Genomic DNA, 57,671 nt, shown 5'->3' with positions numbered 1-57,671 from the left:
CTCTTGCATCCGGTTATTACCATAAAGGAAAGCTAACTCCACTGGTCGAAAATGGTTGGTTTGATAGTAAAGACTTAGGTGAGTGGGTGTCTGGTGAGCTCAAAATCATTGGCCGTGCGGATAATCAGTTTATCTCCGGTGGTGAAAATGTTCATTGCGAAGAGATTGAAGCTGCCCTGATGCAGGTGCCTGATATTTCTCAAGCTATCGTTGTGCCGATTACCAATGCTGAGTTTGGCCATCGCCCTGTCGCGGTCTGCTCATTTACCAATGTGTTAGAAAAAAGCGAAATTGAGGCTTATCTAAAACAATGGTTAGTTAAGTTCAAATGGCCAATTGCTTATTACGCTATGCCGGAGACGCTTTTGCAAAGTGGCATTAAGGTGTCGAGAAAGTCGGTGAAAGAGTGGTTAGTAAGCCAGATATAAAAAGAAGTGCAGATTCGGTGACTAAGCGAAAACTGCACTTCAGGGGGGCGTGGTGAAGGTGAATCACCACAAACTCTTATTAATTAGTTAGCCAGTTGTAGCTTCATCTGCTCGGCAACCTTGTCAACCTTGCCTAAACCGATGATGACCTGAAGTCCATTTTTTCCGACCGGCACAACACCCGCAGCACCTAGCTGTTTCAACTTGTCACTGTCAGCCAATGACGAATCTTTTACTCCTAAGCGAAGGCGAGTAATACAGTTGTCTACTTCAGTGATGTTATCAGCGCCACCAATTGCCTTGATGTATTCTGTCGTCAGCTCAGGAATATCTTGAGATTCTTCTTTCGATAGGTCCTCACCGCGGCCTGGCGTTTTAAGGTTAAACTTAACGATGGCGAAGCGGAAAATAACGTAGTAAAGCGCAAAGAATACAAGACCTTGTAGTATTAGCATGTACCAGTTGGTCGCTAGAGGGTTTTGGCTCGATAGCACGAAGTCAACCAGACCTGCCGAGAAACCAAAGCCTGCCATCCATTCCATTGACGCAGCAATGTATAACGAGATACCAGTAAGAACAGCGTGAATTAGGAACAGTACTGGAGCAAGGAACATAAAGCTGAATTCTAATGGTTCAGTAATACCGGTGAAGAATGAAGCCATACCCGCAGCAAGCATGATTGCAAAGACTTGGTTCTTATTCTTAGCGTCCGCGCAGTGGTACATAGCGAGCGCAGCAGCAGGTAGACCAAACATCATTATTGGGAAGAAACCAGCTTGGTACATCCCTGTTTTTCCAGGAATACCTGTACCATTGGCAATCGACTGAGCGCCGCCTAAGAAGTTAGGAATATCATTAATGCCTACAACGTCGAACCAGAATACTGGGTAGAGTGCGTGGTGCATACCTACCGATAGGAATAGACGGTTAAAGAAGCCAAATAGACCAGCACCAACTGAGCCCATGCTCTCAAGCTTGATACCAAATAGGATTAGTGCATCGTACACAGCCGGCCAGATGTAAAGCAGAGCAAATGACAGCACCATACCAGCAAGAGAGGTTAGGATTGGAACTAAGCGCTTGCCGCTAAAGAATGCCAGTGCCTGAGGCAGCTCGACACTCGAGTAACGGTTATAGATCTCAGCAGAAATAATACCGATGATAATACCGATAAATTGGTTACTGATCTTAGCAAAGGCATCAGGTACTTCGCTTGCATCAACCCCCGTTAACTGAGCAACAGAGCCTGGCGCGAGAAGTGTGGTTACCACTAAGAACATCACGAAGCCCGATAGTGCCGCTGAGCCGTTTTTGTCTCGGCTTAGGCCAAATGCCACACCGACCGCGAATAGCACCGCCATGTTATCGATGATTGCGCCGCCAGACTTAATTAAAAATGCTGCGAGAATGTTTTCTGAACCCCAACCAACAGGATCAAGCCAATAGCCGATACCCATCAGGATTGCGGCTGCTGGCAGTGTGGCAACGGGTACCATCAACGCCTTACCCACTTTCTGCATATATCCAAGTATGTTCATATTTGCCCCTAAGATATTAAATTAATATTTTTAATATGAGAGCCGTTTGGCGTGAGTCAGACGTAACGTGCTCTCTATTGATAGCTTTCTGTGGTTGATTTTATGAGTTAATTCACGGTGCGAACAAACGAAATAGCTCATACTATGAATTAAAAAGTTTAATGCATAAGTGCGTATGGCAAACCAACAACAGTTACTGAGAAATCTGCATACCTTCAATGTGGCGGCGAAAATGATGAGCTTCACGTTGGCAGCAAAAAAGCTTCACTTAACCCAAGGTGCAGTAAGTCATCGCATCAAAGTATTAGAAGGTGAACTTGGCTTTAACCTGTTTGTAAGAGGGACACGCAAGCTAGAGTTGACTCCTGAAGGGGAAAGGTTCAACAAAACAATCTCAAAGTCGTTAGGCCTCATCTATAGCGATATTGAACAGATTAATAACACCGAACTGTATGGACAGCTCAACATTGCGATGAGTCCAGCGTTTGCCAATGGTTGGCTACTGCCGCGTATTGCGGATTTTAAGCAAAGGTACCCGAGGTTTAATCTCAATATTTTTGCTCAAGAAGAACAAAACTATAACCAAAGTCAGTTAGATTTGGCGATTTACTACGGTACAAATCAACTGCCTGATATGTACCGAAAACGCTTGTTCGGTGAGAAGTACTTACCGGTTTGCACGCCTAAATATGCCAAAGATCTCGGTATATTTGACGATGGCCTAGAGTCACTTCACCGAGTGAATTTCATTCATGCTCTTGAATCAGATGTCTGGCAAAGATGGATTAAACATATTGGGGTTAAGGTCAACCTATTCGAACAGTTTTACTGTGTTAGCCACCGTGATATGGGGACTCAATGTGCCCTTAATCATGTTGGTGTGTCGATGGGGCGTTATCATTTCGTCAAACCATATATCGATAGTGGTGAGTTAATTACTCCTTACCCGAGTATGGAAACGGATATGAGTTATGACTTAGTGTGCCCTTTAGGGACCGAGAAGAGACCCAAAGTACAAACCTTTATTCATTGGCTAGAAGGGCAACTTAGTTAATTTGGCAATTTCATAGTACAAATATGAATTTATCAATCTTATAACTTTAACTCATAATAGCATTTAGCTTGATATGGAAATTGGTATAAGAATGATGAAATCAGCCTTAGTTATCGCAGTAATTTTGCAGATAATCGTCGCCGTGCAAAGCGACGGTTTAGTTAGAGCATTGGCTGAGCTTTCTGCGTTTTTGCTCGTGTCCGTGTTGGTTCTCAGTGCCAAACCACAAAAGCGCAAAAAGCTAATCCCAAAAGCGGATGAGTTTTAAGCGAGAGTGAGCCACGCTAAAGAAGTGGTTGAAATCAAAGCCCACAACGTAACACCGAAAACTAACGGCTTAGGGCCGGAAGACTTCAGTTTCTCTACCGAAATACCGCAGCCTATCAAGAACAGACATATCACCAGCGCACGCTTGGCAATATTAAATATACCCTGATAAATGACTTCGAATTGTGGCACTAAATCGCTGAACGCGATCGCCGCGCAATAAAATAAAATGAAGTAAGGAATGGTGATTTTTTTTGAATCACTACGGAATAGAAATGCACTAAACAGAGCAATCGGAATAATCCATAGGGCTCTCGCTAATTTTAGTGTTGTTGCGGTGGTTAATGCTTCTTCACCATAAGCAGAAGCTGCGCCAACAACCGAAGAGGTATCATGTATTGCAATGGCAGCCCAGGTACCGAAAGTGTGCTGGTCTAGATTTAGTGCGTGGCCGATAACAGGGAATATAAACAGCGCAATCGAGTTTAGAACGAAGACTGTCGCCAGTGCTAGCCCGATTTGCTCGTCGTCGGCTTTAATGGCAGGCGCTACAGCCGCAATCGCACTTCCGCCACAGATCGCGGTTCCTGATGAAATTAAATATCCGGTCTCTTTGTTTAGTCCCATCCATTTAGCAACCCACCATCCAATCAATAGTGTGCCCAAAATAGTTGCGATAATAAGGCCGATGCCATCGGAAGTAACCGCAAGCGCTTGATCAAAGTGAATCCCAAAACCGAGTCCAACGATGGAATAGGCGAGAAGCTTTTTGGTGAATTTGGCTAGGTTTAAATCGGCCGGCACTAGACCTAATGAGGCAAGTAAGAAGCCAATAACAAGAGCGGTTGGCGAAGAAATATAAGGCGTAAGACAAACGATTAAAGCTAAGCCAAAAGGAAGGTATCTAGTTATATTTTTCATTATAAAGACAGTAGTAGGCAATTACATGACAGTGTAGCGTAATGACCACGATAAATAGAGTTGAATGTATTGAACATGCGTTAAGAAAAACTAAACGCATGTTCAACCTAGTAACTTCAGCGGCAAGATTAACGCCAGTCTCCGCGCAGTGAGGATACCTTTTGATGCATGCTTTCCGTTGAAGCAAGGCTAGGGTCAACAGGTGTGCCCACTTCGATCTCGATTTTAGACCAGAAACGTGATGGTAAACCTTTACAGGCTGCGCCTTTATAGCGACTAAAATAGCTGCCCCAAAGGCCTTTCAAGGCAACTGGGATTACTGGAACTGGGCTGCGTTTTAGGATCAAATCCATTCCGCGTAAGAAGTCGTTCATCTCACCGTCAGAGGTCAGTCGACCTTCTGGGAAAATACATACGATGTGACCTTCGGCTAACGCTTGCTCGACTTCATTGAAAGCACGGATGATTGAACGTCGATTGGTAGCAGAGATTGGGATAACCCCTGCACGGTTCAAAAAGCGTCTTAAAGGCGGCAAGTTAGCGTAATCTTCTTCCATAACGAAACGTATTAACCTTGGGCATACTGCGCTTAGCAATAGCGCATCCATATAGCTGACGTGATTGCAAACCAACAATGCGCCACTTTTCTGCGGTAGGTTATGTAGGTTCTTATGAGTGACGCGATACATGGTATGAGTCAGCATCCACACTAAGAATCGCACCACAAAAATAGGCACCTGCAGGCAGAGATAAATCGCGACCAACAGATTCATCACAGACAGTAATAAGAAAAGCTGAGGAATACTCAGTTCTAGGATGCTTAGACAGACAATACCTAAAACAGCGCTACCGACCATAAACAGGGAGTTGTAAATATTCAATCCCGCAATCACTTGTGCGCGTTCTGTTTCTTTTGCACGTTGCTGCATCAAGGCATAGAGAGGAACGATAAAAATCCCCCCCGAAACGCCAAGCATGAGCAGATAGGCAAATACCGGCCAAAGTGCTTGGTGTGCAACAAAATCATTAAAGCCAACAAAGTCAGGAAGAGTCGTAGGAATAGATGTCGCCATCAGTGCGCCAAACACAGTGATGCCAAGACTACCGAGTGGAACAATACCGACTTCAATTCGATGGTTTGACAGTTTGTCACAGGCGAGTGAACCAATCGCGATACCAACAGAAAATAGAGCAAGTAAAAACGACACCGCACTCTCGCTACCGTTTAGATGTAGCTTAGTAAAGTTTGGAAACTGGGTTAAGTACGCAGCGCCAAGGAACCAAAACCAGCTGATGGCCATAAGCGCCTGAAAAATAGTTCGGTCGGATTTAGCGATAGCGATCGTTTTCTTGGTTTGCTTGATGGGTTGCCAACGGAATTTGAGGTCAGGAGCACTGGCCGGCGCTTCAGGGATTGAGCGACTAGAAATGTAGCCAAGCACTGCAAATACCACGACGCAAATCGCCGCAACATACTTAGCATTGTCTGCAGAAGCAATCACACCGGCACCTAAAGTACCGAGTAGTATGGCGAGAAAGGTTCCCGTCTCAACAAGTGCGTTACCGGGTACGAGTTCATTAGATTTAAGCTGCTGAGGCAGTAAAGCGTATTTCACTGGGCCAAAAAAGGCGGACTGTGTCCCCATGAGGAATAGTAAAGCCAGCAGAATGATGTAGCTCTCGGTAATAAATCCAATAGCGCCTAAACACATGATGCCTATTTCTGCGAGTTTAACTTTACGGATAAACCACGCTTTTTCGTATTTATCAGCAAGAACACCAGCAGAAGCAGAAAAAAGAAAAAAGGGCAGAATGAATAAGCCAGCTGCTAGATTGATGAATAGATTACTTGATACCGGGAGTGCGCCTGCGCCAGCAAAGGCGACAAATAGTAGGAGAACGTTCTTAAAAATGTTGTCGTTGAACGCACCAAAAAATTGAGTGACGAAGTAGGGCAAAAAGCGTCTTTGCCCAAGAAGCGAAGCCTGACTATTAGGCATTTGTGATCCTTATTCCCTTAGGATTTACCAATTGGTTAGGTAGTTAGACAGCAAATTTACAATCAGCTCTTTGCCATCGATAGGTTCGGCAGCAAAAAACTTGTCGTCGACACTAAGTAGTGTAATACCATGTACACCGGACCATAATACACGACTTGCTTGTAGCACTTCTGCTTCACTACGATTTGGTGCCAGCGCTTTTAGCAGGTGCTCTAGCATGCCAGTCATTGAATCAATACGAGCTGATTGCCATTCAGGAAGTGGTTCTCCGTTCATATTATGTTCGAAGATTAACTGCCAGCGGTTTGGGTGGCGCTGGGCAAAGTCATGGTAACAATAGGCCAATTCATAAAGTGCCGTTTCAGCGTTGTTGCTGTTGGTGACTACTTGATTCGCTTCTTGAGTCAGTTCATCAAGAGTTTGAGCCACGGCATGCAGTAGCAGTAAGTTGTAGTTGCCAAAAACGTTAACCAATGTACTCGGTACATAGCCAATCATATTCGCTATCTTTCGTAAGCTAAGATCGTGATGTGAGTTCGTCGCTAAAAATTCTTTGACGGTATTCAGTGTTAAAGCAACAAGCTCTTCGCGAGTATGATCGTTTCTTCGGGCCATGGTAAGTTATCTAAAATGAACATTGTTCAATATTTTAATTATCAGATGCCTATTGCGTCAACTGACAGTGCTATTATTTGCAATATTCTGATACATGTAATCAAGACGTTTTAGTTTGAATATAGGCTAGCTAAGGTTAATATGATTAGATAAGTATAAATTCATAACCTTGATAGACACAAAAGGAAGAACATGAAACGACTCTTTTCTCTTGTTGCCCTACTGATGGTCTCAGTTGCGATTACTCCAATCGCTGAGGCGAAAAAGTTTGGTGGTGGTAAATCTTTTGGCAAAAGCTTTAAGACGGCACCTGCACCAAAACAGCAGCAACAGAACACCAATACGATTGGTAAAGATCAAACGACTAAAACTCAAAGCTCAAGCAAAAAGGGCTTAATGGGCGGTCTTTTAGGTGGCCTACTCGCTGGTGGCCTGCTCGCAGCATTCTTTGGTGGTGCATTTGAAGGTATCCAGTTTATGGATATTCTGATCATGGGCTTGATTGCCTTTGTGATCTTCAAGCTAATGCGCTCTATGCTTGGGGCGAAGCAGGGCAGTATGAACCAGCAACGTCAGCAGCCTGCGTTTGGTGGTTCAGCACCTAAGTTTGAACAGCCAAATGTACATAACTTTGAGCAACCACAGAACGCACCACAAGGTGGCGGTTTCGGCTTTGGCGCTCAAACAGACGTACCGCACAACTACCCACCGGGTTTTGATCAATCGGCATTCATCAATGGCTCACGTGAGCACTACCGTATCCTTCAAGGTGCGTGGAACCACAATCAGTTACACACGATTGAAGAGTATGTATCGCCAAGCCTATACGAAGATTTGAAAGCGGAACGCGCGAAACTAGACGGTGAGCAGCATACTGACGTGATGTACGTTGATGCAGAAATTGTACGTGCTGATCACGATGCATCTAAAGCTCAGCTTAGCCTACAATTCAGTGGTCGTTACCGTGATGCAGTAGAAGGCATTGAAGAAGATATCACTGATATCTGGCACCTAGAGCGCGACCTAACTGTGCCAAACGCGCCATGGTTGATTGTTGGTATTCAAGGCTAAACTAGCCTCGCCAATCAATAATTCAAACGCCCAAGTTAACGCTTGGGCGTTTTTGTATTTGAGCTAAAGGGAGTTCGCTTGATAGGATAGTCATGTTTAAAAATTACAATCATAAAGGTAAGTAAAGTGGCTGAATTTAAATACAAAAACCTATCTCAAGAAGAACAAGATAAGCTAGATGCAGCAACATTTCGTCGTTTATTGGCTCACCTTGACGAAAACAAAGATGTGCAGAACATTGATTTGATGATTCTGGCTGGCTTCTGCCGTAACTGTTTTAGCAAGTGGTACAAAGCTGAAGCGGAGAACCAAGGCGTAGATCTGGATATCGATGATGCTCGTGAGCGTGTATATGGCATGACTTACGATGAGTGGAAGCAGAACCACCAGCCAAAAGCAACGCCAGAGCAACTAGCGGCCTTTGAAGCTCGTCAGAATAAGGGCTAATAACCTTATAAAAAAGAAAACCGCGACCTATAGTCGCGGTTTTTTTCTGCCAAAGGCTGACGTTGTGGTTATAAGTTTGAGTAAGCGTTAATGGAGAAACCCATACTCAACTATTTTTCAATTTTATTGCTCGATTTGGCCTGTTTGCTCAAAAGCTTCTAATTTTGCAGTGTATGGCTGAAGGTCGCCAATATTCTCTTTTACCCATTCAGGGTTGTAGTAAGTATCTAGGTAGCGTTCACCACTATCACAAAGTAGTGTCACGATAGAGCCTTTCTCACCACGCTGTTTCATTTCACTTGCTAGCTGCAAAACACCGTATAGGTTGGTGCCTGTTGAAGCCCCGACTTTACGGCCAAGCATTTTTTCTAACCAATGTGCCGTTGCTACTGACGCTGCGTCAGGGATAGTACGCATCTCATCGACAACACCTGGAATAAAGCTTGGTTCTACGCGTGGACGACCGATACCTTCGATTTTGCTACCGAAATCACCAGTAAGGTTCTTATTACCAGTTTTGTAGTAATCGTGGAAAACTGAATTCTCAGGGTCAACGACGCATAGCTTAGTGTCGTGCTGCTGGTAACGGATAAAGCGACCAATAGTAGCCGATGTACCGCCGGTACCTGGACTCATAACAACCCATGCTGGCACTGGGTGATCTTCTTTTTCCATTTGGCTGAAAATAGAGTTAGCAATGTTGTTGTTACCACGCCAGTCAGTTGCACGCTCTGCAAAGGTGAACTGATCCATGTAGTGGCCATTTAGCTCTTCTGCTAAGCGATGCGATTCAGCGTAGATTTGGTCTGAGCGATCAACAAGGTGTGCTTGGCCGCCATAGAATTCGATCTGCTCGATTTTCTTGCGTGCTGTCGATTTTGGCATAACGGCAATAAATGGCAGACCAAGTAGTCGTGCAAAGTAAGCTTCAGAAACCGCTGTGCTGCCAGAAGATGATTCGATGATGGTTGTCTCTGGGCCAACCCAGCCGTTACAAATTGCATATAAGAATAGCGAGCGAGCAAGGCGGTGTTTAAGAGAACCCGTTGGGTGTGTACTTTCGTCTTTAAGATAAACGTCGATACCATCAATGCTTGGCAGGTCAAGTTTGATCAAATGCGTATCAGCGCTACGTTGGTAATCCGCTTCAATCTTACGGACTGCGTTATTAATCCAGTTATGGTCAGTACACATAGGGTTTCTCCTTAGAATCGTTATGTTATTAATCTAACGAGTTTGCTGGAGAAAAACTTTGCTATTTATGCTTTGATTTGCTTTATTTGGAGAAAAGTTTTCTACAAAGTTAATGTTATGGAAATTGAACTAGACAAAATTGATCGAAAAATACTCGATCTACTCCAAAATGATGGCACGCTTTCTTTGAATGACTTGTCGGAAGCGGTCAATCTAACCACTACGCCATGCTGGAAAAGGCTAAAGAAGATGGAAGAAGCAGGGATCATTCAAAAGCGTGTAGCCTTGTTGAATCCTGAAAAGCTCGACTTATCTTTCACGGCCTTTGTGTTGGTCAAAACCAGCGATCATTCACATGAGTGGTATAACCAATTCGTCTCTACGGCTTCTGAGTTTCCTGAAGTGATGGAGTTCTATCGAATGGCAGGGGAGTATGACTACATGATGAAAGTGCTGGTGAAAGATATGCAGTGTTTCGATCACTTCTATAAGAAGTTGGTTAACTCAGTGGCAGGTATTTCTAATGTCACGTCTACCTTTGCGATGGAGCCGTTGAAGTACACGACTGCACTGCCGATATGTAATGACTAGCAATGAATAGAGAAATGCCACTCGCTGGGAGTGGCACAGTTTTAACTAGTCAGTATATATTTGAATTATTCAGTAAAACGCATTACACCTTCTTGTACTGCGCTTGCTACAAGGTGACCTTGGCGGTTGTATATCTCGCCTCTCACTAAACCACGAGTATTGCTCGCGGTTGGGCTATCAATCACATACAGCAGCCATTCATCCATTTTAAATGGGCGATGGAACCAGATAGAGTGGTCGATGGTCGCGACTTGGAATTTCGGTGTCATCAATGATACGCCGTGAGGATGCAGCGCGGTCACTAAGAAGCCCCAGTCAGACGCATAACCTAGCAGGTATTGGTGGATTAGCTGGTTGTCTGGCATGTCGCCGTTAGCTTTGATCCAAAGATATTGCTTAGGCTCGACTTTTTGTGGCTTAAGTGGATTAACCACAGTAACCGGGCGCATCTCAATGGGCTTTTCACCGCAGAAGGTCTTCTTGAGTTTTTCCGGTAGGAAGTCTGCGATTTTCGCTGCAAGCTCAGATTCGGACGCGTAGTTTTCCGGACCGGGAATATTTGGCATCGTATTTTGATGATCAAAACCAGGTGCTTCTCCATGATAAGATGCAGTTAAGTAGAAAATCGGGCGGCCATTTTGGATTGCTTTTACTCGACGGGTACTAAAGCTGCGGCCATCTCGGAGGTTTTCAACATCATAGATGATAGGTCTCTCAGGATCGCCTGGGTATAAAAAGTAGCTATGAAATGAGTGAACAGTACGATCATCATCGACAGTGTATCTTGCGGCAGACAGCGCTTGCCCTATCACTTGCCCCCCATACACTTGAGGTAGGCCTAAGTTTTCACTTTGTCCTCTAAAAAGCCCTTCTTCAAGCTTTTCTAATTGCAGTAAGTTCAATAACTCGTTGAGAGGTTGGCTCATTGTCGACTACCTTAATTACGCCTTGGCGTGATGTTCCTGTTGTTGTAGGAAAATTCAAACAGATGTTTAATTTTAGGTCAAGATCTCATCTTTACCGTTAAGCTGCTGTCAAGATTCAGACGTTGACGATGACAATGTTACAGCGCCTACATATAATCGTTATAAATTTAATTGCTTATAGGTAAGTTTCATGAAAAAAGCACTAGCATTCATTTCATCACTAGTATTAGGAGTAGTATTGGTGGGTTGTCAATCAGAGCAAGCAGAAACCGAGCAACCAGCAGTAGAATCAATTACAGGTACAGTAGCGTACCGTGAGCGTATTGCACTGCCAGATGATGCTGTGGTTACGATCACTCTACAAGATATATCCTTAGCAGATGCACCGGCAAAAGTTATCGCAAAGCATCGTTTCGAGACAGCAGGTTCGCAAGTTCCTTTTGAGTTTGATCTTGCTTATGACCCAGCAAAAATCGAAGCTCGTCACCGTTACAGCGTAAGCGCACGTATTGAAGTGAATGGCCAACTTAAGTTCATTACTGATACGTCATACCCAGTCGTGACTGATGCAGAGAAAACAGATAAAGTCGATCTACGGCTTATCGGTGTGCGTTAATTAAAGCTTTCATATCGGTGGTAAGTTAAGGCTGCCACCGATATTTCCTCAAGCTAATCTTGCCATCGTTACTGACTTCTACCCCTTCAGCGATCAACGCTTCCCTCTGTCGAACCAAATCCTCACCTTTCAATGAAATACGTCCTTGGCTATTGATGACGCGAAACCAAGGTAATTTACTCTCGCTAGGAAGATTGCCAAGTGCTTTACCGACATGACGGGCATAACCGGGATAACCTGCCATTTTTGCGATCTCACCGTAAGTACTGACTTTTCCAAGAGGAATTTGGTGAATTACAGCAAAGATTTGCATCAAAAACTGGTCCATAATCATTTAGTCCTAGTACAGATTTCCAAAGGAATGGATAAGGAGAGGGCATGCTATTTTCAACGTTTCAATTCCTAATAACAACCCTATTGGCGGTTGTATGTGCTCGAGCTATCAGTCTAAGTGAAGGCGACATTCCTGTCCTTGCGATGCTGATACCTGCATTGTGGATTTTCCCTCAAGGTGGATTAGTTGGCTTGCTACTTATGGCAGCCATGACCGTGTATGGTTTAACACTGCCATATCAACCGATCACCTTGTCAATCAGCCTTTGGATTTTATTCCCTTTACTTATGGTGGCCTTTTCCAAACGCAGTAGCTTAGTTGTGGTACTGACAAGCGCTTTGATTGTCACGACCTTGATGGTCGGGATAATGGTGACTCAAGCGGGTGATAAGCTTGCTGGTGAGCCGATGATCACTATGACCCAAATACTCGCTGTGATGGTAATTTGGTGGTCAGCGTCACATTGGAAACCATCGAGTAAGCATAGCTGGTGGGCTTTGGGGCTTATATTACCGCTTTGGATGGCCGATCTTTCATACGCAGTATTAGTCGCCTTAAGTATTACTGGCATCATGGCTTCAATGGAAAGCTTGTCAAAGTTGAAGACGTTCCGTTGGAGTAAGTTACTGTGCTGGACGCTGCCCACGGTTGGTTTCGCGGCATTAGTTGTCTCACCAAGCATTGAAGTACCGAACCCTGTTTTTGTGGTTTGGATTTGTTTGTTAGGAACAGCTTGGATGACCGATTATATTCTTAGAAGTGCTGAAGAGAATCAAGATGCATAATTGCAATCAATGTCACCGCTTTGTTATATGGATTTGGTTAATTGGTTAACTTATGGCAAAGTTGAGCTTTATTTAGACAAAGCTATCAGGACTCCGCTTTAGCTTTGTATCTAGTAGCCTTGAAGAGCTACGTATATAAAGACAAAAGGGTTTTCTGTAAATGGCGAGCTTATGGCGATTGCTTAGCTTTGTTCTAATACTGTTACCGTCATCGATTTCACATGCGCAAACCACTTATAAGGTGGCGATGGAAGAAGATGATGTAGTCACACGAACACTGTTTGATGCGGTAGCAAACGAACTGAATATCAATGTTCATTATGTCTACTATCCAAGTTTTAATGCCATTCTTAATGCGGTGAAAACTGGTGAGAGCCATTTTGCTGCCAACGTTACCTACACTGAGACACGAGCACAGTCGTTATCTTTTTCAAGCCCGACGAATATTGAATATACCTATCTATATAGTAACAACAATGCCACTCTTGATTCTGTCGAAACAATAGGGGTACCGAAAGGAACGATATATGGTGGGTTAGTCCGGGATCATTATCCCTATATCCGCCAGATAGAATATAGAGGGCACCAGCATGCTAAGGCACTGCTTGAGTCAGGACAAGTAGACGGTGTCATTGATGCAATCAATCAACTTAAGCCTATGTTACTCGCGGGTTATGACGCTCAGCTATTAAACCACCAGATTTCAATCAAACCTGTGTCTATTGTAACGGCGGTCGATACCAATCAAGTCATGCTAGAACGCATAGAATCGTTTGTGCGCAGTGCCAGTATTCAGAAGACGCTGAGAGAATCAGTCAAATCCTATCAATTTGAAATACGCCAACAAGCGCTGAGAAGAGCCGTTCTAGATAGTGGTATCGACTTGACTAAGGTCTTCCAGGTTAAGCTTGATGGTATTGGGCAGTATGCGACTTACAACAGCGATGGAACGGTGACTGGCATTAGCGCAGACGTCGTTCAACAGGCTTGCTCTATCTTATTGCTCAAATGCGACATAGTGAGTCAAGATGGTGAAACTTGGGAGAGTATGTACCAAGACCTACTCGACCAGAAAATTGATATCTTAGCGCCACTGATTGTTTCGGAGCAGCGCAAAGCCTTGTTGGAGTTTAGCTCGCCTTACTATTTTCCAGAAGTGGTGATGGTTAAGCGTGAAGGCTATAAACCTAATGTATATAGCAACGTATCAGAGTTGATTGTAGAAGAGGTAGGGGTTGTCAAAGAGGATTTCTTTGCCACGCTTCTCTCACAACTATTACCGAATAAGCCTTTGCGATCCTATTCCAATATCGATGAAATCTTCACGGCGCTACTTGAAGGGGAAGTCGACTATATGGCGATAAGTCGAGCTAACTTTAATAAAACCCTACGCGAGTCGAATTCGTTGCTGCCTTTAGAGGAAGATACCGCGATTGGCGGTTTCTACCAATCGGCAATCGCAATCGGATTTGCGAAAAACGAAACGGGAAAGAGGGTTGCGGAGTTATTTAGTCGAGCAATTAAAATGCTCGATACCCGTCAGATCATCGAAACGTATGATTATCGACCAAACTGGAAAGCAACGCTGCAAGCGGAAAAAGCGTTCGCCAGTAATACCCAGATCTTATTTGGTTTAATGCTGAGCTTTTTAGTCCTCATAGCGTTCTATCTTCATAGTCAGTCAAATACCGACCCGCTAACACGTTTGAAAAATAGGCGTTCACTTCATCAGCGCTATCGTAATGGTCTATACCCGAGTGAAACGCTGGTCTATTTAGACATGAATCGTTTTAAGCAGATTAATGACACCTATGGACATGATATTGGTGACCAAGTGCTAGTGAGCGTTGCGCGTCATGTTGAACGGCTATGGACCGGTCGCTGTTACCGAATTGGTGGTGATGAATTCATTTTGGTTGGGAAAATCTCAGAGTCGCAGCTGATCAAACTTATCCATGAGTTGAAAACGGTTGAATTTACTTCTCCAGTGCAACAAATTTCGTTTCAAGTCTCTTTAGCAGTTGGTTATTCGACCTGTAGAAATAAAACCACCACGTTGCAACAGGTGATGGGGGAAGCTGATAAGGCGATGTATCGTGATAAACTGGTCGATAAAAACGCTGGCCGTGAACAAAAACCGTGTGACAATGTTGTTCGATATCTTAATTAATGGTCACTCCCTAAGCAGTTGAATCGGAAAGATGCTTTTTATTGGTGGTTTCGCTTGAAATCAGCATGAGGATACTTGATAATCCTCATCACTCCTTAGCGATGCTAAGGAAACAGAATCTATGGAGGCCCTGGTCCTCCCGCAACAATAGCTCGTGAACTCGGTCAGGTCCGGAAGGAAGCAGCCGCAGCGAGTGACTTGTGTGCCGGGATGTGGCTGGGGCTTCCACCCATTTGAAGCCTGCAATATATGTTCGCATAAATTGCAGGCTTTCTTCATATTTGCACCATAAGTCTTCATAGTCTATTTTTTTGTTGTAGGTTTACAACAAAAGTGATTTTGCTATGTTCGACCAAACCAAGAAGTCATCTCACGTACACAACATCTGTAAGTTCATGAGCTTGAAGAATGATGCGGTTGTTCGCACTCTATCCATTTTAGAGTTTGATTTCTGTTTTCACCTCGAATATAACGCAGACATCAAAAGCTTTACCTCCCAACCTTTTGGCTTCAACTATCAATTCAATAATCGTACGTGTCGGTACACTCCCGATTTTTTAGTTACTGATCACAACGGTCAATCAACATTCTTCGAAGTAAAGCATTCCAGCCAGATTCTTAAATCTGACTTCAGGAGTAGATTTGAAGAGAAGCAAAGAGTTGCCTTGAGTGAGTTTAACAGACGCTTGGTTTTAGTTACTGAGAAGCAAATTAGAATGGGACCAACTTTAGATAACTTCAAGTTACTACACCGATACTCCGGATTGCGAACCGTGACTGAGTTTCAAAAGTTAGTGTTGGCGTTTATTCAACGTAAACAAATGGTGAAGTTACAAGAGGTGTCTTTGTATTTCGGTTTATCGGAGCAGGACACACTTATCTCTACTCTTCCTTGGATCTCTTCGGGGCAAGTTAAAACAGACCTCAACAATATTGGCTTTGGCCTCGAAACTTACGTTTGGTGCTAACTATGTCATCGGACTCCAATAACATATTTGGGTTCTTTGATGAGTTTGAAGCTTCAGAAGGAGAGTCGCAACAACCTCCAATAGAGCTATTTCAAGAGCCTGTTGAAATTTTATCAACCCTAGACAACCAGCCGAAAAGGGTGCAACAAGAAGTTATCCGTCGTATCAAAATCATCGCTTTCGTGGATAAGCGTTTAAAAGGTGGATGGACCGAAAAAAACTTGAACCCTATCCTAAGTCTCGTGGAATCGGAATTACAGCTCACTCCCCCTAGTTGGCGAACTTTAGCAACTTGGAAAAAATATTATTTTGAAGCGGGTAAAGACCCATGTGCACTTATTCCGAAGCATACGTTTAAGGGCAACCGCCAAAAAGAAATGGATTCGCAATCCTTGATTGACGAGGCAATTCAGAACGTATACCTGACACGTGAACGACTTAGCGTTGCGGAAGCATACCGATACTATAAGAGTCGATTGATTCAAATAAATCGCGGGATTGTCGAGGGGAAAATCAAACCAATTTCAGAGCGTTCTTTTTATAATCGAATACACGACTTACCTCCATATGATGTAGCGATCGCAAGGTTTGGCAAACGATACGCAGACCGAGAATTTCGTTCGGTTGGTCAGCAAGTGGCTGCGAGCAAACCAATGGAATATGTCGAAATTGACCATACCCCAGTTCCCGTGATTTTGATTGATGATGAGTTAGATATTCCTTTGGGACGACCCTATTTGACGATGCTTTATGACCGCTTCAGTAAATGTATCGTTGGGTGCAGTATCAACTTTAGAGAGCCTAGTTTTGACTCTGTCAGGAAGGCACTATTGAACTCGCTACTAGATAAGAGTTGGGTAAAGCAAAGATACCCATCTATCGATAATGAATGGCCTTGCCACGGTAAGATTGACTGTTTAGTTGTTGATAATGGCGCCGAATTTTGGAGTCAAAGCTTGGAAGATTCGTTACGGCCTCTGGTATCAGACATCCAATATAGTCAAGCAGCTAAGCCTTGGCGAAAGTCTGGGATAGAAAAGCTGTTTGATCAGATGAACAAAGGGTTAGTGAACGCATTGCCTGGAAAAACGTTCACCAATCCTACTCAACTTCAAGATTACAATCCTAAAAAGGATGCAGTGGTTAGAGTTTCCGTGTTTCTTGAGTTGCTTCATAAGTGGATTGTCGACTATTACCATATGGCACCTGATTCAAGAGAACGTGACATTCCATACCACAAGTGGAAACAATCAGAATGGACTCCCTCTTACTACAGTGGTACTGAGAAGGAGCAACTTAGAGTCGAGCTAGGCTCGCTTAGACACAGAACCATTGGAGTGGCAGGGATCAGGCTTCATAACCTACGCTATCAGTCCCCTGAACTTATTGAATACCGTAAATATTGGGCATCCAATAATGGGAAAAAGCTTTTTGTTAAGACCAAAACAGACCCTTCTGATATAAGCCATATTCATGTCTACCTAGAGTCGGAAAAGAAGTACATAAAAGTGCCTGCAGTAGATAATACTGGGTATACAAATGGTCTATCACTTTTTGAGCATGAACGCATACAGAGAGTACGCAGGCTTAACATTAGACAACTTGCTGATGATGAGTCGCTTGCAGATACATTTTTATATATGAAAAATCGTATTCAGGAAGAAACTGATAGATTCCGCAATGCAAAAAGTAATAAGGCTAGCTTGCCTAAAACGGGTAATACTTCGAAGTTAGCAAAGTTTAATGATGTGGGGTCAGACGGACCAAGCTCAATCAATACTATTCCAGTTAAACAAGAAAATACGGTAGTGTTCGATGTCTCAGGGCAATTATCTGATGATGATTTTGAAGATATTGAGGGGTATTAATTTGAACTTAACATCTAGTCAGCTTGAGCAACTAAAGTCCTTTGAAACTTGCTTTATCGAGTACCCTGCAATAACTGAAATCTACTCTATTTTAGATCAACTTCGTTTTAATCACTCCCTTGGCGGTGAACCGGAGTCTTTCTTGTTAACTGGTGAGGCCGGAAGTGGAAAGACGGCTTTGATTAACAACTATCTATCACGCTTTCCGTCGAGTTCAACTTGGAGCAAACAACCAGTTCTCAGTACCAGAGTCCCGAGCCGTATAAATGAGCAGAATACGCTCACACAGTTTTTAGCCGATTTAGATGGAAAGTCAGGTGGAAGATCTAACCGACGACGGAATGAAATTGCACTTGGCAAAGCTGTCGTAAAGCAACTTCAGCGTAAATCTGTTGAGCTGATCATCGTCAATGAAATTCAAGAGCTTGTGGAGTTTTCTACAGCCGAAGAAAGGCAAGCAATTGCTAATACGTTCAAATATATAAGTGAAGAAGCGAAAGTCTCGTTTGTATTGGTTGGTATGCCTTATGCCGATGTGATAGCGACAGAGCCACAATGGAACTCGCGATTAAGTTGGAGACGAAAGATTGAGTATTTCAAGCTGTTGAAAGCTACCAGTTATTCGAGTGGAACGGCATCTTATGCTTTTGACTTGGAACAAAAAAAGCATTTTGCCAAATTTGTCGCGGGTTTGAGTGCGAGAATGGGCTTTGATGAACCGCCAGTGCTTACAAAAAATGAAGTGTTATATCCTTTGTTTGTTATGTGTAGAGGGGAGTGCCGAGGGTTGAAGCACTTCTTGAAAGATGCACTACTGATGAGTTTCAATGAGAACGTCGATACGATAGACAAAGCGATATTGTCGCGCACGTTTTCATTTAAGTTCCCCTATTTGGATAACCCATTTGATGCTCCTGTAGAGGAGCTTCGTCTTCATCAAATTGACTCTGGCTCTACTTACAACGTAAATGCCATTGCCGCAGAAGATAAAATACTTGCTCCGCGATTTACAGATGCAATTCCGTTGAGCATGTTATTGAGTAAAAGCGGGCTTAAAGCTTAGAGATGACTTTCGCCATTTAGGTTTTCCAGTAGCGTCTTTTTCTCGTCGTCACTCATTTTCTCAATGGCACACGCCAGTTCAGCACTCAATTCGTTCCTACAGAAAAAATAGTTCAAGGGAACATCTAACTCTTCAGCCATTCGTTCGAGTGTACCAATATCTGGTACGTGTCTACCTTTCTCATAATGGTTCATTCGCCCACTAGCAGAGCTTGGTTCCATGCCGATTTTCACCCCTAAATCTTTTTGGGTGATTTTGGCTTTTTTACGCGCAGCTTTGAGCCTCGCTGGGATTGGGTTGTCTTTCTGCACTTACACATTTCTTTTCAACCTTTAGATAACTTAGATTGTCTAAGTTTTACTGATTTTTGTATACTTAGCAATCCTAAGTTTTTGTTGTATGCAAGAGTCACATGAAGAAAGTAACCAGAATTAATCCTGATATGTTTAACCTATTGATTGAAAAAGGGATGGACAATTTCTCTGTTATAGAAGCGAGGGATGCTTTGTTAAACGGTACTTCAACCTCTACAAGCAGGGACGATGCTAGAAAGTATATTTACAAACAACTTTTATCATTTGAGGAGAAAGGCTGGCTTTCGGTCATTGGGACTCGCAGAGATAAGCGTTACCGTCAAACTATTGAATTCAAAGCGCTCACAATTGAGCCTAGAGTGGCTAGAAATAGGAAAGCTAAAGTCGATTCAATAGCTGTTCAAACTTACGAGTGCTCTTTAAATGCACTCGAGCAAGAGAAAAAACAACATGAAGGTGAGCTAGCGATTACTTTGGGCGAGATTGAGGAATACCAATCTTTGTTAACGCGTTTCCCACACAACAAGCATGATATGCAGCCGTTATTTAATGCAGCAAGAGAGCGCTCAGCCAAGCTGTTGGGCAGGATTAATGCGCTAACCAACTGGATGCAAGTAGCCCAAAGCAAGGCTTCCCAATGTTAAGAGAATGGCAAGCTGAATGTGCAGCTCAAGCTATCGAAAAATTCACTGCAAATAAACGTTCACACTTCTTCTGTCAAGCGACTCCAGGAGCAGGTAAAACTGTTATGGCTGCAGAGGTTGCTAAGCGTCTTTTTCAAGAAGGTATGATTGACTTAGTTCTCTGTTTTTCACCATCTCTTTCGGTCGCTGAAGGGATGAAAAAGACCTTTTCATGGAAGCTGGAATGTTCATTTAATGGTGGTTTGGGCTCTTTAGGTGGGTCTTATACCTATCAATCCATCCGTTTTTTAGATGAGAACTTTTGGAACACCGTCAGTAAATATCGAGTACTAGTCGTATTTGATGAGATCCACCATTGCTCGTTTGATGATGAGGGGCGGTCAAATTCATGGGGGTTCGAAATTGTCAGTAAAATCCAAGGTTTTGCCTGTTACACATTAGCGCTGTCGGGCACACCTTGGCGCTCTGATCGACTACCCATTGTCATGGCTGAGTATTCCGACCCTGATGGTAAGGTTGTTTGCGATTATCATTACGGCTTGCAACAGGCTGTTGAAGATAAGGTATGTCGTCGCCCTAAAATCGTTTTAATCGATAATGAACATCTGAGTGTTAAGGCCGGAAATGACAATCAATATTTCGCTTCTATTCTTGATTGCCTTAAACAATCCGATGTCTCATATCACAGTGTCGTTCACAATGAAGACGCTATGAACTACATATTAAATAGTGGTTGCCAAAAGCTAGCCCAAATAAGGCAAGAGTCCCCAAATGCAGGAGGTTTAGTCGTCGCTGCTTCTATAAAGCACGCTAAACATATTCAAAAGCGACTGATTGAGCACTTTAATCAATCAGCATGCATCGTGACTTATCATCATGATAATCCGTTAAATGAAATTGAGTCTTTTCGTCACTCGAATGTTCAATGGATAGTCAGCGTTGGGATGATCAGTGAAGGCACGGATATCCCTCGGTTACAGGTTTGTTGTCATATGAGTTCAGTCAAAACGGAACTTTACTTTAGGCAAGTCCTTGGAAGGATATTGAGAGTTAATGATTCACCCAACCAAGAAGCATGGTTGTATACCTTTGCCGAAGAAAGTTTGGTCAAGTTCGCAGAGCGTGTAGAAGAAGATATTCCAGAATCTTGTTCGTTTCTTGAAATTGAAAAGTCAGAAATTCCAACTTGCGTAAACTCCTCTTTTGAAGAGAAGTGCATTACCTCTGAACCACGAACAAATGATTTTCTACAAATTGAGTGGGCTACAGATACTTTTATAGAAAATGCGGATAGTGATTTTTTAGCCATCGAAGAATCAGAACGCATAAAGCTTGGGGCTTTTCGAGAGCGGGTGATAGCAGCTTTTGATTATGTTTAACCTCCCAAGTTTGCAATTTGTGATCGAATTACTTGTTAACCACACTATTGTTGCGTTCTTATTCTTCAATCATATGAACTTTGTTATATAATCCGTCGCAATTCAGTATGGAATCAAAGTCGTATGGTCGAAAAGTTCTCCAAGTCTAAGCTTTCTGAAACAGACATCATCACCAAGTTTATTCTTCCTGCAATAAAGAACGTAGGCTGGGATGATATGACTCAAATTCGTCAAGAAGTGAAGCTTCGAGACGGTAAGGTGATCGTTCGTGGTCAGGCTGCGGCTCGCAAGAAAGTGAAATCGGCCGATATCGTTCTTTACCATAAGCCAAGTATGCCGCTTGCGGTTGTTGAAGCGAAAGCGAACAAACATGAAGTGGGAAAAGGCATGCAGCAAGGTATTGAGTATGCCGAACTGTTAGAGGTACCGTTTGTATTTGCTTCGAATGGTGATGGTTTCATCTTCAGAGATCTAACCAATCCCACCCAACTAGAAACAGAAATTCGCCTAGAGGATTTCCCGTCCCCTGAAGAGCTGTGGCATAAATACTGTGTTTGGAAAGGCTATAAAGAAGAGCACTTACCAATCATTACTCAAGACTATTACGATGATGGTAGTGGTAAGTCACCTCGTTACTATCAACTTCAAGCGATTAACAAAACAGTTGAAGCGGTAGCGTCTGGTCAAGACCGAATCTTATTGGTTATGGCGACAGGTACAGGTAAAACTTACACAGCATTCCAAATTATTTGGCGTCTTTGGAAAGCTAAGGCCAAGAAACGTATCCTATTTTTAGCTGACCGAAACATCCTTGTCGATCAGACCAAAACCAATGACTTCCAGCCGTTTGGTTCAGCGATGACCAAAATTACGGGTCGTACCGTCGATCCGGCTTACGAAGTTCACTTAGCACTATATCAAGCGTTAACAGGCCCTGAAGAAGCTCAAAAAGCCTACAAGCAGGTCGACCCTGATTTCTTTGACTTGATCATCATTGATGAGTGTCACCGTGGCAGTGCATCTGAAGATAGCGCATGGCGGGAAATTCTGGAGTACTTCAGCTCTGCAACGCAAGTTGGCCTAACAGCAACGCCAAAAGAAACGGATGAAGTTTCTAATATCGAATACTTCGGTGATCCTGTTTACACCTACTCATTGAAAGAGGGCATCGAGGATGGCTTTTTAGCGCCTTACAAAGTCGTTCGTGTTGATATTGATGTTGACGTACAAGGTTGGCGGCCAACCAAAGGTCAAACAGATAAGCATGGTGAAGTGATTGATGATCGAATCTATAACCAGAAAGATTTCGACCGCACTATGGTTATTGATGAACGTACCGAGCTAGTTGCGCAAACCATCACTAACTATTTAAAGCGCACTGACCCAATGGCAAAAACCATTGTGTTCTGTAATGACATCGATCATGCCGAGCGTATGCGCCGTGCTTTGGTGAATCTCAACCCAGAGCAAGTGAAGAAAAACGATAAGTACGTAATGAAAATTACCGGTGATGATGAAATCGGTAAAGCTCAGCTTGATAACTTCATCAACCCGAAAAAGAAATACCCTGTCATAGCAACCACCTCAGAGTTAATGACTACGGGTGTTGATGCCAAGACCTGTAAGTTGGTGGTATTAGATCAAAGCATCCAATCTATGACCAAGTTTAAGCAGATTATTGGACGAGGTACTCGAATTGATGATCGCTACGGTAAGCTTTGGTTCACCATCTTAGATTTTAAGAAAGCGACTGAACTATTTGCTGACGAGCGTTTCGATGGCACACCAGAGCGCGTGAAAGTAACAACGCCAGAAGATTTCGAAGACGAAGATGCATTAGACGATATTGTTGTGGGTACTGATGATGACGGTTTGGATAACCCGTTTGGGGACGAAGATATCGACCCTGATTCAGTTCAAGAGCCAGAGCAAACCTATAGCAACAACGGCTCAGATACTGGCGCAACAGGTGATGATTGGGAAGATGAGAACAAAGTTCGCAAGTTCCACGTTAATGGCGTATCGGTAAAAGCACTAGCTGAACGTGTTCAATATTATGATTCAGACGGTAAGCTTGTTACGGAGTCCTTTAAAGATTACACACGTAAGACTATGGCTAAGCAGTTTGCTTCTCTTGATGAGTTTACCAAGCGTTGGAATGATGCTGACCGTAAAGAAGCTATTATTGAAGAGCTTGCTCGTGAAGGCATCTTATGGGAAGCACTCGAAGATGAAGTCGGTAAGGACTTAGACCCATTCGATATGATCTGTCACGTGGTTTATGACCAACCGCCATTGACTCGTAAAGAACGTGCAGAAAACGTCAAGAAGCGTAACTACTTCACGAAGTATGGTGAAACAGCGCAACAAGTACTCACTAACCTGTTGGACAAATACGCTGATGAAGGTGTTCAAGAGATCGAGAATATTCACGTATTAAAGGTGAAGCCATTTGATGAAATGGGTCGACCGCTAGAAATCATTAAGAAAGGATTTGGTGGAAAAAACCAGTATCTAGAAGCGGTTAATGAACTAGAAGCAGCTATCTATCAATCCGCGTAACAATAAATATTCACAAAGAGTAAATACGAAAATTTCTGAGGCCGCTAGACTAGCGGCCTTTTTCATTTTCGTTGAACTGATCTAATTCTTCCGAGAACTTTGCTAGTTGAACGGTTAAATCGCCGCTAATACATTCATGCTCAACATACTGAGGGAGTAGGGTTCCCAGCTTTAACGCTTGGTAATCTGGATGCTCTGAGAGTATGCGTAAGTACTGTTTTAGCCGTTCGTCAGGTGTCGATTCACGTTGAAGTTGCTTTTTAATGTTTTGTCCAAGCTTACGAATGTCATCTTTGTCAGTTTCTCTAAAATCATCGTTATCATGGAGTTCTTCATAAAGCACACTTGCGAGTTGGTTATGGCTCCAACCTAAGGCATCCAAAGCTTGTTGAATCTGTTTTTGCTTTTGTTTTGTAGTTGTCCCCATTTGTCCCTAACCCCCTAGTTATTATTACCTTGTCTTAGCGAAGACATCTTAATCACGATAACAAAGGACAAAATCATGACTAAATCTAAAACACCAATGACACCTGAAGCCGCTGCTCGTATTCAAGGAAATGCAGCCAAGAAAAATGGTGGAAATGTGCCTAAAGGCGACTTTGCTGGCCGAGCTCAACGAGCGGCGCACAACAACCAAAAACAATCAAAATAGGAGCTGATTCATGAGTAAACCAAACCCTAACTACCCAAGCAAAACTGGTAAGCCATCTGGACCTGGTCGTGGTAATACCAAAAAGTAGCAAACTTTATTTGGTGGCCTTAGTGCCACCATTTTACCGACAAGCATTAGCACTCTGTTTGAATACTCTGATGAAACTCGCCTGTTCGGATTTGTAGGTGGAATAAGAAACTTGGTCGATGGTTTTTCCTAGTGCGCATAAGCAAATTTCTCTCTTACTCTCATACCAACTAGAAGAAACCATGTTCGATGACGAGTTCACGCAACTATCGACAATGGCGTATTCTACAGCTAGCGGATATCTCGTAGCTTCTAAAGCCGCATTCACCTTGTAACCACCAATGGTTCCAACAACAAGAGCAGCGCTCGCTGAAATTAGCTTTCGCTTACTGAACTTAAACCCTTTAAAGCTCTTCTTACACTCTGAACAAGATATGTTATCTGCAAACTCAATCTCATTGTCCTTCTGGCAATGAGGGCATTCTATTTTCATTATTTGGCCAACTATGATTATGATTCTTGTTTTATAAGTTTAGGTTATCGATTAATGAAAAGTATCTCTATTGTTTCATAGAACTAACTTCATTTTTTTTGACCTAGTTCTGTTATAATTCGCCACAAATTTCAGTTGTTTAAAAGTAAGAAAATCATGTCTATTAGTTCAGTAATCAAATCTATCCAAGACATCATGCGCAAAGATGCGGGTGTTGATGGTGACGCACAGCGTCTAGGTCAAATGTCTTGGCTATTATTCCTTAAAGTGTTTGATGCTCAAGAAGAAGAGCTAGAGCTTGAAATGGATGATTACCGAGAGCCAATTCCAGAAGAATACCTCTGGCGTAATTGGGCGGCGGATGCTGAAGGTATGACTGGCGATGAACTGCTTGAGTTCGTCAATGATGACCTGTTCCCTACACTGAAAAACTACACCGCACCGATTGATAAGAACCCTCGTGGCTTTGTGGTCAAAGAAGCGTTTAGTGATGCGTTCAACTATATGAAGAACGGTACGTTACTGCGCCAAGTCATCAATAAGCTTAATGAAATCGACTTTACTGACTCTAACGAACGCCACTTATTTGGTGATATTTACGAGCAAATTCTGAAAGATCTACAAAGCGCAGGTAACGCAGGTGAGTTCTACACCCCTCGTGCGGTAACTCGCTTTATCGTTGACCGCCTAGATCCAAAGCTTGGTGAATCTATCATGGACCCTGCAACGGGTACAGGCGGTTTCCTTGCTTGTTCATTCGACCACGTTAAAAACAATTACGTGAAGACGGCTGCCGATCACCAAACACTGCAAAAACAAATCCACGGTGTAGAGAAGAAGCAACTTCCGCACTTACTCTGTATCACCAATATGATGCTGCACGGTATTGAAGTGCCTGTACAAATCAAACACGGCAATACGCTAAACAAACCGCTTTCAAGCTGGGACAGCAACATCAATGTGATTGCGACCAACCCACCTTTTGGGGGTACAGAAGAAGACGGTATCGAGAAAAACTTTCCTGCTGAGATGCAAACCCGTGAAACCGCTGATCTGTTCTTGCAGTTAATCATCGAAGTTTTAGATGAAAACAACGGTCGAGCAGGCGTAGTTCTGCCAGATGGCACCTTGTTTGGCGAGGGCGTTAAAACCAAAATCAAAAAGATGCTGACGGAAGAGTGTAACTTGCACACCATCGTTCGCTTACCTAATGGCGTGTTCAACCCATACACAGGCATCAAAACCAACATTCTGTTCTTCACCAAAGGCCAGCCGACCAAAGAGGTGTGGTTCTACGAGCACCCATACCCAGAGGGCGTTAAGAACTACAGCAAAACCAAACCAATGAAGTTTGAAGAGTTCAAGCAAGAGCAAGAGTGGTGGGGCAGCGAAGAAGACGGCTTTGCTTCTCGTGTAGAGAACAAGCACGCATGGAAGGTCTCTATTGAAGAGATCATCGAGCGCAACTTCAACCTAGATATTAAAAACCCATACCAAGAAGAAGTGGTAAGCCATAACCCGCAAGAATTACTAGAAAGCTATCAACAGCAACAGCAAGATATTACTGAGCTGCGTAACAAGTTGAAAGGCATCCTTGGTGATGCACTTAAGTCATCTGTAGGTGAGGGTGAATGATGAGTTTAGACCAAACACTTATCGATCAGTTGATTACAGACAATATTGAGACTTGGACTTCAACAGTAAAAACCAAAGCAACAACAGGTCGTGGCAGTAGTAAAAAGCTAGAGCTGTATGGCGTTAAGAAACTGCGTGAGCTGATTTTAGAGTTAGCAGTGCGAGGTAAGTTAGTGCCTCAAGATCCAAGTGATGAGCCTGCTTCTATTTTGCTTGAGCACATTGAGGAAGAGAAAGCGCAATTAATCAAAGAGAAGAAAATCAAGAAACCGAAAAAGCTTCCTGAAATCAGTGACGGAGAGAGACTTTTTTCACTACCCCAAGGCTGGGTATCTGTCCGGTGGGGCGAAATGGCTTATTGGGCTATTGGTTCAGGTTTTCCTAAATCAGCGCAAGGCGAGTCTGGGCATAACATATTGTTTTCGAAAGTGAGCGATATGAATTTGGCGGGCAATGAAAAGTTCATAAACACGACTGTAAATACAGTTTCAGATGAAGTTGCGATTAAAATCAAAGCGAAGCTTCACCCCAAAGGTACAGTAGTATTCCCGAAAATTGGCGGTGCAATAGCTACTAACAAGCGCCGTATACTCACATGTGACACTGCTATTGATAATAACTGTTTAGGTCTTACGCCTTCTGTAGGTATTACATCTGATTACTTGTATTTAATTTTAAGCAAGACAGATTTGGTTGCTTATCAAGCAGGTACTTCTGTGCCTGCATTGAGCCAATCTACACTGGAACTTATTGTAGCAGCTTTACCACCTGTAAAAGAGCAACACCGCATTGTCTCTAAAGTCGATGAACTAATGACACTCTGCGATCAACTAGAGCAACAAACCGAAGCCAGCATTGAGGCACATCAGGTATTGGTAACAACGCTGTTAGACACGCTAACCAACTCTGCAAACTCTGAAGAGTTAATGCAAAACTGGCAAATGGTTGCGGAGCACTTCGATACCTTGTTCATTACAGAAGAGAGCATTGATCAGCTAAAACAAACCATCCTGCAACTGGCGGTAATGGGTAAGCTTGTTCCACAAGACCCAAATGATGAACCCGCTGCAAAGCTGCTTGAGCGTATTGCGGAAGAAAAAGCGCTGTTAATCAAAGAGAAGAAAATCAAAAAATCTCAATCAACGGATTCAATCATTGAAGATAATTGTGACTGGACTTTGAGCGAAGGGTGGGATTGTGCTGAGTTGCAGGAATTGTGTAGATTTATTGATTACAGAGGAAAGAACCCTAAAAAATCTGATCATGGTGTAAGACTGATTACAGCTAAAAACATCAGAAATGGATACATAAAAAACGACCCTGTTGAGTACATCAGTGAAGAGCTATATGAGCAATGGATGGTTAGAGGTTTACCAAAAAAGCGAGATATTCTCTTTATAACTGAAGGTCATACAATGGGATATGTCGCTCAAGTAGATTTAGGTTATCTGTTTGCACTTGCTCAGAGAACAATTTGTTTACAGAGTATAGGTGACTTGTCTCCTGAATACCTTCGAATCGTTCTTATGTCTCCGCAGTTTCAATTGATGGTTAAAGATAATGAGACAGGCTCTGCGGCTGGGGGTGTCAAAGCAAGTAAGTTGAAGCGCTTGCCAATTCCTATACCCACTTTGCGTGAGCAAAAAATTATTGCTGAGCGGGTTGATTGTTTACTAGCTATATGTGAACAACTTAAAGTCCAATTAAAAGAGTCTCAGGTTATTCAACTTCACCTCACTGATGCTATTGTTGAACAGTGCAATCCTATGTAAATAAGGAGGATCTGTCTTCAATTATAAAACGCACTTATTTTAAGAAGTAAAAAGGGGCTTGAATTAGCCCCTTTGATGCCTAAAGCAAATCAATTCAAAGAGTAGGATAATGAAGTTTGCAAGTTCTTTATGTCGAAACTGTTAACCTCTTTGAGCATATCTTGGCGATACTCATCAAGGGAACTGTACTGGTTGGAATTGTTAACAATGGTTTTGATTATCTTTAGTTCAGGCAAGTCACTAAGTTCTTCTTCTGATAAGAAAGAAAAGTATAGGTCTGCGACTTTAGGATCTTTATATGCCATCTCAATGATAGAAAGAACTAATTTTTTTTGTTCTGTATTCATATCAACGCCCTCTACTAAATTCTTTTGCTAAAGAGTCTCTCAAGCTTCGCTGAGTTTTATTTCTGTCAGACTCACTAATTTTTATTGGAGTAACCTCATTCTTGCGCAGAACAGATTTTTCTTCAAGTCTACCATCGATTGTCCATTGCTGCTCAGGACTTATTGTTAATTCTAGCATTAAACCGTCGTGATCTTCTTTAAGATTAAGGGGTGTTGCACTTTTTCCAGGTTCACTCCAGAGAGCAACATCTGAACTTGGGTCGTGTCCTAGCCCTGTCGCTCGCTGGGTCATTCCTAAAGCCGTCACTGAAAGGACAGATGAACCGGGATCGTCAGAAAGAACTGCGGCATATTTACCGGGCCAACGGAAACTCAATTGAGGACCATCTAAAAGTAGGCTTACTACCAAATTAGCGCCTACAGACCTTACTGCTTGTGCAACAGGTTCTTGTCGAGCTAAGTCCTCACATATTAACGGACATAGGGTAACTTGTTTATTTGAATGTACAGTCAAAAGGCGTCTGCGCCCAATTTTAATTTTTTCCCACCATTTCCTACCAGGATCTAGAGCATTTGCAAGATTGTAGTTTCGAATCTGGCTCTGATCTAAGAACCATCGATGATGCTTTCTTTGTTCTTCTATTTGATAGGTGCCAAGCTCATTTACAAATGCTAGCTTAGCCGAATTTATGCCGTATCCATCAGGCTCTTCGCCATAAACTCCCGATAGCAATGATGGAGCATGTTCTTTGAATATATGCGATAAATCGTTGCAAATCTCTTCAAATGTTTGATTTGACATCGCACATTCAGGTAGAACGATGAGGTCAATTTGTCCGGCACGATTGATGCCTTGTTTTAAGGCTGCAAGGAATAGTTTCGTATCAATACTTTTTTTGGGTTTGTAGTCAAAAAATCCGAAGTACCCATTCATGTCCATTTCTGGATCATTCTTGGCTATCTTAAAAGATGATGATGAAACCGTTTGAGGCCAAGGCAAAAAAAGAATGTTGTATGATGATTTATTAAAACCATGAGATTTCGCTCTATTTGAAACAATGTGTGGTTTAACCGTAGGTTTAATAACGGTTAAATTATGTGTCACATTATTCATGGTTAAGCCTGTTTGAGGAACTGAGGACTTAAAAGTTACGATCCCATTTTTGCTATGGCAATCTGAAATGTTAGATGTTGTATTTAGTTTCGATTGGCTAATAGTTTTAAAGGACTCTCTCAAAAATAGGAAAAACGTTTTTAGATGAACACAGTGATATTCGAGCACTAGCGTTTGAAGTGTTTAGTAGAGGATTATTGGATGAAGAATGGTTTAAAACGCCTATTCCGGCCCTGTCAGGGCGCAAACCAAGCGACTTGCTCAAAGATGTAAATGAGCATGAACAATACTATTCAGACTCAAATACGGAGACTTCAGCTAGAAAGTTAGCCCCCCTTAAAGCTATTTCCGTAGGTAACAAAATTTTATCTAATGATGTATCGACGCAATCGGTAATGGACAAAAGTCTCTCGGCGCTAATATGTCTAAGGAGCCTAAACTCAAACCTGCCTCAAAGTGAGTTTGCCCTCATGATCGAGCAAGCCTCAGTGAGAAATTTTCGCAATAGATGAGTTAATGACAAATATAGAAGACAAGACCTGACTATCAATATCTTACTTAGATGTTTGAGATGCTATACCAATTCAAAGTTCAGTTTAATTTTAGGTTATAAAACTATACTCTAACCTTCTGTTTTAGCTCGTAAAGGTTAATAAAATGCACATGACACCCAAAGTGTTTTTCTCTTACTCTCATGATAGTGATGAGCATAAGGCTTGGATTCTCGCTTTAGCTACCCGCCTTGAAGAAAATGGAGTAGCGGTAACTTTAGATCAATGGGACCTAAAAATTGGAGGAGACCTTCCTCAGTTTATGGAGTCAGGTTTAACTGATGCTGACAGGGTTATTTTGGTATGCACGGAGCCATACGTAGAAAAAGCCAATCTGATGAAAAATGGTGGTGTTGGCTACGAAAAAATGATTATCACATCTCAAATTATGCAAAATTTAGGAAGTAATCGAGTAATACCAATAGTCGTTAATAATAGCTTAGTGAATAAAACACCAACATTTGTATCCAGTAAATTATACTTAAATTTTGAACCGTCAGCTTATGAGGATAGTTATTGCGAACTTATCGCTGAGTTATGGGGTGAGTCTGTAAAACCAAGGCCCAAAAGAGGAAGTAACCCTTTTGCGAGACAACCAAAACTTACAGAAGCTCAGATTTTTGAACTACCCCAATCGTTTAGCAATCCTGCATTAAAAGGCACAGTCACTTTTAATCCAAAACACAACCACGGTCGTTATTGGGTGGGAGAAGGTGAAATGGCTTTTGAGCTATATTGGTCACCATCTGGATCTGGCTCAATCTGGCTTTACAATCGACAAGAAAGTATTCATTCGGTACGCATTCCCCCACAACGATATATAGATATTTCTGATATTGATGACGCTGAAGATCCATCGTTTTATTGTGAAGAAGACTCAATATCTTTGAGTGTCGATGAAATAGCTGTATTACAAAATATCAATGGTTATTATTTGGCTGTGAAAATAGAAAAGGTTCTTTACAGATCTCGCTATTCAGATGATAGGGATGAATTGACATTTAGCTATGTAATTGCACCAGCGAAGAGTACTTCATTTTCAAAACATGTATAGAACTGATGGTTTAGCTTCGGGTAGTAGTGTAGCTATGCGCGGCTTCTACCTCAGATTATGCGGTATTTAGTGAGTATTGTAGTGATACGATGAATTTGGCCAGCTATATGCGGGTAGGTAGCATATTTTTATAATTAGAAGTTATCCGAAAAATCGTCGTAACTCGGAAATGTCCAGAAATGTTTCATTCGGCACTCTGCAGAACGAAAGTGCCCCAAAATTAATTGCAACTGGTGGTATATCGAATGATGGAATTCTGATTTTGGAATACTTAAGCTAATGGGACCAAAAGCAAGACCTGACCCTAGTCACTTTCTTTAATACCCATTTGCATTAGTTGTTTTTCAAAGGTGTCAACACACTCAATATATCCACACAAGAAACATACGCTTCAAATGCTTGGTGCAAATTATCTTTAGGTACAGTGGCTATTTTCCCGTGAACTAAATCATTTCTGACATCCTGCCCTTTCACTTTATAAATACAAGAGTTCAGCCTTTTTCTTTGAGCACCAGTTACTGTCGATATGTTACTTAGAAACTTGATCTGTGCTGATATAGAAGGAACCATATTCCTATGCGGTGGCTCTTGCAATTCAGACGCAGTGAATAGTTCGCAGTCCAAACATTTAGAACGCCCTTCTAAAAATTCAGTCAATTCTGGCATCTTTTGCGACGCATTAGCCAGTTTGTCTAAATAGTGTGCAATTGCTGACTCCAAAGCAGAATTCAATATATAAAAGGCTTTAACATCTTCACCTCTATCTCTCGCAATACAAGCTTGGCCATGAAGCTTTTCAAAAAGACGCAAACTTTCGCTAGTTAGAACATTATCGATTTGTTCTGGGTTTAAGACTTGCTTCGACAGAATGTTCGCGACAGATAAGCTTCCCATACTGAAATGTAACGTACTGTTTAGGCGCTCATTATTATGCGTATACTGCTCAATGGACACGTTTCCGAGATCATCTTCGGCCAACTCCGCTATTCTCACAGTAGGTTCTGCAATTTTGATCTTTAATATTAATTCATTGATAAAACTCAAGCAGAAATCTGTATGAACTTCCGTTTGCCCATCAATAGATGGTCCACACCAATGCCTATCAGTAACAGTATACCCAGTCATCTTTAGTGATATCTCTGAGAAAAATCTGTCACCGACTTTTGAGACTACCGTGGAGTCTGAAAATGATTTAACCGTGAATGTTTGCAAGTTTTGGGTGTTAACTTCGTACTCACCATCCGGTATTGGAAGAGAGAATGCGAACTTAAACTTAATAATGTAGTAAGGGGACAGACCTTTCAGAGCTTCTCTAGATAACCGTATGTATTCACGCACTTGGTCGTCAAACTCGTCATTTATCTTTACTATTGATGCCCAGAGCTCGAGCTGAACGACAGCATTATGGAGATCCAACTTAGTACAATAGCCTAAGTAATACTGAATTAAAGTAGCTCTTAAATTGCTGTAAACATAACAGATTTGATTATGCTTACTGCATGGTAAAGCTTCACCATTTATGATGTCGTTAATATAGGGTCTACTAATTATTTGGTTGTGAAAGTGATATAACTTTATGTAGTCACCTGACCAGTTCATTTCGTCTGCAGATTGTAAGCCATCAAAAACCGCTCTCATACTACTGCTAAATATCTCACTATTACTAAAAAACTGATCAGACGTGACATACTTCTCAACTACCTTTAAGCCATTTTTTACTAACAGCCGATAATCCTTTTTTCCTGGGAGCGGTTCTTTTGGTTCATCAACAATTGTTACGTGCATTTTCCACCTCTGGGCCGATATACCAAAGCCAAACTGAATCCATTATGAAGCAAAGCACACATAAACTTAAACTTGTTATGGCCTTCCACGAGATTAATACCACTATCTCGATGAAGTTTTCTATGTTTACGTCGCAAGATTGGCATAATCAACTGGAGACATATATTTAGAAACTAGGGTCAAGTTTTGCATTTTGCCCGTCGGAGTTTTCCATACCTGAGGGTAATTCACAAAGTGTTAATACATGACTCCATTAAACTCATTTTTGCCCTAAAGTTTGTTACGTACATGTTTACTATGTCTTTTGGTCTGATTGATGAGAGTTTTGGGTTATACATTGCTCAGTTAGGTAAGTTGCTGCTCATTTAAGAAGTCGCGCTAACTTAACTCATTGAAATACCGAAATTAGATGTTGGTGTCATATTTGCTTATGTGTGCCTATCAAAGGTAACGATGTGAGTTGCCTTGACTGACTTTATTGAGGTATTTGTAATGTCGACCGTGGTATATCCAACTTTTCAAGGTGAAATCCAGCAGCCCCCAATTTTTAATTTTTCCTTTGTTTCTTCATGTTATCGAGCATTGCAATCCTACCTATTCAGAGGGGAATATTAATGTTCGCATCATGGTTCCAACAACAGGCCGAGGATCAATACTGGTTGGTCGACTATCAGGTTCATAAGGAAGCATTACAGCAAAATGGCAGTATTGGCTTTGAAGATTCTATACCGTTATTTGACGGGGCAATGTTTGCTGACGTCATGTCTCTTTCTCCATGGTTAATTCCCGTTTCAAAGTCAGTCTCATTACTACCAGAGTCCTTATTAGGAAAAGGGCTGGTTTTATCCAGTAGCGAAAGCAGCCAATCGGTTTTAGATCATTTACGCAGCTTATTGATAGCGGCCTTAGAAGGTGAAGAGGTCTTGTTTCGTTTTTATGATAGGCAGGTCATCATTCCAATGCTTACTCGAATGGACGAAATAGAGAAGAATCAGTTCTTGGGTAATATTAGCCACTTAGCGGCGTTCGATAACCAAGAGCAGCCCCAGTTTGTGACCTTTACTAATACATCGAACACTCAGTTTTCCGCTCATGGGACGACTTGGTGGGTCGTTAAGCCGCATCATTTAGAGAGTTCGGATGACCTTTCTCTTATTCAAACCAACCTTGAGTCTTGGTTATGGCAGCATTACCCAGACACGATGAACGAACACTTAGCTCAAGGTCGTGACGTGAGTTCCATACTGACTCCGTTCCTCGCCGTATCTGAACAAACCTTAACATATCGTGTGATGAGTGCTGCTATCGTCGGTATCGTTGGTCCAGAACAACTAGCTCAACACAATATGATTGAGTTTCTCCAAGAGTATGAAAATGAAGAGGTTCAATTCGCTCTGCATGCTTTAACTCGTCAATTTGAACAGGAGGGATAATCTATGGACTCATTTAATTACTGTGTGCAGTGCAACCCTGAAGATAAGTGGTTAGAGCTCGAGTTTCGAAGTGAGAGGGATGAACCGATTGATGGCTTAATGGTCACCATCACGAGCCGTATTACCCCTTCCTGCACATACACGCAAACCACAAGTTCTGGCAAGGTCTTGTTTAGGAACATTGCTGCTGGTGAGTGGAGAGCCTCGGTGAGCCAAGCGTCTCTATTAACTGAAGTCGAAAAATATCCGAGTCGAGCTGAAGAACAAGAATCACCGGTAAAAAAACGAGCTATAACGGAACTTGATGCCGAAAATAATAAAGCGAAACAGTACCGCTACACCACGATTGGCGATTTCTGGGATGAAGTGCCACAAGACGAGTTTTTGCAAGAGCATCACAAAGGGGTAGACATTAATGCCTCTGCGGAAAAAGCAGGGTTTAGGCTCAGTCACAACCAAACCTATATTTTTGAACTCAAAGCCTTGCGCAGCTATATGCCGATGATTGTGGATACCGATGACTTTAACTTGGTGAACAGTTATACCTTTGCTCTGCTTTCAAAACTGGCTTATGCGACAGATGAACTCAGTGTCGATGATGGGAAATCTGCGGACACAAACGGCTCTATTGATACTGTAATAACGCAATTAAAAGAGCGGAAAGTCCCTACTAACTGCAGCGATTTAGAAACTAAATGGATTGTAAAAGAAATCCCATATACCCAATCGCTAAAATACAATTATTATGCTGACGACGTAGTCGATGCTCAAGGGTACATCCTGTCCAATGATGATATTGCGATAATTGGAATAAGAGGCACAGAGCCTTACTTTGAAGACCGAAATAGAACAGAAGATACTCAGTTACTAAAAATTGTAAAAGCTGCCTCCGGAATACAAGCGCTGGTGGTGGATAAGTTAGGTAATATTATTCAATCGCCGGTTATGCAGGACTTGGTTAAGACTGATCTCGATGCAGCGCAGATTGCCCCTCCTGAATTTGGTGGAACCTATGTTCATCGTGGGTTCTATCAGTACGCCATGGCATTGTGGTCAAAAATGATGCTCAACGTAACTGACATTGAGAATAAAAGTATATATGTATGTGGACACAGCTTAGGTGGTGCTGGCGCACTCATTATAAGCTGTATAATCAATGACAAAGTTAATAGTAAAAGATTGCGTTTGTATTCTTATGGTATGCCTCGGACAGGAACGCGCAGCTTTGTCCAGCGTTATCGAAATATTTCACATTACCGCCACGTCAATAATCATGACCTGATTCCTCAAATACCAATGACTTGGGCCAATACAGACATAACCGAAGGTCTTGAACTTTCTGATGTGTTTAGCAGTGGTGTGAGTTTAGCTAAAAAAATGCTTACGGATGACGATGATGATAACTATCTACACCATGGTTCCTTATCTCAACTAATCACTTACTCAGATTCTAAACAGATACTATTGTCACCAAGACAAACTCAAGTCACGATGCTTGACCTTGCAAAGATGGCTGAAAATGACTCTGTCGCATTGGTGGACAGTTTGGCTGATGCATCAATAACTGATCACGGTATGGAGTTTTATATTCCTAACCTAATGATTCAACTCCAAGCCCTGAGCAAAGAGAGCTTGCATAGCAACTATCAAGGGACAATTGCTTACCTAACCAATAGTATCAACAAGCAGCAGCGATATTATTCTGACCTAAAAACCAAGCTAGCTGAAACATTAGGCAAACCATACTCCCCGATCAATCAAATATATATTGCTCGATACAATCAAGAGTTAGCCGTTATCAAAGAACTACTAGACAACCTACATCAAGTAAAGCAAGAATTGGTCAGTATTATGAATAGCCCAGAGCGCTTACCATTGAGTCTACTGTTGCTATCCAATCAATCATTACCTGAAGAAATCAAGGAACAGTTAAAATGATCCTATCTGCTAAACGAAAAGTGTTGTGGGTGAGTATTGCACTGGTTCTCTCTCTTTTTGGTATCGTTTGGAGCCTGTACTCAATCCAAAATGCTAATACACAAGATACCCTTCTGGTTTCCGGTTCAAAACCAACTGATGCAACAGTAAAAGTATGGGCTAACTATTGGGTTCATGGTGACGATTGTGAAGCTTATTCTTACGATATGTTTGGCCGCAAGGCTCATAAAGGAGGAAAGATCACCACATTCTTTACTCAAAATGATGCTGAAAGTGACGACCGCTATGAGTTTAAAGTGCCTTACTCCGCTTATACAAACAGCAAAAACTGCGTGGTCGAACTGCGAGATGTTAAAGTCGAAGCCTATAACGATTTTGATACTGTGGGGTTTGCTCAATTACGTATTTACCAATCAGGCACAAGTTACAACAATAAACCAATAGACTTAAACTCAACAATTCAAGCTAAAAGTTGCGACGCTTTTCTACACCAATGGAAAGACAACACTTGGTCTGGTGGCTTAGGTTGTAACTTTTACATAAATGATAAAAAAATATCGAAACGCTCAGAATTTAACGCAGAAACTGTTTACTTCGATTTCTCTCAATTTAATAGTGATACGGTGATTCACTACGATATTTTAGCTGGTGAGAAATATCGTAGTACCTCGTTAGATCCGCAAACTGGGAAGTGAACTTAGAAAAAGTCGCTGCAACAACTTAAGGCATGGTGGGGGTTCATTTATAGCGTCGAACTATCCTAGCGGAAAAATTAATGGTGAGTCTGCAATAGGTAACGGTAGTGTAGTAACTTTACAACGTAGGATTTTAAGAGGTGCTCAGTTATGCAGGCTTTTGACGCAATCTTATGCGAACTTATACTGCAAATTGCTTGTTAACTCATTGATAGCTGGTTCGAGTTATGAAGACTTATCTTGCAAGCATCACCATTTAAAACGCCGCTTTTATTAGCGGCGTTTTGCTATCTGTCGTAGACGAAAAATCCTAGCCTAAACCAGCACGAATCTACGCCTTACCTCTATTGGACGCTAACTTCCTTATACCTTTTCAAGAAATAATTCTTCGCTCAATGTATCAATTTTGATGTCTACGAAGACAAAACGATTGCGTAGTGATTAAGTTCACATTCCCTCAGTTTAGACAAAGATTAATGTGTTTTAGTGTTAGCTAGATTGCATAACTTTTGTTAATTTTCCGTACAATATCTAGAATAAGATGCTAATAAATAGTGTCTTGTCAGATAAAAAGGCACTTCAATCTACCGAGTGTGTAATTATCAAATTTATCAACTAAGAATTTTCTGATTTGCAGATGTTTTTACCAATATGTTGATGCTTTTGGCGAATTATACGATTTTTTGCTACATTTTTATGGCAAATTACTTCAATGATTGATAATGTGTGCCGCAATCTTTGTAAGGTTTTAGATTTTTGTGCTTAGTTTTTGAGCTAAATAAATCTAAATCACTAGCCGTTCTGGTGTCTTGCAAAGAAGTCATGGATGCAAATGAAAAACTTGGAGTTTTACACATGTATAAGAACAAAATCACTCAAGCCCTTCTTTTAGGTGCTGGTCTGGCAGTGGCCGCTACTTCAACTATCGCAGCAGAGGTTCCAGCAGGAACTGAGCTAGCAGCAAAACAAGAACTCGTTCGTGGTAACGGTACTGAAGTTGCAACAATCGACCCGCACAAATCTCAAGGTGTTCCAGAATCTCACGTGATTCGCGACCTACTTGAAGGCTTGGTGAACCAAGACGCGGAAGGTAACACTATCCCTGGTGTTGCAGAGTCTTGGGAAACTACAGACAACAAAACATTTACTTTCCACCTACGTAAAGACGCAAAATGGTCTAACGGCGACCCAGTAACTGCTGGCGACTTCGTTTACTCTTTCCAGCGCGCAGTAGATCCAAGCACAGCTTCTCCATACGCTTGGTACATGGAATACACCAAGATGATTAATGCGAAAGACATCGTAGCAGGCAAAAAGGACAAGTCTGAACTAGGTGTTAAAGCAGTTGACGATCATACTCTAGTGGTTGAACTAGAAACGGCTGTACCATACTTCGTTATGATGATGGGCCACACAACAGTGAAAGCGGTTCACCAACCTACTGTTGAAAAATACGGCGATCAGTGGACTAAGCCAGAAAACTTCGTTGGTAACGGTGCTTACGTAGTAGACAAATGGGTTGTTAACGAGCGTCTAGTTCTTAAACGTAACGAGCAATACTGGGACAACGATAAGACTGTTCTTAACAAAGTAACTTTCCTACCTATCGAAAACCAAGTTGCTGAAATGAACCGCTTCCTAGCAGGCGAGATCGATTTCACTAACGAACTACCAGTAGAACACTTCAAGCGCCTTAAAAAAGAACACAACGAAGAAGTATCGGTTACTGGTAACCTATGTACTTACTACTACATCTTCAACACTAAGAAAGCGCCATTTGATGACGTACGCGTTCGTCAAGCGATCTCTTACGCAATCGACCGTAACATTGTTACTGACGCTATCCTAGCTCAGGGTCAAAAACCAGCTTACTTCCTAACTCCTGAGATCACAGCAGGTTTCAACCCTGAAATGCCAGCTTACGGTCAAATGAGCCAGAAAGAGCGTAACGCGAAAGCAGCTGCACTTCTTGAAGAAGCAGGCTTCGGTAAAGACAACCCACTTGAATTCAACCTTCTTTACAACACTTCTGAAAACCACAAGAAGATCGCTGTAGCACTAGGTTCAATGTGGAAGAAGACTCTAGGTCTAAAAGTTACGCTTGAAAACCAAGAGTGGAAAACGTACCTATCTTCTAAAGATTCAGGTGACTTCGAAGTTGCACGTGCCGGCTGGTGTGGTGACTACAACGAAGCTTCGTCTTTCCTAACGCTGATGAAGAGTAACAACACGACTGGTGGTGTTCACTACGACAGCAAAGCTTACGATGAGATCATGGCTAAAGCTATCGCCGCAACTTCAGATGAAGAGCGTCAAGCACTTTACCTAGAAGCTGAGAAACTAATGGCTAACGACATGCCAATCGCACCTATCTACCAGTACGTGAAATCACGTCTACTGTCTCCAAAAGTTGGCGGCTTCCCAGCTGACAACCCGGAAGAGAAGATCTACTCAAAAGATCTTTACATCATCAAGTAATTCTTGAACTGATAGAACTATAAAAATATAGGCCTGCATGTGAGAAATCGCATGTAGAGCCTTTATTCAACCTCAATTCAAAGAAATTGGGTTGATACCTTTCATTATTTAATTGTCACAGACTGAAAGAGTGAGTTTATGCTTAAATTCATCGCTAAAAGGATATTTGAGGCGATCCCAACAATGTTGGTTTTGATCACCGTATCTTTCTTTCTCATGCGTTTCGCACCGGGTAACCCTTTCTCGAGCGAACGTCCATTACCACCAGAAGTTATGGCTAACATCGAGGCTAAATATGGCCTAGATAAGCCTGTATTCGAACAGTACACAACTTACCTGACAAACGTGATTCAGGGTGATTTCGGTCCTTCATTTAAGTACCTTGATTACACAGTAAATGAGCTGATTTCTGTTGCGCTGCCTGTATCGGCGAAGGTGGGCTTTATTGCCTTCATCTTTACGCTAATTATGGGGGTGACGGTCGGTACCATTGCCGCTTTGAAGCAGAATACCTGGATTGACTATACGATTATGTCTACCGCCATGCTTGGTGTAGTAATGCCATCTTTCGTATTAGCTCCAGCTCTTATCTACCTATTCTCACTCCACTGGAATCTATTCCCAGCTGGCGGTTGGCATGACGGTGGATTTAAATATCTTGTACTTCCAGTTATTGGTATGTCGCTGCTTTACGTTGCTACTTTCGCTCGTATAACTCGTGGCTCAATGATTGAAACGTTAAACAGTAACTTCATTCGTACGGCTCGTGCGAAAGGTCTAAGTTACCGCTACATCATCATCAAACACGCGCTTAAACCAGCGCTACTTCCTGTTGTTTCTTACATGGGCCCAGCGTTCGTAGGTATCATCACAGGTTCTGTTGTTATCGAAACTATCTTTGGTCTACCGGGTATCGGTAAGCTATTCGTAAACGCAGCCTTTAACCGTGACTACTCGCTTGTAATGGGTGTGACCATCTTGATTGGTTTCCTATTCATCCTATTCAACGCGATTGTAGATATTCTACTTGCAATGATTGACCCGAAAATTCGCTACTAACAGGGACGTTTGGTTATGTTAACGAAAAAAGAAAACCTAGAAGCGATTGAGAAATTCTCTGAGAACTTAGAGATTGAAGGTCGTAGTCTATGGCAAGACGCTCGCATCCGCTTTATGCGCAATAAAGCCGCGATGGTGAGTCTATTTATCCTATTCCTTATGACGCTAGCTGTGATTGTTCTTCCAATGATTGCACCTTATGCGTTCGATGATACCGATTGGTATGCAATGCACGTTGGCCCAAATGCTGACCACTGGTTTGGTACAGACAGTTTAGGTCGTGACCTATATGTTCGTACCCTAATTGGTGGCCGAATCTCCCTAATGGTGGGTGTGATGGGTGCATTTGTAGCGGTATTGATTGGTACACTTTACGGTGCCGCATCAGGCTTCATCGGCGGTAAAGTTGACCGAGTTATGATGCGTATCCTAGAGATCCTTTACGCTGTTCCGTTCATGTTCCTAGTTATCGTACTAGTAACTTTCTTCGGTCGTAACATCATTCTTATCTTCGTTGCTATCGGTGCGATTGCTTGGCTAGATATGGCGCGTATCGTACGTGGTCAAACTCTGAGCTTACGCAGTAAAGAGTTCATCGAAGCGGCACACGTTTGTGGTGTAAGCAAGTGGAAAATCATCACTCGCCACATCGTTCCAAACGTACTGGGTATTGTTGCGGTTTACTCAACGCTTCTAATCCCTAGTATGATTCTGACTGAATCATTCCTATCATTCCTTGGTCTTGGTGTTCAGGAACCAATGACAAGTTGGGGCGCACTTCTACAAGAAGGTGCACAGACAATGGAAGTAGCAATCTGGCAGCTCGCATTCCCTGCAGCGTTCATGGTTGTGACTCTATTCTGCTTCAACTACGTTGGTGACGGTCTGCGCGATGCGCTGGATCCAAAAGACAGATAACTAGAAAGCAATAAATTACAAAATCTAGAATAAAGATTAAGGAAGCAATGATGAGCTTATTAGATGTCAAAGATCTGCGCGTCGAATTTACCACGCAAGATGGTATCGTAACCGCAGTAAACGATTTGAACTTCTCTCTGAACCAAGGCGAAACTCTAGGTATCGTAGGTGAATCAGGTTCAGGTAAGTCACAGACAGTATTTGCTATCATGGGACTACTGGCTAAGAACGGTATTATCTCAGGTAGCGCAAAATTTGAAGGCAATGAAATTCTCAACCTTCCAGAAAAAGCGCTAAACAAAGTTCGTGCAGAACAGATCGCAATGATCTTCCAAGACCCGATGACATCACTAAACCCTTATATGAAGGTGAGTGATCAACTGATGGAAGTATTGATGCTTCACAAAGGCATGGGTAAAGCGGAAGCATTCGAAGAGTCTGTACGTATGCTTGAAGCGGTTAAAATCCCTGAAGCTCGTAAGCGTATCACTATGTACCCACACGAGTTTTCAGGCGGTATGCGCCAACGTGTAATGATTGCAATGGCGCTATTGTGTCGTCCAAAGCTTCTGATTGCTGATGAACCAACGACGGCACTAGATGTAACGGTTCAGGCACAGATCATGGACCTATTGAATGAGCTTAAATCTGAGTTCAATACAGCGATCATCATGATTACGCACGACCTTGGTGTTGTTGCGGGGTCATGTGACAAAGTATTAGTGATGTATGCAGGCCGCACCATGGAGTACGGTACTGTAGATGAGATCTTCTACAACCCAAGTCACCCTTATGCAGAAGGCCTACTGAAGGCGATTCCGCGTTTGGATACAGAAGGTGAGATTCTACCGACAATTCCAGGTAACCCCCCGAACTTACTGCGTTTACCACCAGGTTGCCCTTACCAAGAGCGTTGCCACCGTGTGATGAATCGTTGTAAGCAAGAAGCACCAATTTTGACGCCGTTTGCCGATGGCCGTCAGCGTGCATGTTTTTCTGAATGGGAGGCTTGGAAAAAATGAGTGTAGATAAGAACCTAATCTTAGACGTTAAAGACCTTAAAGTTCATTTTAGCATTGCGTCGAAATCTGCATGGCCATGGTCTAAGCCTGCAAACCTTAAAGCGGTTGATGGCGTTGATGTTCGTTTATACGAAGGTGAAACGTTAGGCGTAGTAGGTGAGTCTGGCTGTGGTAAATCAACGTTTGCTCGTGCGATCATTGGTTTGGTTGAAGCGACAGATGGCGATGTAATGTGGTTAGGTCAAGACCTGACGAAGATGCAAGAAGTTAAGCGCCGTGAAACGCGTAAAGAAATTCAAATGATTTTCCAAGACCCACTTGCATCGCTAAACCCACGTATGACAGTGGGCGACATCATCGCTGAGCCACTAGAAACGTTCTACCCTGAGCTTTCTAAGCAAGAGGTGAAAGATCGCGTTAAAGAGATGATGGCGAAAGTAGGTCTACTGCCAAACGTTATCAACCGCTACCCACATGAATTCTCTGGCGGTCAGTGTCAGCGTATTGGTATCGCACGTGCGCTTATTCTAAAGCCTAAGATGATCATCTGTGATGAGCCAGTATCAGCACTTGACGTATCGATTCAGGCTCAGGTGGTTAACCTTCTGAAAGAGCTGCAAAAAGAGCTAGGTCTTTCATTGGTATTCATCGCACACGATCTATCCGTTGTTAAGCACATTTCTGACCGAGTGTTGGTAATGTACTTGGGCAATGCAGTTGAGTTAGGTGAAGCAGAGGCGCTATTTGCTGACCCGAAACACCCATACACGCGTGCGCTTATGTCAGCAGTACCAATTCCTGATCCTAAGTTAGAGCGCAGTAAAAAGATTGAGATGCTAGAAGGTGATCTACCTTCACCAATCAGCCCTCCATCTGGTTGTGTGTTCCGTACTCGTTGTCCGCAAGCGACAGACGCTTGTGCGCAGACTAAGCCCCGTATTGAGGGCAATGATGTTCACGCAGTCTCTTGTCTGCATGTTAGCATTTAATCGCTAAACCATAATTCAGCCTGTGACGGGCTTAAGCGCGGCATCTTTCGGGAGTCGCGCTTTTTTTATGTCCCAATATCGTTGACTGCTATCTTCGAAATATTCGAACAACAAAGCCAAGCTAATCTACTCTTCTTATCGTCAGCATTTTTTATACTAACTTCATTAGGATAATGGTTTAGGAGATGATCATGGGTAAATTAGTTGAAGGCGTTTGGCATGATGTTTGGTACGACACAAAATCTAACGACGGTAAGTTTGTTCGCGAAGATGCGGGTTTTCGAGATTGGATTGAGAATAAACCAGAGGCGAAATTTCAACCTGAGTCAGGCCGTTATCACTTATACGTCTCCCTAGCGTGTCCTTGGGCGCATCGGACGTTGATTTTCCGCAAACTGAAAGGATTAGAGCCTCATATCGACGTGACAGTTGTTTGCCCTGACATGATGAACGAAGGTTGGCAAATGGGGCTGCCAGAGCCACTATTTGGCCACATGCGTCTGCATCAGATTTACACCCAAGCAAAACCTAACTACACCGGGCGCGTAACCGTCCCTGTTTTATGGGATAAAAAACTCAACACCATTGTGAGCAATGAATCCTCAGAAATCATTCGTATGTTTAACTCTGAGTTTAATGAGCTTACTGGTAATACCGACGATTATTATCCGCAAGCTGACCGCGAGATGATAGACGAGTGGAATGCGTATATTTACCCCCACGTGAATAACGGTGTTTATCGCTGCGGGTTTGCAACCACGCAAGACGCTTACGAAGAGGCGTACCACCAACTGTTTGCATCTCTTGATAGATTAGATGAGCATTTGGCTAAGCATCGCTATTTAGCGGGTAAGAGTATCACTGAAGCGGATTGGCGTCTGTTTACCACACTGATTCGCTTTGACGCAGTATACGTCGGTCACTTTAAGTGCAATAAAAAACGTATCGCTGACTATGAGTATTTGAATGGCTACATGAAAGAGCTTTATCAGGTGCCGGGAGTCAGTGAGACCATAGACTTTTATCACATCAAGCGCCACTACTACTACAGCCACACAGGGATTAACCCAACGCAGGTGGTGCCAGTCGGTCCGGAGTTAGATTTAGACTCTAGCCATGGGCGCGATAAGCTCTAATTTGATTGGCGCACATAAAAGAAAACCCTCGCATCTGCGAGGGTTTGTCATTTCAGAAAAGCGTTAAATTAGTTAACTACTTTCTCTTTTGCTTGAGCCGCTTGGTCAGCCTGGATAGCTGTTAGAGCAACTGTGTATACGATGTCGTCAACTAGAGCGCCGCGAGACAGGTCGTTTACAGGCTTACGCATACCTTGAAGCATTGGACCGATAGACACTAGGTCAGCTGAACGTTGTACTGCTTTGTAAGTCGTGTTACCAGTGTTTAGGTCTGGGAATACGAAGACAGTCGCTTTACCTGCTACTGGAGAGTTTGGTGCTTTAGAAGCAGCAACGTTTTCCATGATAGCCGCGTCGTACTGTAGAGGACCGTCGATCACTAGATCAGGACGTTTCGCTTGAGCTAGTTTGGTTGCTTCACGTACTTTATCTACGTCTGCACCCTTACCAGATTCACCAGTAGAGTATGAGATCATAGCAACGCGTGGTTCGATACCGAATGCCGCAGCAGAATCTGCAGATTGGATAGCGATTTCAGCTAGCTGTTCAGCTGTTGGATCTGGGTTGATCGCACAGTCACCGTAAACCAATACTTGGTCAGGCAGTAGCATGAAGAATACAGAAGATACGATAGACGCATCAGGTGCAGTCTTGATGATCTGGAACGGAGGAACGATAGTGTTCGCTGTTGTGTGTACAGCACCAGACACTAGGCCGTCAACTTCGTCGTTCTCAAGCATCATCGTGCCAAGGAATACTGAATCTTGTAGCTTCTCACGGGCGACAACTTCAGTCATACCTTTCGCGCCACGTAGCTCAACTAGACGAGCTACGTAGTTTTCACGAACTTCATCAGAGTTGATGATAGTTACGCCAGCACCTAGCTCAACGCCTTGCTGTGCAGCAACACGTTTGATCTCTTCTGGGTTACCTAGAAGCACACACTCTGCAATGCCGCGCTCAGCACAGATAGCCGCAGCTTTAACTGTACGTGGCTCGTCACCTTCAGGAAGAACAATACGCTTACCTGCTTTACGAGCGAACTCAGTTAGCTGGTAACGGAATGCTGGTGGGCTTAGACGACGAGACTTTTGAGTACCCTCTGTCATAGACTCGATCCAGTTTCCATCAATGTTGCCAGCAACGTGCTCGTTGATGAACTCGATACGCTCTTTATCGTCTGCAGGTACTTCGATAGAGAAGCTCTGTAGGTTTAGAGACGTCTGCCAAGTGTTACCTTGTGCTTTGAAAATCGGTAGACCTGAGTCGAACGCTGGCTTACATAGGCCTGCGATTTCTTCAGGGATATCGTAACCGCCAGTAAGCAGTACTGCACCGATTTCTACGCCGTTCATTGCTGCAAGAGCTGCTGCAACGATAACGTCAGGACGGTCTGCTGAAGTAACAAGAAGAGAACCTGGTTTGAAGTGCTCAATCATGTTTGGCAGAGAACGTGCACAGAACGTGATGCTCTTAATACGACGTGTATTGATGTCACCAGCGTTGATAATATCAGCATTTAGGTGCTCAGCCATGTCGATTGCACGCGTTGCGATTAAGTCGATGCTCCATGGCACACAACCTAGTACACGAATTGGAGAAGTGTTGAAGATTTCCATCACTTTCATTTCGTTTTGCTTCGCGCTATCAGCATCATCAAAGATTTCAGATAGGTCAGGGCGAGTACGGCCAGCTTCGTCAACAGGAGCGTTTAGCTTGTTGATGATAACGCCAGAGATGTTTTTGTTCTTAGTGCCGCCGAAGTTAGAACATGCTACTTCGATACGCTCTTTAAGCTGCGCAGGGTTATCTGTGCCAGGCGTTGCAACAAGTACGATCTCTGCACCAAGTGTTGCTGCAATTTCAGCGTTCACTTGGTTAGCGAATGGGTGTTTACGAGTCGGTACAAGACCTTCGATTAGCGTTACGTCAGCATCTTTGTTGATTTGGTTGTAACGCTCAACCACTGTTTCTAGCAGCTCATCCATGTTGTCGTTACCGATTAGGCTTTCAGCAACAGACATCGCAAGAGGTTGGCCGATCTTCACATCGCTGTTTGAACCAACGATAGTTGAAGTTAGATCAGGTTGATCGCCACCAGAACGCGGCTGACAGATTGGCTTGTAAAAAGAAACTTTAACGCCTTTGCGCTCCATTGCGCGAAGAACACCCATGCTTACGCTAGTAAGACCAACACCAGCACTTGCAGGGATAAGCATAATAGTACGAGACATTCGTAGAGTACCTATAGCTATTGGGGATAAAAGCTCAACTATTATTCCTTGCACTGCAAAGAATAGGAGTTGAGCCCCAGAATAAGAAAACCGGCTGCCTATTTAGCAGCCGATTAAGTCAATTAAAGACCTGCTAGACGTGCAGTGTCTTCAGCGATAACTAGCTCTTCGTTAGTAGAGATAACCATTGCTGGGATACGGCTGTTTGCTGTAGTGATTGTACCTTCGCCGCCGAAACGTGCTTTAAGGTTAGCTTCACCATCAACTTCGATACCGAAGATACCTAGACGGTTAAGAACCATTTCACGGATAGGGCCAGAGTTTTCGCCGATACCACCAGTGAAAGTGATTGCGTCTAGACGACCTTCAAGAGTCGCTGTGTAACCTGCAACGTACTTAGCTAGACGGTGACAGAACACGTCCATTGCACGAGTTGCTTCTTCTTTCTCACCGTAGTTGTCTTCAACGAAACGACAGTCAGAAGTCACTTCAGTTAGACCAGCAAGACCAGACTCTTTAGTTAGCATGTTGTTGATTTCTTCAACAGAGTAGCCTAGAGCGTCATGTAGGTGGAAGATGATTGCAGGGTCTAGGTCACCACAACGAGTACCCATTACAAGACCTTCAAGAGGAGTAAGACCCATAGAAGTATCTACAGATTGACCGTTCTTGATTGCACATACAGAAGCACCGTTACCTAGGTGACAGTTGATGATGTTAACTTCTTCAATTGGCTTGTTTAGTAGGCCTGCAACTTCACGAGTGATGAATAGGTGAGAAGTACCGTGCATGCCGTAGCGACGGATGCCGTGCTCTTTGTACAGGTTGTACGGTAGAGCGTATAGGTAAGACTCAGAAGGCATTGTTTGGTGGAACGCAGTGTCAAATACAGCAACGTTTTTAAGGCCTGGGAAGTTCTGTTGAGCAGCTTCGATACCGATTAGGTGAGCTGGGTTGTGAAGAGGTGCGAAAGTCGCAGCGTCTTGAATACCCTTAAGTACTTCATCTGTGATTAGTGCAGATTGAGTGAACTGCTCGCCGCCGTGTACAATACGGTGACCGATAGCGCCAAGGTTAGCTTTAAGCTCAGGCTTAGAAGCAAGAATAGTTTCTACCATGAAAGATAGTGCTTCTACGTGAGCTGCGCCCGCGCCTAGTTGTGCTTCGTGCTTGCCGTCAAGTTTCCACTTCATACGAGCTTCTGGAAGACCTAGACACTCAGCAAGACCAGTTAGGTGCTCTGCACCTGTTTCTGCATCAACTACAGCGAATTTAAGAGAAGAACTACCGCAGTTTAAAACTAAAACTAGCTTAGACATTAATGACTACCTGTTAATTTTTCTGATCGAAATCAGTAAGGGTGAAAATTAATCTCAAGAATAGACGAAGCAGAAGAAGCTGCGTACTAATCTTGGTCAAAAAAACTTCGAATTCCGTATATAAAGACAGTGGCGATCCAGATCACCACTCTTGCATCCGCTGCAGAAAGGTCTCAAGAGTTGCTTAAATTGTAAATAACAGCAACAATGAGATTGTGGGTCCGCAAAGGATAACGATAATAGGCGATGATAACAAAAAAAATTTGAAAGAATATTAACTTTCATCAATTTTTTCTTCGTTTAGTTGAATCTTTCAACTAAATTTTAGCCGATGGCCCCGATGTTGAAGTGAGAGAGCCCTATGAGCAATAAAGTCGGTTTAGTTCACAGCCTACGTGACGGACAAAAATACATGGACATTTGGCCCATGCGAAAAGAGCTGAATATGCTGTTTCCAGAGCAGCGTATTATCAAAGCTACGCGTTTTGGGGTCAAAGTCATGCCAGCGATCGCAGCGATCAGCGTATTGACGCAAATGGCGTTTAATAATTATCAGTCTATGCCTCAAGCTGTCATCATCGCACTTTTCGCTATCAGTATGCCGATTCAAGGTATGTGGTGGTTAGGCAATCGCGCTAATACGCAACTTCCGCCAGCACTTGCGGGTTGGTATCGTGAAATCTACCAGAAAATTGCTGAAAGCGGTTTTGCTTTAGAGCCAATGAAATCGCGCCCACGCTATAAAGAGCTAGCAAAAATTCTTAACCGCGCATTTCACCAACTTGATAAGAGTGCGTTAGAGCGCTGGTTCTAACTTCGTAGTTGGTACACCACCTAATTCTTGTCACTCCCTATGACGCCATCAGCGCGTAGTAGGGAACGTCGACCTCTTCATACAAGTCTTTAAGAGCTCCTCAAGTTACTCGTCCCTCACTTTCAAGGATGTCGAGATATTTAGAGAACAATTTATTTCTGTCCTTTCATTGAATGCGCTTATTGACTCTGTCATTCCATAGAGTGACGAAGGAACGAGTAGGGAATCTCTCAAAATTCTCGATGCACTTTAAAAGATCTCCGGCCCAAACAAAAAACGCCCACCGAAGTGAGCGTTTTCTCTTATCTAAGACGATTCAACATTAATTGAACATTGCAATCGCGTCTGCTGGTGCAACGTATTCAAGATCGAAGCTTTCAGCAACTTCTTTACACGTTACTTTACCGTGGATAACGTTTAGACCTTCTAGGAAGCCGTTATCTGCTAGTAGTGCTTCACGGTAACCTTTGTTCGCTAGCTTAACAATGTAAGGAAGTGTTGCATTGTTTAGAGCGAATGTAGAAGTGCGAGCAACGGCACCTGGCATGTTTGCAACGCAGTAGTGTACTACGTCGTCAACGATGTACGTTGGGTCTGCGTGTGTTGTAGCGTGTGAAGTTTCGAAACAACCGCCTTGGTCGATTGCAACGTCAACAACTGCTGCACCTGGCTTCATCTTAGCGATGTGCTCTTTAGTTACTAGTTTAGGCGCAGCTGCACCTGGGATAAGTACCGCACCGATTACTAGGTCAGCTTCTAGAACATGCTTCTCAATAGCGTCTTCTGTAGAGTAAACCACTTTTGCACGACCTTGGAACTCTTCGTCTAGGCGACGTAGTGTATCAACATTGCGATCAAGGATAGTTACGTCTGCACGAAGGCCTACAGCCATGCGCGCTGCGTTAGCACCAACAACACCACCGCCGACAACGACGACTTTCGCTGGCTCAACGCCTGGAACACCACCAAGTAGAAGACCACGACCACCGTGAGATTTCTCTAAAGTTTGTGCACCTGCTTGAATAGACATGCGACCTGCTACCTCAGACATTGGAGCAAGTAGTGGCAAGCGACCCATATTATCTGTTACAGTCTCATATGCTATACAGACAGCTTTGCTCTTGATTAGCTCATCAGTTTGTGGAAAATCTGGTGCTAGGTGCAAATAAGTAAATAAAATTTGCCCTTCTCGTAGCATAGCGCGCTCGACAGCTTGAGGTTCTTTAACCTTTACAATCATTTCTGCTTTCGCGAAAACGTCAGCAGCGGTAGGAAGAATGGATGCGCCTACAGCGATGTAATCATCGTCTGAAAAACCGATGCCTGAGCCGGCATTAGTTTCAACAAAAACTTGGTGACCTTGAGACACTAGCTCGCGAACGCTCGCTGGGATCATGCCAACACGGTATTCGTGGTTTTTGATTTCCTTAGGTACGCCAATGATCATCCTGACTCCTCATTTTATTTTGGTTGTATAAACTATAGTAGTTGTATTAACTGTGTGTAGGGTAATTCTGTCGAATTAATATCTAGTATAGATATGATTGGATAAAATTTGATACTGAATATTAAAAAGTTGTAGTATATTTTTTTGCAAGGAAGTAATAAGGTGGAATAAAAAATGGCAGACAACAATAAAAAGCCGTCCAAGGATCTTGACCGTATCGATCGCAACATTCTAAATGAGTTGCAGAAAGATGGTCGTATTTCGAATGTAGAGTTGTCTAAACGTGTGGGGCTTTCGCCTACACCATGTTTGGAACGTGTGCGCCGCTTAGAGCGCCAAGGGTACATTACAGGTTATACAGCGTTGCTGAACCCGCAGTACCTTGATGCTTCACTACTAGTATTTGTTGAAATTACGTTAAATCGTGGTGCTCCTGATGTATTCGAGCAATTTAACACGGCAGTGCAAAAGTTAGACGACATCCAAGAGTGTCATCTAGTTTCTGGTGATTTCGACTACCTACTAAAAACTCGTGTATCTGACATGAGTGCTTACCGTAAGCTACTGGGTGACACGCTATTGCGTCTACCTGGTGTAAATGACACACGTACTTACGTAGTAATGGAAGAAGTGAAGCAAACTAACCAACTGGTTATCAAAACTCGATAACTTCGAGTAGGCATAGCGTTAAACTCTTAATTGCTTTCTATATTCTGACTTTAAGCAATTGGGTTTTTGCCCTTGATATGGTTAAATCGATAGTCCGAGTAGCAGTGCTGCTCGGACTATTTTATTTTCTGCCGAAGCGAATCTTTCGAACTCGGTTTTATGCTACGTAGATAAAGTTGGTTATGTTTAAAGAGACCAAAAATAAAGTCCAAACAATTATTAAAACGGGTGATGACTCCTCGCTTTCTCGTCTGAGTGGACCTCAGCGCCTTCAAGAGTGCAGTCTGATTGTTGTAGTTTTAGCGTCGATATTGCTTTCAGTAGCGCTTATCACTTTTAATGCCGCTGATCCGTCGTGGTCTCAAACTGCGTGGGGTGGGGAGATCAACAACGCTGGTGGCTTAGCAGGCGCTTGGCTAGCAGACACTCTATTTTTTACCTTTGGCTCTCTTGCTTATGTTTTGCCTATTGTTATTACTGGCACCGCTTGGGTTGTGTTACGTAAACGCGGTGAAGACGAACCTGTTGATTTAATGCTGTGGGGTACGCGACTGCTGGGTCTGACTATCGTGATTTTGACCAGCTGCGGACTTGCTGACATCAACTTTGATGATATTTGGTATTTTTCATCGGGTGGTGTGATTGGTGACGTATTAACAAGTCTAGCCATGCCAACTTTAAACATTCTCGGCACTACATTGGTTTTCCTATTCTTGTGGGGAGCAGGTTTTACCTTACTGACGGGTATTTCTTGGTTATCGATTGTCGATTGGTTAGGTGAGAAGACCATTAGTCTGTGTACTGGGCTTGTTAACCGTATCCGTGGCAGAGAAGATGAAACTTTAGAAGCAGAGTTAAACGATTATGAGCAAGAGATTACGCCTGCTCGCTCAGAATCAGTACGTGAAGAGCCAACGGTATCATTGACTCAAGATATAGAAGAGCCAATGTCTGAACCGCGTCGCTTCAATATTCATATACCTGAATCTCATGAAGCTGAGCCTAAACCAGTTCAGCCTGAGCCTGTGTATGAAGTGCAGCAACCTGTCCCTGAATACAGTGAGCCGGTAATACCGCAGGCCACGTATACTGAGGTAGAGCCAGAGCAGCCAATGGTCTCAGTTCAGCCAGTTGTAAGCGATGAGCCCCAAGTGGAGCGTTCTAGGCAACTGGGCGCCACCATTGAAGAACTAGAGCAAGCAGCACAGTACGCCGACGACTTTGTTGAACCTGCGCAAGCCGCGAGTGTCGCAACTGCAACGATGGCTGCGGTGGCAACGGCTGACGTTCATACGCCGGAAGTGGCGATGCCGTATGAGCAAGAAATCCCAGCGACGGCTGTTGATGTGGAGCCAGTAGTAGAGACGGCACCTGCATATGAAGCGGTAGAAGAAGTCCCTAGCTCAGAGTTACCTTGGAATGAGAGCGTAGTTGATGAAGACATTGCGCAACCAAGCATTACAACGTCTGAACTTGATCAGATCTCTACTGAAATTGAGCCGTTAGAGCATCATCAAGAACCGATGATTTCATCGTTTGATGTTGCAGAAGAAGCACATGTTGAACCTGTAGCAGAATATCAATCTCAACAGGAAGAACTTGCACAAGATGAAGATGCTGCCGCGCTCAACAACATGGTTGCCGAAGCTCAGGCTAAAGTCGCTGCGCAGCAGAATCCATTCCTTGTTCAACATGAACCGAACCTACCTAAGCCGGTAGAGCCGATGCCGACGCTAGAGCTCCTTTATCATCCAGAAAAACGCGACAACTTTATCGATCGTGATGCATTAGAAAATATTGCGCGACTAGTTGAAGCCAAATTAGCGGACTACAAGATTAAAGCTGAAGTGGTCGATATCTTCCCAGGGCCTGTTATTACTCGCTTCGAGCTAGACCTTGCTCCAGGGGTTAAAGTGAGTCGCATCTCTAGCCTTTCTATGGACTTAGCTCGCTCGCTATCAGCAATGGCTGTGCGTGTTGTTGAAGTGATTCCGGGTAAACCATATGTGGGCTTAGAGTTGCCAAACATGAGCCGTCAGACGGTATTCTTCTCTGATGTTGTTGGCAGCCAGCAGTTTATTGAAGCGAAATCGCCAACGACGGTAGTACTTGGTCAAGATATCGCTGGTGATGCGGTTATTGCTGACCTATCTAAGATGCCGCACGTGTTAGTGGCGGGTACTACAGGCTCAGGTAAGTCTGTGGGTGTGAACGTAATGATCCTAAGTATGCTCTACAAAGCGACACCGGAAGATGTACGTTTCATCATGATTGACCCGAAAATGCTTGAGCTTTCTATCTATGAGGGGATACCTCACCTTCTTTCTGAAGTCGTAACGGATATGAAAGACGCGTCAAACGCTCTACGTTGGTGTGTCGGTGAAATGGAACGCCGCTACAAGCTTATGTCTGCATTAGGTGTACGTAACATCAAAGGCTTTAATGACAAGCTTAAAATGGCGGCAGAAGCGGGGCATCCTATTCATGACCCATTATGGCAGCCGGGTGACAGTATGGATGAGCATCCACCACTGCTGGAGAAACTGCCATACATTGTTGTTATCGTTGATGAGTTTGCCGACTTGATGATGGTTGTTGGTAAGAAGGTCGAAGAGTTGATTGCACGCTTAGCGCAAAAAGCCCGTGCTGCTGGTGTTCACTTAATTCTTGCGACTCAGAGACCTTCGGTAGACGTTATCACCGGTCTGATTAAGGCAAACATCCCAACACGTGTTGCGTTTACGGTTTCGACTAAGACAGACTCTCGTACCATTCTTGACCAAGGCGGTGCTGAATCGCTGCTGGGTATGGGTGATATGCTTTACTTGCCGCCGGGCTCAAGTCATACCACTCGCGTTCATGGCGCGTTTGCTTCTGATGACGATGTTCACGCGGTGGTTAACAACTGGAAAGCGCGCGGCAAACCGAATTACATAGATGAAATCACCAATGGTGATCAAGGCCCAGAAGCGTTACTCCCAGGTGAGAAGCCAGAAGGCGAAGAGGAAATGGATCCACTGTTTGACCAAGTGGTTGAGCATGTTGTTCAGTCTCGCCGAGGTTCGGTTTCTGGTGTTCAGCGCCGCTTTAAGATTGGTTACAACCGTGCGGCGCGTATTGTCGAGCAACTAGAAGCGCAAGGCATTGTTAGTGCACCGGGCCATAACGGTAACCGTGAGGTATTGGCCCCGACACCGAGCCGTGATATGAACTAAGGGCCTTCACTTAGAAGCGTCAAAAAAGGGTTAGCGACTGAGCTAACCCTTTTTATTTGTAGCTGAGTAGGGTGTCTTACGGACGACCGAGCGTTTAATAAAAAAGGGCTGATGTATTCACATCAGCCCTTTGTTGTTCTCTAATCTCGTGCTTATTTGTTCTTAGCAAATTGCGCAATCACAATTACACCCAGCGCAATCAGGTTACCTGCAAAAATAACCACGAGCCATTGAGGCATAGATAGTGTCAGGAACTGCCAAACAACTTTGCTGCAATCACCGTACGCTTCAAACATCCAAGGAACCCATTGGTTTAATGGTGCCCAGTCTGGGAAAGTGACAAATAGATCACAGGTCGCGAATGGTGATGGGTTGAACTGGTAATCGACGTGCTGCATTGAAAGAGCCAGACCTTTGTAAGCACTCGCGCCCCAAGCCGCTAAACCTAACCAACGGATGATTGGGTTGTTCGGTGCGATTACGCCAAGCAGTGCAGCACCACCGATGCCAAGCATTGCGACGCGTTCATAAATACACATCACACAAGGCGATAGCATCATAACGTGTTGAAAGAACAGTGCGCAGGCTTCAAAGAATACGACAAATAGCAGTAGCAACAACCATGAGAGTCGTCCTTGAGAGAAAGTTTTGATTGCAGAAAGTATATTCACACAGATGTCCTGAAGTAATAAAAAAGCCCTGAGTTATCAGAGCTTTTTATCGTGGAAAAGTTTCAGTATCAACTAAAAAATTTGAATCTTATCCAATTAATGTCCGTTAGATACAGCGTGTACAGCTTCACCAACTTGTGCAGTAATCCAACCTGCGTCGTAGAACCATGCTGTCATAGGCTCAACGAAGAAGACGATACCAGCCAGACCTACAGTAGCCAAAACAACGGTGTAAGGCAGTGCCATCACAACCATGCGACCGTAAGATAGTCTGATCAGTGGTGCTAGTGCCGAAGTCAGTAGGAATAGGAATGCTGCTTGACCGTTTGGCGTTGCAACTGACGGTAGGTTAGTACCTGTGTTGATCGCTACGGCAAGAAGGTCAAACTGATCACGAGTAATCACTCCTTCAACCAGTGCTGACTTAACTTCGTTAATGTATACGGTACCAACAAACACGTTATCCGATACCATTGAAAGAACACCATTCGCGACATAGAACAGAGCAAGTTGGGTACTTTTATCTTCAACGGCCAGTACTGCGTCGATAACTGGTTTAAATAGCTCTTGGTCGATGATTACCGCAACAACAGCGAAAAATACGGCGAGTAGTGCGGTAAATGGTAGTGCTTCTTCGAAGGCTTTACCCATCGAGTGTTCTTCTATTACACCAGTGAACGCTGTCGCTAGGATGATAACAGATAGGCCAATAAGACCAACTGCCGCTAGGTGAAGCGCTAGACCAACGATTAGCCAAACCGCGATGATACCTTGTACCCACAGTTTTGCTACGTCTTGCTTAGTACGTGTCTTACGTTCTTCACGGTCAAAATCAACAAGAATCTGACGCACGTTTTCAGGTAGTCGAGCGCCGTAACCGAAGACTTTCAGTTTTTCGACAATCACACAGGTAATCAGGCCACAAACAAATACCGGCGCTGTAACTGGAAGCATGCGGATGATGAACTCGCCAAATTGCCAGCCAGCTTGGTCAGCAATGATAAGGTTTTGCGGTTCGCCTACCATAGTCATTACACCACCCAGTGCAGTACCGACACCGGCGTGCATTAGCAGCGAGCGTAGAAATGCGCGGTAGTTTTCAAGGTCGTCACGAGTTAATTCTGAAAGATGATCATCTTGCGTGTGGTCGTGCGATGCATGTGGGCCTTGGCCTGATGCAACCTTGTGGTAAATAGCGTAGAAGCCAACAGCAACACTGATAACAACAGCGATAACGGTTAGGGCATCAAGGAATGCAGAAAGGAATGCGGCCGCAAAACAGAAGGCTAACGAGAGCATGCTCTTAGAGCGAATGCCGAGTAATATCTTAGTAAAGATAAACAGCAGCAGTTGCTTCATAAAGTAGATGCCGGCAACCATGAAGACTAGCAATAGCAGCACTTCGATGTTGGCAACAAGTTCATGTTTAACTTGATCAGCACTGGTCATGCCGATTGCAATCGCTTCGATGGCGAGTAAGCCACCAGGCTGAAGAGGGTAACATTTTAGCGCCATTGCTAGAGTAAAGATAAACTCAGCAACGAGTAGCCAACCTGCTACAAAAGGGTCAACCAAGAAGAACACAATTGGGTTGATAATTAGAAAAGAAATGATGGCAACTTTATACCAATCTGGAGCTTTACCAAGAAAGTTCTTAATAAATGCATTTCCGAGTGACATCGGCATGATCTAGATACTCTTAATGTTGTTATGAATAGACACTGCGCGTGCTTGAATCCATTAACCGGAAATTTTGTAATTTCCAACGTCTGGCTATCGTCTAGCCAGCAGGAAATGAACCCGATTCAACAGTGACTTAGAAAAACAACATTGCTTCTACGATCATGTGGCCTTGCCAAGTCACTCCCTGAGAAAGACAAGCACTCCTTACTTTGGCCGCCACTCTACTCTTCAACAGAATTTAGTCAACGATAAACTGGATGTTGTGATTTTATTAAGCGACTTTTGTTGAAAAACGCGATCAAAGTGGCGTAAACATATCATAAGAGTTGTGAAAAACAATGGTTAATGTTGGCTAGGCATTGAAAGCTTAGAATAAGAAAGAATATGTAATTATATTGCATGAAAATGGCAGTTTATTTTTGCAATTTTACAAACTTAACTTTTGCGTATAACCCTAAAGGGGGTGGGGTGTGTCGCGTGTTTACAATTTGTTAAACTTTATAATGGGAGTGTTTCATCATGCATTATCGGCCAGTAAATGTGATGGTAATTTAGAGTGTTAGCTCTAACGGTGCTTTGTGCCATGTTTCCTGTGTGGCGGTTTCCGATATAGCATAACTAGTGGTATGATGAGTTAATTAGACCCAAATAATAAAGACTGGATAATATATAAATGGTCATTAAGGCAAAGAGCCCAGCAGGATTCGCAGAAAAATACATTATTGAAAGTATTTGGAAAGGCAGATTTCCACCTGGTTCAATTTTA

49 protein-coding genes and 1 other RNA gene (2 of these 50 cut by a window edge) are annotated in these 57,671 nt (G+C 43.2%); 33 read left to right on the top strand and 17 right to left on the bottom strand.

Features of this window, described 5'->3' with window-relative positions; translation table 11 throughout:
* Nucleotides 1-428: the end of an o-succinylbenzoate--CoA ligase gene (gene menE, locus ACHUFZ_RS03100; RefSeq protein ID WP_394125818.1), read on the top strand. 940 nt of this gene lie to the left of the window's left edge; only the last 428 of its 1,368 coding nucleotides appear in the window; its start codon lies off the left edge, out of view; its stop codon occupies nucleotides 426-428.
* A gap of 83 nt (nucleotides 429-511) precedes the next feature.
* Here the strand turns inward: menE and nagE are convergent, their stop codons facing one another.
* Nucleotides 512-1,966, bottom strand: a complete 1,455-nt coding sequence (nagE, locus tag ACHUFZ_RS03095) for an N-acetylglucosamine-specific PTS transporter subunit IIBC (protein ID WP_394125817.1) — start codon at nucleotides 1,964-1,966, stop codon at nucleotides 512-514.
* A 175-nt stretch (nucleotides 1,967-2,141) separates the two neighbouring features.
* Between nagE and ACHUFZ_RS03090 the strand changes: the two genes are divergently transcribed.
* Nucleotides 2,142-3,020, top strand: a complete 879-nt coding sequence (locus ACHUFZ_RS03090) for a LysR substrate-binding domain-containing protein (protein ID WP_394125816.1) — start codon at nucleotides 2,142-2,144, stop codon at nucleotides 3,018-3,020.
* A gap of 91 nt (nucleotides 3,021-3,111) precedes the next feature.
* Nucleotides 3,112-3,288 (top strand): hypothetical protein, encoded by a 177-nt coding sequence (locus tag ACHUFZ_RS03085; protein ID WP_167489183.1) that lies wholly within the window; start codon nucleotides 3,112-3,114, stop codon nucleotides 3,286-3,288.
* Here the strand turns inward: ACHUFZ_RS03085 and ACHUFZ_RS03080 are convergent.
* The 3 genes from ACHUFZ_RS03080 to ACHUFZ_RS03070 form a co-directional block, all read right to left on the bottom strand.
* Nucleotides 3,285-4,208 (bottom strand): YeiH family protein, encoded by a 924-nt coding sequence (locus ACHUFZ_RS03080; RefSeq protein WP_394125815.1) that lies wholly within the window; start codon nucleotides 4,206-4,208, stop codon nucleotides 3,285-3,287. The genes ACHUFZ_RS03085 and ACHUFZ_RS03080 overlap by 4 nt on opposite strands.
* Before the next feature lie 128 nt (nucleotides 4,209-4,336).
* Nucleotides 4,337-6,208, bottom strand: coding sequence for an MFS transporter (locus ACHUFZ_RS03075; protein ID WP_394125814.1), 1,872 nt, complete (start codon nucleotides 6,206-6,208; stop codon nucleotides 4,337-4,339).
* A 24-nt stretch (nucleotides 6,209-6,232) separates the two neighbouring features.
* Nucleotides 6,233-6,823: a TetR/AcrR family transcriptional regulator gene (locus ACHUFZ_RS03070; RefSeq protein ID WP_394125813.1), complete on the bottom strand. Its 591-nt coding sequence runs from the start codon at nucleotides 6,821-6,823 to the stop codon at nucleotides 6,233-6,235.
* A 192-nt stretch (nucleotides 6,824-7,015) separates the two neighbouring features.
* Here ACHUFZ_RS03070 and ACHUFZ_RS03065 point away from each other — a divergent pair, with 192 nt between their 5' ends.
* Both ACHUFZ_RS03065 and ACHUFZ_RS03060 read left to right on the top strand, forming a co-directional pair.
* Nucleotides 7,016-7,894 (top strand): Tim44 domain-containing protein, encoded by an 879-nt coding sequence (locus tag ACHUFZ_RS03065; RefSeq protein ID WP_394125812.1) that lies wholly within the window; start codon nucleotides 7,016-7,018, stop codon nucleotides 7,892-7,894.
* Between the two features lie 126 nt (nucleotides 7,895-8,020).
* Nucleotides 8,021-8,341, top strand: a complete 321-nt coding sequence (locus ACHUFZ_RS03060; protein ID WP_134833855.1) for a DUF1244 domain-containing protein — start codon at nucleotides 8,021-8,023, stop codon at nucleotides 8,339-8,341.
* 123 nt (nucleotides 8,342-8,464) lie between these two features.
* Here ACHUFZ_RS03060 and ACHUFZ_RS03055 read toward each other — a convergent pair whose 3' ends face one another.
* Nucleotides 8,465-9,535, bottom strand: a complete 1,071-nt coding sequence (locus ACHUFZ_RS03055; protein WP_394125811.1) for a PLP-dependent cysteine synthase family protein — start codon at nucleotides 9,533-9,535, stop codon at nucleotides 8,465-8,467.
* 117 nt (nucleotides 9,536-9,652) lie between these two features.
* Here ACHUFZ_RS03055 and ACHUFZ_RS03050 point away from each other — a divergent pair, with 117 nt between their 5' ends.
* Complete coding sequence (locus ACHUFZ_RS03050; RefSeq protein WP_004414524.1) at nucleotides 9,653-10,126, top strand: Lrp/AsnC family transcriptional regulator; 474 nt, start codon at nucleotides 9,653-9,655, stop codon at nucleotides 10,124-10,126.
* A gap of 65 nt (nucleotides 10,127-10,191) precedes the next feature.
* On the opposite strand, the gene tesB is transcribed toward ACHUFZ_RS03050, so the two are convergent.
* A complete protein-coding gene (gene tesB, locus ACHUFZ_RS03045) occupies nucleotides 10,192-11,052 on the bottom strand; it encodes an acyl-CoA thioesterase II (protein ID WP_394125810.1) in 861 nt (286 codons plus the stop codon).
* Between the two features lie 190 nt (nucleotides 11,053-11,242).
* On the opposite strand from tesB, the gene ACHUFZ_RS03040 reads away from it, so the two are divergent.
* Nucleotides 11,243-11,668 (top strand): YbaY family lipoprotein, encoded by a 426-nt coding sequence (locus ACHUFZ_RS03040; protein ID WP_394125809.1) that lies wholly within the window; start codon nucleotides 11,243-11,245, stop codon nucleotides 11,666-11,668.
* 25 nt (nucleotides 11,669-11,693) lie between these two features.
* Here the strand turns inward: ACHUFZ_RS03040 and ACHUFZ_RS03035 are convergent, their stop codons facing one another.
* Nucleotides 11,694-11,996: a DNA base-flipping protein gene (locus tag ACHUFZ_RS03035; protein ID WP_134833851.1), complete on the bottom strand. Its 303-nt coding sequence runs from the start codon at nucleotides 11,994-11,996 to the stop codon at nucleotides 11,694-11,696.
* 50 nt (nucleotides 11,997-12,046) lie between these two features.
* Between ACHUFZ_RS03035 and ACHUFZ_RS03030 the strand changes: the two genes are divergently transcribed.
* The 6 genes from ACHUFZ_RS03030 (at nucleotide 12,047) to ACHUFZ_RS03005 (ending at nucleotide 18,856) form a co-directional block, all read left to right on the top strand.
* Nucleotides 12,047-12,787, top strand: a complete 741-nt coding sequence (locus ACHUFZ_RS03030) for a VP0952 family biofilm-associated protein (RefSeq protein ID WP_394125808.1) — start codon at nucleotides 12,047-12,049, stop codon at nucleotides 12,785-12,787.
* 160 nt (nucleotides 12,788-12,947) lie between these two features.
* A complete protein-coding gene (locus tag ACHUFZ_RS03025) occupies nucleotides 12,948-14,957 on the top strand; it encodes a GGDEF domain-containing protein (protein WP_394125807.1) in 2,010 nt (669 codons plus the stop codon).
* A gap of 128 nt (nucleotides 14,958-15,085) precedes the next feature.
* An RNA gene (gene ffs / locus ACHUFZ_RS03020) (signal recognition particle sRNA small type) lies at nucleotides 15,086-15,182 on the top strand.
* 119 nt (nucleotides 15,183-15,301) lie between these two features.
* Entirely contained in the window at nucleotides 15,302-15,925 is a 624-nt protein-coding gene (locus ACHUFZ_RS03015) for a Tn7 transposase TnsA N-terminal domain-containing protein (protein ID WP_394125806.1), read from the top strand.
* A 2-nt stretch (nucleotides 15,926-15,927) separates the two neighbouring features.
* A complete protein-coding gene (locus tag ACHUFZ_RS03010; protein ID WP_394125805.1) occupies nucleotides 15,928-17,793 on the top strand; it encodes a Mu transposase C-terminal domain-containing protein in 1,866 nt (621 codons plus the stop codon).
* Complete coding sequence (locus ACHUFZ_RS03005) at nucleotides 17,762-18,856, top strand: TniB family NTP-binding protein (protein ID WP_394125847.1); 1,095 nt, start codon at nucleotides 17,762-17,764, stop codon at nucleotides 18,854-18,856. The genes ACHUFZ_RS03010 and ACHUFZ_RS03005 overlap by 32 nt, the downstream gene beginning before the upstream one ends.
* On the opposite strand, the gene ACHUFZ_RS03000 is transcribed toward ACHUFZ_RS03005, so the two are convergent.
* Entirely contained in the window at nucleotides 18,853-19,167 is a 315-nt protein-coding gene (locus tag ACHUFZ_RS03000; RefSeq protein ID WP_394125804.1) for a helix-turn-helix domain-containing protein, read from the bottom strand. The two genes, ACHUFZ_RS03005 and ACHUFZ_RS03000, sit on opposite strands and share 4 nt — an antisense overlap.
* 101 nt (nucleotides 19,168-19,268) lie before the next feature.
* Between ACHUFZ_RS03000 and ACHUFZ_RS02995 the strand changes: the two genes are divergently transcribed.
* From ACHUFZ_RS02995 to hsdR, 3 genes are all read left to right on the top strand, one after another.
* Nucleotides 19,269-19,814: a hypothetical protein gene (locus ACHUFZ_RS02995; protein ID WP_394125803.1), complete on the top strand. Its 546-nt coding sequence runs from the start codon at nucleotides 19,269-19,271 to the stop codon at nucleotides 19,812-19,814.
* Entirely contained in the window at nucleotides 19,808-21,193 is a 1,386-nt protein-coding gene (locus tag ACHUFZ_RS02990) for a DEAD/DEAH box helicase (protein WP_394125802.1), read from the top strand. Before ACHUFZ_RS02995 ends, ACHUFZ_RS02990 begins: the two co-directional genes overlap by 7 nt.
* Nucleotides 21,194-21,316: 123 nt before the next feature.
* Nucleotides 21,317-23,755 (top strand): EcoAI/FtnUII family type I restriction enzme subunit R, encoded by a 2,439-nt coding sequence (hsdR, locus tag ACHUFZ_RS02985; protein ID WP_394125801.1) that lies wholly within the window; start codon nucleotides 21,317-21,319, stop codon nucleotides 23,753-23,755.
* A gap of 49 nt (nucleotides 23,756-23,804) precedes the next feature.
* Here hsdR and ACHUFZ_RS02980 read toward each other — a convergent pair whose 3' ends face one another.
* Nucleotides 23,805-24,182 carry an elongation factor Ts gene (locus ACHUFZ_RS02980; RefSeq protein ID WP_394125800.1) on the bottom strand — a complete coding sequence of 126 codons (378 nt, stop codon included), beginning with the start codon at nucleotides 24,180-24,182 and terminating at the stop codon, nucleotides 23,805-23,807.
* 75 nt (nucleotides 24,183-24,257) lie between these two features.
* Between ACHUFZ_RS02980 and ACHUFZ_RS02975 the strand changes: the two genes are divergently transcribed.
* The 3 genes from ACHUFZ_RS02975 (at nucleotide 24,258) to ACHUFZ_RS02965 (ending at nucleotide 28,334) form a co-directional block, all read left to right on the top strand.
* On the top strand, nucleotides 24,258-24,407 hold the full coding sequence (locus ACHUFZ_RS02975) for a hypothetical protein (protein ID WP_134833842.1): 150 nt from the start codon (nucleotides 24,258-24,260) through the stop codon (nucleotides 24,405-24,407).
* A gap of 676 nt (nucleotides 24,408-25,083) precedes the next feature.
* A complete protein-coding gene (locus tag ACHUFZ_RS02970; protein WP_394125799.1) occupies nucleotides 25,084-26,562 on the top strand; it encodes an N-6 DNA methylase in 1,479 nt (492 codons plus the stop codon).
* Entirely contained in the window at nucleotides 26,562-28,334 is a 1,773-nt protein-coding gene (locus ACHUFZ_RS02965) for a restriction endonuclease subunit S (RefSeq protein ID WP_394125846.1), read from the top strand. Before ACHUFZ_RS02970 ends, ACHUFZ_RS02965 begins: the two co-directional genes overlap by 1 nt.
* Nucleotides 28,335-28,423: 89 nt before the next feature.
* Here the strand turns inward: ACHUFZ_RS02965 and ACHUFZ_RS02960 are convergent, their stop codons facing one another.
* Both ACHUFZ_RS02960 and ACHUFZ_RS02955 read right to left on the bottom strand, forming a co-directional pair.
* A complete protein-coding gene (locus ACHUFZ_RS02960; RefSeq protein ID WP_394125798.1) occupies nucleotides 28,424-28,681 on the bottom strand; it encodes a hypothetical protein in 258 nt (85 codons plus the stop codon).
* Nucleotide 28,682: 1 nt separating this feature from the next.
* Nucleotides 28,683-29,795, bottom strand: coding sequence for a hypothetical protein (locus ACHUFZ_RS02955; RefSeq protein ID WP_394125797.1), 1,113 nt, complete (start codon nucleotides 29,793-29,795; stop codon nucleotides 28,683-28,685).
* Between the two features lie 657 nt (nucleotides 29,796-30,452).
* On the opposite strand from ACHUFZ_RS02955, the gene ACHUFZ_RS02950 reads away from it, so the two are divergent.
* Nucleotides 30,453-31,400 carry a toll/interleukin-1 receptor domain-containing protein gene (locus ACHUFZ_RS02950; protein ID WP_394125796.1) on the top strand — a complete coding sequence of 316 codons (948 nt, stop codon included), beginning with the start codon at nucleotides 30,453-30,455 and terminating at the stop codon, nucleotides 31,398-31,400.
* A 333-nt stretch (nucleotides 31,401-31,733) separates the two neighbouring features.
* Here ACHUFZ_RS02950 and ACHUFZ_RS02945 read toward each other — a convergent pair whose 3' ends face one another.
* Complete coding sequence (locus tag ACHUFZ_RS02945) at nucleotides 31,734-33,185, bottom strand: hypothetical protein (RefSeq protein ID WP_394125795.1); 1,452 nt, start codon at nucleotides 33,183-33,185, stop codon at nucleotides 31,734-31,736.
* 614 nt (nucleotides 33,186-33,799) lie between these two features.
* On the opposite strand from ACHUFZ_RS02945, the gene ACHUFZ_RS02940 reads away from it, so the two are divergent.
* From ACHUFZ_RS02940 to ACHUFZ_RS02900, 9 genes are all read left to right on the top strand, one after another.
* Entirely contained in the window at nucleotides 33,800-34,618 is an 819-nt protein-coding gene (locus ACHUFZ_RS02940; protein ID WP_394125794.1) for a DUF4123 domain-containing protein, read from the top strand.
* A gap of 3 nt (nucleotides 34,619-34,621) precedes the next feature.
* Nucleotides 34,622-36,556 (top strand): lipase family protein, encoded by a 1,935-nt coding sequence (locus ACHUFZ_RS02935; protein ID WP_394125793.1) that lies wholly within the window; start codon nucleotides 34,622-34,624, stop codon nucleotides 36,554-36,556.
* Nucleotides 36,557-36,585: 29 nt separating this feature from the next.
* Entirely contained in the window at nucleotides 36,586-37,251 is a 666-nt protein-coding gene (locus tag ACHUFZ_RS02930) for a hypothetical protein (RefSeq protein WP_394125792.1), read from the top strand.
* 855 nt (nucleotides 37,252-38,106) lie between these two features.
* Nucleotides 38,107-39,729: an ABC transporter substrate-binding protein gene (locus ACHUFZ_RS02925; RefSeq protein WP_394125791.1), complete on the top strand. Its 1,623-nt coding sequence runs from the start codon at nucleotides 38,107-38,109 to the stop codon at nucleotides 39,727-39,729.
* A 138-nt stretch (nucleotides 39,730-39,867) separates the two neighbouring features.
* Complete coding sequence (oppB, locus tag ACHUFZ_RS02920) at nucleotides 39,868-40,788, top strand: oligopeptide ABC transporter permease OppB (protein WP_053438223.1); 921 nt, start codon at nucleotides 39,868-39,870, stop codon at nucleotides 40,786-40,788.
* 15 nt (nucleotides 40,789-40,803) lie between these two features.
* Nucleotides 40,804-41,706, top strand: a complete 903-nt coding sequence (gene oppC, locus ACHUFZ_RS02915) for an oligopeptide ABC transporter permease OppC (RefSeq protein ID WP_053438222.1) — start codon at nucleotides 40,804-40,806, stop codon at nucleotides 41,704-41,706.
* 50 nt (nucleotides 41,707-41,756) lie between these two features.
* Entirely contained in the window at nucleotides 41,757-42,728 is a 972-nt protein-coding gene (gene oppD / locus ACHUFZ_RS02910; protein ID WP_244230738.1) for an ABC transporter ATP-binding protein, read from the top strand.
* A complete protein-coding gene (gene oppF, locus ACHUFZ_RS02905) occupies nucleotides 42,725-43,717 on the top strand; it encodes a murein tripeptide/oligopeptide ABC transporter ATP binding protein OppF (protein WP_394125790.1) in 993 nt (330 codons plus the stop codon). Before oppD ends, oppF begins: the two co-directional genes overlap by 4 nt.
* A 191-nt stretch (nucleotides 43,718-43,908) precedes the next feature.
* Nucleotides 43,909-44,853, top strand: a complete 945-nt coding sequence (locus ACHUFZ_RS02900) for a glutathione S-transferase family protein (protein ID WP_394125789.1) — start codon at nucleotides 43,909-43,911, stop codon at nucleotides 44,851-44,853.
* A gap of 68 nt (nucleotides 44,854-44,921) precedes the next feature.
* Here the strand turns inward: ACHUFZ_RS02900 and pta are convergent, their stop codons facing one another.
* The gene (pta, locus tag ACHUFZ_RS02895; protein ID WP_134833822.1) at nucleotides 44,922-47,087 is read right to left on the bottom strand and encodes a phosphate acetyltransferase; all 2,166 of its coding nucleotides are present in this window, start codon (nucleotides 47,085-47,087) and stop codon (nucleotides 44,922-44,924) included.
* A gap of 122 nt (nucleotides 47,088-47,209) precedes the next feature.
* On the bottom strand, nucleotides 47,210-48,406 hold the full coding sequence (locus ACHUFZ_RS02890; protein ID WP_394125788.1) for an acetate kinase: 1,197 nt from the start codon (nucleotides 48,404-48,406) through the stop codon (nucleotides 47,210-47,212).
* Nucleotides 48,407-48,767: 361 nt separating this feature from the next.
* Between ACHUFZ_RS02890 and yfbV the strand changes: the two genes are divergently transcribed.
* Complete coding sequence (gene yfbV, locus ACHUFZ_RS02885) at nucleotides 48,768-49,220, top strand: terminus macrodomain insulation protein YfbV (protein WP_004414497.1); 453 nt, start codon at nucleotides 48,768-48,770, stop codon at nucleotides 49,218-49,220.
* A gap of 322 nt (nucleotides 49,221-49,542) precedes the next feature.
* Here yfbV and ald read toward each other — a convergent pair whose 3' ends face one another.
* Complete coding sequence (gene ald / locus ACHUFZ_RS02880; RefSeq protein ID WP_134833820.1) at nucleotides 49,543-50,667, bottom strand: alanine dehydrogenase; 1,125 nt, start codon at nucleotides 50,665-50,667, stop codon at nucleotides 49,543-49,545.
* Nucleotides 50,668-50,841: 174 nt separating this feature from the next.
* Here ald and lrp point away from each other — a divergent pair, with 174 nt between their 5' ends.
* Both lrp and ACHUFZ_RS02870 read left to right on the top strand, forming a co-directional pair.
* Nucleotides 50,842-51,336 carry a leucine-responsive transcriptional regulator Lrp gene (lrp, locus tag ACHUFZ_RS02875; RefSeq protein ID WP_004414493.1) on the top strand — a complete coding sequence of 165 codons (495 nt, stop codon included), beginning with the start codon at nucleotides 50,842-50,844 and terminating at the stop codon, nucleotides 51,334-51,336.
* Between the two features lie 182 nt (nucleotides 51,337-51,518).
* A complete protein-coding gene (locus ACHUFZ_RS02870) occupies nucleotides 51,519-54,551 on the top strand; it encodes a DNA translocase FtsK 4TM domain-containing protein (RefSeq protein WP_394125787.1) in 3,033 nt (1,010 codons plus the stop codon).
* A 152-nt stretch (nucleotides 54,552-54,703) separates the two neighbouring features.
* Here the strand turns inward: ACHUFZ_RS02870 and dsbB are convergent, their stop codons facing one another.
* Together dsbB and nhaB are read right to left on the bottom strand one after the other, a co-directional pair.
* Nucleotides 54,704-55,222 carry a disulfide bond formation protein DsbB gene (dsbB, locus tag ACHUFZ_RS02865; RefSeq protein WP_134833818.1) on the bottom strand — a complete coding sequence of 173 codons (519 nt, stop codon included), beginning with the start codon at nucleotides 55,220-55,222 and terminating at the stop codon, nucleotides 54,704-54,706.
* Nucleotides 55,223-55,318: 96 nt separating this feature from the next.
* Nucleotides 55,319-56,908, bottom strand: a complete 1,590-nt coding sequence (gene nhaB, locus ACHUFZ_RS02860) for a Na(+)/H(+) antiporter NhaB (protein ID WP_134833817.1) — start codon at nucleotides 56,906-56,908, stop codon at nucleotides 55,319-55,321.
* 670 nt (nucleotides 56,909-57,578) lie between these two features.
* Here nhaB and fadR point away from each other — a divergent pair.
* Nucleotides 57,579-57,671, top strand: partial view of a fatty acid metabolism transcriptional regulator FadR gene (fadR, locus tag ACHUFZ_RS02855; protein WP_394125786.1) — the 5' end (the start) only. It continues 747 nt past the right edge of the window; 93 of the gene's 840 nt are visible here — the first part of the coding sequence; its start codon is at nucleotides 57,579-57,581; its stop codon lies beyond the right edge, outside the window.

It is taken from the genome of Vibrio hepatarius (genome assembly GCF_043642085.1).
Classification (GTDB): Bacteria; Pseudomonadota; Gammaproteobacteria; order Enterobacterales; family Vibrionaceae; genus Vibrio; species Vibrio hepatarius_C.
This window is presented reverse-complemented; position numbering and strand designations above follow the sequence as displayed.

Excerpts from the sequence above, each read along its gene's own strand:
- pta (WP_134833822.1), bottom strand. The coding sequence starts at position 47,087 with ATGTCTCGTACTATTATGCTTATCCCTGCAAGTGCTGGTGTTGGTCTT.
- hsdR (WP_394125801.1), top strand. The coding sequence starts at position 21,317 with ATGGTCGAAAAGTTCTCCAAGTCTAAGCTTTCTGAAACAGACATCATC.
- ald (WP_134833820.1), bottom strand. The coding sequence starts at position 50,667 with ATGATCATTGGCGTACCTAAGGAAATCAAAAACCACGAATACCGTGTT.
- ACHUFZ_RS02980 (WP_394125800.1), bottom strand. The coding sequence starts at position 24,182 with ATGGGGACAACTACAAAACAAAAGCAAAAACAGATTCAACAAGCTTTG.
- ACHUFZ_RS03015 (WP_394125806.1), top strand. The coding sequence starts at position 15,302 with ATGTTCGACCAAACCAAGAAGTCATCTCACGTACACAACATCTGTAAG.
- oppC (WP_053438222.1), top strand. The coding sequence starts at position 40,804 with ATGTTAACGAAAAAAGAAAACCTAGAAGCGATTGAGAAATTCTCTGAG.
- ACHUFZ_RS03025 (WP_394125807.1), top strand. The coding sequence starts at position 12,948 with ATGGCGAGCTTATGGCGATTGCTTAGCTTTGTTCTAATACTGTTACCG.
- ACHUFZ_RS02935 (WP_394125793.1), top strand. The coding sequence starts at position 34,622 with ATGGACTCATTTAATTACTGTGTGCAGTGCAACCCTGAAGATAAGTGG.
- ACHUFZ_RS03070 (WP_394125813.1), bottom strand. The coding sequence starts at position 6,823 with ATGGCCCGAAGAAACGATCATACTCGCGAAGAGCTTGTTGCTTTAACA.
- oppB (WP_053438223.1), top strand. The coding sequence starts at position 39,868 with ATGCTTAAATTCATCGCTAAAAGGATATTTGAGGCGATCCCAACAATG.
- ACHUFZ_RS03010 (WP_394125805.1), top strand. The coding sequence starts at position 15,928 with ATGTCATCGGACTCCAATAACATATTTGGGTTCTTTGATGAGTTTGAA.
- ACHUFZ_RS02970 (WP_394125799.1), top strand. The coding sequence starts at position 25,084 with ATGTCTATTAGTTCAGTAATCAAATCTATCCAAGACATCATGCGCAAA.
- nagE (WP_394125817.1), bottom strand. The coding sequence starts at position 1,966 with ATGAACATACTTGGATATATGCAGAAAGTGGGTAAGGCGTTGATGGTA.
- ACHUFZ_RS03040 (WP_394125809.1), top strand. The coding sequence starts at position 11,243 with ATGAAAAAAGCACTAGCATTCATTTCATCACTAGTATTAGGAGTAGTA.
- yfbV (WP_004414497.1), top strand. The coding sequence starts at position 48,768 with ATGAGCAATAAAGTCGGTTTAGTTCACAGCCTACGTGACGGACAAAAA.
- ACHUFZ_RS02940 (WP_394125794.1), top strand. The coding sequence starts at position 33,800 with ATGTTCGCATCATGGTTCCAACAACAGGCCGAGGATCAATACTGGTTG.
- ACHUFZ_RS02960 (WP_394125798.1), bottom strand. The coding sequence starts at position 28,681 with ATGAATACAGAACAAAAAAAATTAGTTCTTTCTATCATTGAGATGGCA.
- ACHUFZ_RS02945 (WP_394125795.1), bottom strand. The coding sequence starts at position 33,185 with ATGCACGTAACAATTGTTGATGAACCAAAAGAACCGCTCCCAGGAAAA.
- ACHUFZ_RS03080 (WP_394125815.1), bottom strand. The coding sequence starts at position 4,208 with ATGAAAAATATAACTAGATACCTTCCTTTTGGCTTAGCTTTAATCGTT.
- ACHUFZ_RS03055 (WP_394125811.1), bottom strand. The coding sequence starts at position 9,535 with ATGTGTACTGACCATAACTGGATTAATAACGCAGTCCGTAAGATTGAA.
- ACHUFZ_RS03050 (WP_004414524.1), top strand. The coding sequence starts at position 9,653 with ATGGAAATTGAACTAGACAAAATTGATCGAAAAATACTCGATCTACTC.
- ACHUFZ_RS02890 (WP_394125788.1), bottom strand. The coding sequence starts at position 48,406 with ATGTCTAAGCTAGTTTTAGTTTTAAACTGCGGTAGTTCTTCTCTTAAA.
- ACHUFZ_RS02995 (WP_394125803.1), top strand. The coding sequence starts at position 19,269 with ATGAAGAAAGTAACCAGAATTAATCCTGATATGTTTAACCTATTGATT.
- ACHUFZ_RS03090 (WP_394125816.1), top strand. The coding sequence starts at position 2,142 with ATGGCAAACCAACAACAGTTACTGAGAAATCTGCATACCTTCAATGTG.
- ACHUFZ_RS03035 (WP_134833851.1), bottom strand. The coding sequence starts at position 11,996 with ATGGACCAGTTTTTGATGCAAATCTTTGCTGTAATTCACCAAATTCCT.
- oppF (WP_394125790.1), top strand. The coding sequence starts at position 42,725 with ATGAGTGTAGATAAGAACCTAATCTTAGACGTTAAAGACCTTAAAGTT.
- ACHUFZ_RS02900 (WP_394125789.1), top strand. The coding sequence starts at position 43,909 with ATGGGTAAATTAGTTGAAGGCGTTTGGCATGATGTTTGGTACGACACA.
- nhaB (WP_134833817.1), bottom strand. The coding sequence starts at position 56,908 with ATGCCGATGTCACTCGGAAATGCATTTATTAAGAACTTTCTTGGTAAA.
- ACHUFZ_RS03085 (WP_167489183.1), top strand. The coding sequence starts at position 3,112 with ATGATGAAATCAGCCTTAGTTATCGCAGTAATTTTGCAGATAATCGTC.
- ACHUFZ_RS02870 (WP_394125787.1), top strand. The coding sequence starts at position 51,519 with ATGTTTAAAGAGACCAAAAATAAAGTCCAAACAATTATTAAAACGGGT.
- ACHUFZ_RS03075 (WP_394125814.1), bottom strand. The coding sequence starts at position 6,208 with ATGCCTAATAGTCAGGCTTCGCTTCTTGGGCAAAGACGCTTTTTGCCC.
- ACHUFZ_RS02975 (WP_134833842.1), top strand. The coding sequence starts at position 24,258 with ATGACTAAATCTAAAACACCAATGACACCTGAAGCCGCTGCTCGTATT.
- tesB (WP_394125810.1), bottom strand. The coding sequence starts at position 11,052 with ATGAGCCAACCTCTCAACGAGTTATTGAACTTACTGCAATTAGAAAAG.
- ACHUFZ_RS03005 (WP_394125847.1), top strand. The coding sequence starts at position 17,762 with ATGATGATTTTGAAGATATTGAGGGGTATTAATTTGAACTTAACATCT.
- ACHUFZ_RS02965 (WP_394125846.1), top strand. The coding sequence starts at position 26,562 with ATGAGTTTAGACCAAACACTTATCGATCAGTTGATTACAGACAATATT.
- oppD (WP_244230738.1), top strand. The coding sequence starts at position 41,757 with ATGAGCTTATTAGATGTCAAAGATCTGCGCGTCGAATTTACCACGCAA.
- lrp (WP_004414493.1), top strand. The coding sequence starts at position 50,842 with ATGGCAGACAACAATAAAAAGCCGTCCAAGGATCTTGACCGTATCGAT.
- ACHUFZ_RS03030 (WP_394125808.1), top strand. The coding sequence starts at position 12,047 with ATGCTATTTTCAACGTTTCAATTCCTAATAACAACCCTATTGGCGGTT.
- ACHUFZ_RS02990 (WP_394125802.1), top strand. The coding sequence starts at position 19,808 with ATGTTAAGAGAATGGCAAGCTGAATGTGCAGCTCAAGCTATCGAAAAA.
- ACHUFZ_RS02950 (WP_394125796.1), top strand. The coding sequence starts at position 30,453 with ATGCACATGACACCCAAAGTGTTTTTCTCTTACTCTCATGATAGTGAT.
- ACHUFZ_RS02955 (WP_394125797.1), bottom strand. The coding sequence starts at position 29,795 with ATGAATAATGTGACACATAATTTAACCGTTATTAAACCTACGGTTAAA.
- ACHUFZ_RS02925 (WP_394125791.1), top strand. The coding sequence starts at position 38,107 with ATGTATAAGAACAAAATCACTCAAGCCCTTCTTTTAGGTGCTGGTCTG.
- ACHUFZ_RS03065 (WP_394125812.1), top strand. The coding sequence starts at position 7,016 with ATGAAACGACTCTTTTCTCTTGTTGCCCTACTGATGGTCTCAGTTGCG.